Below are 56,471 nucleotides of genomic sequence, written 5' to 3' on the forward strand. Positions count from 1 at the left end.
GATGGGCGGGATGCGCCTGCTGGGACCGGACGCAGGCACGGGCGCGGCACCGGACGGCGGCACGGCCGCGCCCACGGACCTCACACCGGACGCGGCACCGGACGGCGGGCGGGACTGAGCGCCGGACACCGGGTGGGCACGGCGGGCGGCGGCACGGTGGATGTCAGGCGTCGAGCGGGCGGCCCATGAGGACGTCGTCGACGTACGCGCCGTCCAGCAGGAACTCGCCGGGCAGCACGCCCTCGACGACGAAGCCCTCCGAGGCGTACAGCGCGCGGGCGGGCGCGTTGTGGCCCAGGACGCGCAGGGTGATCCGGGTGGCGCCCTGCCGGCGGGCCTCCCTCAGGGCGGAGCGCAGCAGGGCGCGGGCCACGCCGCGGCCCCGGGCGCTCTCGGCGACGGCCAGTCCCTGGATCTGGCGGACGTGCGCGTTGCAGGCGAGCGGGGTGGCCGGCACCAGGCGCAGGTAGCCGACGACCTCCTCGCCCCGCTGGGCGACCAGGTAGTGCTCGGGCAGGTGCCGCTCGTCGAAGAACGGGGGGTACGGCGCCCGCGGCGGCGGCTGCACGGCGTGCAGCGTGGACCAGGTGGCGCGGTCCAGCTCCCCGAGGGCGTTCTCGTCCCCGGGACGGGCGAGGCGTATCTGCGTCTCCGGCGCGATCATGACGGCCACTGTGCCACGAGGCGCTCGGGAAGGGCAGGATGTCCCCATGCAGCGCTCTCGTTCCCGTACGCGGGTGGCCGTCACCGGCGCCTCCGGACTCATCGGCACGGCCCTGGTGCGCTCCCTGCGCGCCGACGGCCACGACGTCCTCCGTCTCGTCCGGCGCCCGGCGCGGGCCGCCGACGAGGTCGAGTGGGACCCCGCACGGCTCCACGTGGACACCGCCGGCCTCGTCGGCGTCGACGCCGTCGTGCACCTGGCGGGCGCCGGTGTCGGCGAGCGCCGCTGGACCGAGGCGTACAAGAAGGAGATCCGGGACAGCCGGGTGCTCGGCACGACGGCGATCGCCCAGGCCCTCGCCTCGCTCGCGGAGCCGCCGAAGGTCCTGGTGTGCGGCACGGCGCTCGGTTACTACGGCGACACCGGCTCGCGCGCGGTGGACGAGAGCGCCCCCGCGGGCGAGGGCTTCCTGCCCTCGGTGTGCGTGGAGTGGGAGGCGGCGGCGGCTCCGGCCGAGGAGGCCGGCATCCGGGTCGCGTACGCCCGCACGGGCCTGGTGGTGGCCCGCGAGGGCGGTGCCTGGGGACGGCTCTTCCCTGTCTTCCGCGCCGGGGTCGGCGGCCGGATGGGCGACGGCAGCCAGTACTGGAGCTTCATCTCCCTGCACGACGAGGTGGCCGCCCTCCGGCACCTGATCGACACCGACTCCGTCTCGGGGCCGGTGAACCTGACCGCGCCCGAGCCGGTCACCAATCGCGAGGTGACGGCCGCGATGGGGCGGGTGCTGCGCCGGCCGACCCTGTTCACCGTGCCCGCGTCCGCCCTGAGGGTGGCTCTCGGGGACTTCGCGCAGGACGTGCTGGGCAGTCAGCGGGTGCTGCCGGCGCGCCTGCTGGAGTCGGGGTTCGACTTCGCCTTCCCGACGATCGACGACGCGATCCGCGCGGCGGCCTGAGGCCGCCACTCCGGCAGCACGCGGACGGCACGGGAGCGCGGACGCGCGCGTCCGGGGAGCGCGCGCGTGGCCGGAAAGACCCCCGGCCGGAAGCCATGGGGGCGGACACGTGTGCGACGCCGTGCTGCGTGCACCCCGGCACGCGCGGCTGGCGACCGTGGGAGCGCTGCCTAGGCTTGTCCGTCCCTGAATGCGAACTCGGGCATTCCGAGGGTCTGTTGGGGGCATAGGCCTCCCACCAGCCGCGCCGACCTGGGGAGGGGCACGTGCTCAGTACCGCACGCCACGCACACCACACGGACGTCGTCGTCGTCGGAGCCGGGATCGCGGGGCTCATGGCCGCCCACCGGCTGACCAGCGCCGGAGTCGGCGTCACCGTCCTGGAGGCCGGGCCACGGGTGGGCGGCCGGATGGCCACCGACGACGTCGACGGCTTCCGGCTCGACCGGGTCGGGCCACTGCTGACCACCTCGTACGCCGAGCTGCGCCGCAACCCGGGCCTCGACGGGCTCGTCCTGCGGCCGTTCGCGCCCGGGGCCCTGGTGCACAGTGACGGACGCTACGTCAGGACCGGGGAGCCCGGGAGCGTGAGGGGAGCGTTCACGATGGCGCGCGCCCTGGCGAGCGCCCCCCGAAATCCGGCCGCCTCGCTCGATCAGGCCCGCCTGGGCGCCGCCCTGACGCGCCTGGCCGCCACGCCCGCGCAGCGACTGCTGTCGCGCGAGGAGCGGACCGCCCGCGAGGCGCTGACGGCCCGTCTGCCCGCCCGTACCGTCGAGGGGTTCCTGCGCCCGCTGCTCGCCGCGCTGCTCGGCGATCCGGACCTCACCACCTCGCGGCGTGTGGCCGACCTCGCCCTGCGGGCGTTCGCACGGGGACGGCTGTGCGTGCCGGAGGGCGGTTCGGACGCCGTGCCCGCCCTGCTCGCGGCGACGCTTCCGCCGGGCACGGTCCGTACGGGCGTCCGGGTCACCGAGGTCTCCGCGAACGGCGTCATGACGGACGGCCACGGCGGGTTCGGCTGCCGTTCGGTCGTCGTGGCGACCGGCGCCCGTACCGCGGCGGAGCTGCTGCCGGGGCTGCGGGTGCCCGGCTTCCACGCGGTGACGGTCCTGCACCACACCGCGCCGGCGGCCCCCACCGCCGAACCGGTCCTGGTCCTGGAGTCCGACCCGGGCGGCCCGGTCGCGCATTCGGCGGTGATGAGCGCCGTCGACCCGGCCCGCGCCCCGCGGGGCCGGACCCTGGTCACCTCGACGGTCCTGGGCACCCCGCCGGACGACGCGGACCGCCGGGTGCGCAAGCACCTCGCGACGCTGTACGGCACGTCGACGGACGAGTGGGAGCTCCTCGGCATGCACCACACCCGGGACGCGATCCCGGCGATGCCCCCGCCGTACGACCCGCGGCGCCCGGTCAGGCTGCTCGCGGGGCTCTACGTCTGCGGCGACCACCGCGACGCGGGCACCCCGCAGTCTGCCCTGCTCTCGGGCCGCCGCGCGGCCCACGCCCTCCTGACGGACCTGGGCGTGCCCTCGCAGCGGGAGACCCCGCCCCTGGACGCGGTGGCCTGAGCGTCGGCCCGCGGCGGGAGGGGAGGGCCGGAGCGGATCCCGCGCCGCCCTCCCCGACCCCGGAGCCCCGCCGCACCGGGGCTCCGGGGTGGTCCATGGCGGGCGGCCGGGCCGGCGGGCCGCCCACGGCCCGGGAGGTGCCGGCCGACGACTGCCGGCCGGCGGGTCCGCCGACGAGGGCCGGCGGGCGCCGTCAGCCGATCGCGGCGACGCGGTCGCGGTAGGTGCGGACCGCCGCCGCGTCGCGGTACGGCTCCAGCCGGCGTTCGAAGTCGCGGACGTACTCCACCGCCCTCGCCGAGCGCATCTCGGATGCCTGCTGGGCCGCCTCCGCGCCCAGGGCGCACGCCTGGTCCAGTTCGCCGAGGCCCAGCCGCGCCGTGGCCAGCACCACCCGGCAGAAGAGCCGGCTGCGGGCGAAGCCGGGCGCGCGGAGCTGGAGGGAACGCTCCGCGTGCTGCGCGGCCGGCCGGTACTGCTGGAGGTCCCGGTGACAGTGGCCGAACTCGTCGGCCAGCTGTCCCTCGTCGAACGACCGCGCCCAGTAGGGCACCTCGTCACCCGGACGGGCCGCCTCCAGAGCCCGCTCGGCCCGGGCGAGCGAGGCGCTGCACGCCCGCGCCTCCCCCAGCACCGCGTGGGCCCGCGCCTCCACCGCGTGCAGCAGCCCCTGGACGACCGGGGGCGCCGCGGACCCGACGCCCTGCTGGGCGACCCGGGCGAGCTGCACCGCCTCGCGCCCGTGGCCGAGGTACACCGCCTGCCGGCTCATCGTGATCAGGACGTACGAGCCGTAGGCCCGGTCTCCGGCGGCCTGCGCGAGGCGCAGCGACTGGACGAAGTACCGCTGGGCGAGGCCGTGGGCCGCGATGTCGTACGAGGTCCAGCCGGCCAGCCGGGTGAGGTCGGCGGCGGCGCCGAACAGGCGGCGCCCGACGGACTCCCCGTACGTGCCCCGCAGCATCGGCTCCGCCTCGTGCTCCAGGTAGCGGACGAGGGCCTGGCGGGCGTGGCCCCCTCCGTAGGCGTGGTCGAGGGTGCGGAAGAGTTCGCCGACCGAGCGCAGCGCCGCGATGTCGCCGCTGGAGACGCGCTGCCCGGGTGCCCGCTCGCCGCCCCGCTGCCGCGGCACCGACGCGCGCCCCTGCACCGGGACGCGCGGGTCCTGCGGCGCCCGTCGCCCGTCGCCGACGAACCGGCCCGCCTCCGGGCCCGCGCCGAGTCCCGGACGGTTCTCCAGGCCGACCGCGGCGCCGGGCCGCCGGTCGGTCGCGCCGAACCCCGACGCACGCGCCTCGGCACCGGCCCGGCCGTCCGCGCCGACCCGCCCGTGCGGGACGGCCGCCTCCCCGCGGGCCACCCGTTCGTCGGCCCGGCCGATCAGCCAGTCCCGGCTCGGGACGACGAGTCCCGCCGGGGTGAAGGCGATCTTGCGGAGCTCGACCTGGCTGCCGGAGTCCTTCCGCCACAGACCGCTGACGATGTCGACGGCCTCCTCGGGCGTCGCCGCGAACTCCAGCCCGGCGTAGACCGGCGCGCAGGCGTCGAGCCCGAGGTCCTGGGCGGAGAGCCGGCGGCCCAGGCGCCGGGTGAAGACCTCGGCGATCAGGGCGGGCGTCGTGCCCCTCGGCTGCTGGCCGCGCAGCCAGCGGGTCACGGACGTCTTGTCGTACCGCAGGTCGAGCCCGTGCTCCAGACCGAGCTGGTCGACCCTTCTGGCCAGGCCCGCGTTGGAGAAACCGGCTTCGGCGATGAGCGCGGCGAGCTGGCGGTTCGGGGTGCGCTGCGGAGGTCGTTCCGTCATCAGCTGTGCGGTCTCCTGCCTTCCGGGCCCGGGTGGCAACCCGTGTGGGCCCTCATGGAACGGCGTGAATTTAGCGGGCTCCACCGCCTGTACCGGCACCTTCGCCCCACATTCATCCGATCGTGTGAGGATTGGGGGCGTCGCTGACGTAGCTGACGTATTCACCCGCCTCGTGCTCCCACACCTGCCGAACGGGTGTCCGCGCCGTCGCCGTACAGTGGCATGGGCGCGAATGACGCATGGTGCCGTGCCGGCCGGGACGATCCCCGCGAGCCGGCGTCCGGCACTCAGGAGGAGGCATTGCCGTGAGTGAGCTGCGATTCGTCCGCTTGGGCTTCGGCGACGAGGCCGTCGAGTACCGGGCGGCCTGGGACAAGCAGCGCGAGGTGCACGCGGCCAGGTTCGCCGACGAGATCGACGACACCTGTCTGCTCCTGGAGCATCCGCCCGTCTACACCGCCGGCCGCCGGACCGCCGAGAGCGAGCGCCCGCTGGACGGGACGCCGGTCGTCGACGTGGACCGCGGCGGCAAGATCACCTGGCACGGCCCCGGCCAGCTGGTCGGCTACCCGATCATGAAGCTGCCCCGCCCGGTCGACGTCGTCGCGCACGTCCGCCGCCTGGAGGAGGCGCTGATCCTCACCGCAGCCGAGTTCGGCGTGACGACCACCCGGGTCGAGGGCCGCAGCGGCGTGTGGGTGCTGGGCGACCCGGTCGAGCAGCGCCCGGCGCTCGGCGGCCTCTCGCTCGACTTCGATCCGCGGCTGACCGACGAGGAGTTCGATCCCCGTCTGAACGGCCCGGAGTACGCTCCGTCCAACGCCGGCCAGCGCCGCGAGGACCGGAAGCTGGCGGCGATCGGCATCCGGGTCGCCAAGGGCGTCACGATGCACGGCTTCGCACTGAACGTGAACCCCGACAACACCTGGTTCGACCGGATCATCCCGTGCGGGATCCGGGACGCCGGTGTGGCCTCGCTCGCCGGCGAGCTGGGCCGGGAGGTCACGATCGAGGAGGTGCTGCCGGTGGTGGAGAAGCACCTGAAGGCGGTCCTGGAGAACGCGGAGCTGAAGCCGCGCGAGATCGAGCGCGAAACGGCGCCGGTCTCCGCCTAGGAGGGGCCGGGAGGCCGGGCGGAAGCCCTGCCGCGACCGGACATCGGACCGGACCGGGAGGGTCCGCCGGACCGCCCGGTGGGAATGCCGGGCCATGGCCACAGGTTGGCCAGACGTAAAACCGTACGAACAACGGGCGTACCCTGGTGTGCGCCGAAGAATCGAAGCTACAGGGAGCCGGTCGTGTCCGCAGTCGCACCCGACGGACGCAAGATGCTGCGCCTGGAGGTCCGTAACGCCCAGACCCCCATCGAGCGCAAGCCCGAGTGGATCAAGACCCGGGCGAAGATGGGCCCCGAGTACACGAAGATGCAGGGTCTCGTGAAGAGCGAGGGCCTGCACACGGTCTGCCAGGAGGCGGGCTGTCCCAACATCTTCGAGTGCTGGGAGGACCGCGAGGCCACGTTCCTCATCGGTGGCGACCAGTGCACGCGGCGCTGCGACTTCTGCCAGATCGACACGGGCAAGCCCGAGGCGCTCGACCGTGACGAGCCGCGCCGGGTGGGCGAGTCGGTCGTCACGATGGACCTGAACTACGCCACGATCACCGGCGTCGCCCGCGACGACCTGGAGGACGGCGGCGCCTGGCTGTACGCGGAGACGGTGCGCCAGATCCACGAGCAGACCGCGGGCCGCGCCGACGGCCGTACGAAGGTCGAGCTGCTCGCCCCTGACTTCAACGCGGTGCCGGAGCTCCTCAAGGAGGTCTTCGACTCCCGTCCCGAGGTTTTCGCGCACAACGTCGAGACGGTGCCGCGGATCTTCAAGCGGATCCGTCCGGGCTTCCGTTACGAGCGTTCGCTGGATGTCATCACGAAGGCGCGTGACTACGGTCTGGTCACGAAGTCGAACCTGATCCTCGGCATGGGCGAGACCCGTGAGGAGGTCAGCGAGGCGCTGCAGCAGCTGCACGACGCCGGCTGCGAGCTGATCACGATCACGCAGTACCTGCGTCCGTCGGTCCGGCACCACCCCGTGGAGCGCTGGGTGAAGCCGCAGGAGTTCGTGGAGCTGAAGGAGGAGGCCGACGAGATCGGCTTCTCCGGCGTGATGTCGGGCCCGCTGGTCCGTTCCTCGTACCGGGCCGGCCGCCTCTACCAGCAGGCCATGGAGCAGCGGAGCCGAGCCGGAGCGTAGGGTGCGGGTCCGCCCGAGGAACGAGGGCGGGCACGCGCCCGCAGCGGTGGCGAGCCGCGGCGCGACCCTCGGCACCGGGCGGCGGAGCCGAGCCGGAGCGTAGGGCGCCGCGACTGTGTGAATCGGCGCACAAGTTGTTACCGGCCGGTAGTGGCCGGATCTCGCGCGGCCCGTGCACCCCTGCAGCTCAGGCGGGGTGCACGGGCCGCGTCGTCGTCCACGGGTTCCCGCAAATGGCCGCATCAACGTTTCATCAGTGTTTGACCACCGAGTCACGCACTGGTAACACCAGTCTGTGAGCCTGGCTTCACTCACCGCCACATCCCCGCTCGCCCCCACCTCTCATCTGATCCGTACTTGAGGGAGGACCCCGTCATGCAGGCCGCGACACACGTCCGCGCCACCGCGATCCCGTCCGTCACCGACGCCCTGAAGGCCGTCGAGGCGCTGCTGCTCGGCGGCGGACAGCGGACCGCCCGCCGAAACGCCTGGAACTCCGTCCTGGAGGACCGCCGCCGGGCCAAGGACCGGGTCGAGGCACAGCACGTACTGGAGGCCGTGGCTGGTCACGCTTCGCGGGCCACGTAAACTTCAGGGCATGGCGAGGAAGGCAAACACGAGCAGCGGAGACGCTGCGAACCAAGGGCGACTGAAGCAGATCGCCCTCACGTACAAGATGACCCGAAAGGCCGACCCGAAGGTCGGGCTTGTCGTCGCGGGCGTGGGCATCGTCGTACTCGGTGTCCTCCTCGCGATCGGCTTCCTGATCGGACACCCGGTCTACCTGGGCATTCTGGGCTTCGTCCTGGCGCTGCTCGCGATGGCGATCATCTTCGGACGACGTGCCGAGCGGGCCGCGTTCGGGCAGATGGAGGGCCAGCCGGGCGCTGCCGCGGCGGTCCTGCAGAACGTCGGGCGCGGCTGGACGACGACCCCGGCGGTCGCGATGAACCGCAACCAGGACGTCGTGCACCGCGCGGTCGGCCGGGCCGGCATCGTGCTGGTGGCCGAGGGCAACCCGAACCGGCTCAAGACGCTGCTGGCCGCCGAGAAGAAGAAGATGGCCCGCATCGTCGTCGACGTCCCGGTGACCGACATCATCGTCGGCGAGGGCGAGGGCCAGGTGCCGCTGAAGAAGGTCCGTACGACCATGCTGAAGCTGCCGCGGGTGCTCAGTGGCCCGCAGGTGACGGTCGCCAACGACCGGCTCCGGGCGATGGGCGACCTGATGAGCAACATGCCGCTGCCGAAGGGTCCGATGCCGAAGGGCATGCGGATGCCGCGCGGCGGAAAGATGCGCTGAGGACGCCAGACCCCCGACACACGAAGGGCGCCCCGGAACCGAGAGGTTCCGGGGCGCCCTTCCTCCGTCCATGGGCACCCCGGGTGCCGGCCCGGACGCACGACGGGCCCGCACCGACCCCTGAGGGGCGGGTACGGGCCCGGTGGGCCGTGCGGCGGGGTCTCGGACGGAGTCGGAGTCCGGGGCGCCCGAACTGGCCTAGATACGTACCTGGACGGCGCCCGCGAGGCGGTCGTGGAGGCCGCGGCCGTCGCGGTCCCAGATGAGGGCCGGAATGGCGAGGCAGACGAGCACGCTGCGGATCACCACGCGGATCGCGCCCAGGCGTCCGCCGTTCACCGAGGCGACGCGGAGGCCGAAGATCCGCTTGCCCGGCGTGGAGCCGATCGTCCCGACCGTGAGCACGCTCAGGACGAGCAGGATGACCAGGGCCCAGTTGCCCGTCGCCTGGTTGTAGCCATGGGTGACGAGACCGTATGCGATCAGCATGCACAGCGCCCAGTCGACGACGAGGGCGCCGATCCGCCGGCCGGGCCGGGCGATGGAGCCCGGCCCCTCTTCGGGGAGTCCGAGCTGCTCCCCCCGGTAACCGAAGTCGACGCCTGCGTCCTCGGCCGCCGCGCGGGGTCCCGAGAGCCACGATCCCATTGCTTGCCTGTTGTCCACGCGTCCACGGTACTGTGCCCGTTTTTGATCACTTCGGCCCGGGTCCGCCGCGGCGCTTCGCGATGCCGGCCAGGCCCAGCCCGGTTAACTTGGGCGAAACAAATGGGTCATGCTTGAGAAATCCCGTCTGCCTATGGTCGGGTCCAGCGTGTGCCACCGCACTGGCCGCACGACCAAGCTGCAACCCCGCCCCACCCCCGGGCCGGGAGTAGGAGGAGTTGGATGTTCCAGAACGCCGACGAGGCCAAGAAGTTCATCAAGGACAACGACGTCAAGATGGTCGACGTCCGTTTCTGTGACCTTCCGGGAGTGATGCAGCACTTCACGATCCCGGCGACGGCGTTCGACCCGTCCGACGAGCTCGCCTTCGACGGTTCGTCGATCCGCGGCTTCCAGGCGATCCACGAGTCGGACATGGCCCTGCGCGCGGACCTGTCGACCGCCCGTCTCGACCCGTTCCGCCGGGACAAGACGCTCAACATCAACTTCTTCATCCACGACCCGATCACGGGCGAGCAGTACAGCCGTGACCCGCGCAACATCGCCAAGAAGGCCGAGGCGTACCTCGCCTCCACCGGCATCGCCGACACCGCCTACTTCGGCCCCGAGGCGGAGTTCTACGTCTTCGACTCGGTGCGCTTCGAGACCTCGGCGAACCAGGGCTTCTACCACATCGACTCCGAGGCCGGCGCCTGGAACACCGGTGCGGAGGAGAACAACCGCGGCTACAAGGTCCGCTACAAGGGCGGCTACTTCCCGGCCCCGCCGGTCGACCACTTCGCCGACCTGCGCTCCGAGATCTCCCTGGAGCTGGAGAACGTCGGCCTTCAGGTCGAGCGCCAGCACCACGAGGTCGGCACCGCCGGCCAGGCCGAGATCAACTACAAGTTCAACACGCTGCTCGCCGCGGCCGACGACCTGATGCTCTTCAAGTACATCGTGAAGAACGTCGCCTGGCGCAACGGCAAGACCGCGACCTTCATGCCGAAGCCGATCTTCGGCGACAACGGCTCGGGCATGCACGTCCACCAGTCGCTGTGGTCGAACGGCGACCCGCTGTTCTACGACGAGCAGGGCTACGCCGGCCTCTCGGACACCGCCCGCTACTACATCGGCGGCATCCTGAAGCACGCCCCGTCGCTGCTGGCGTTCACCAACCCGACGGTGAACTCCTACCACCGCCTGGTCCCGGGCTTCGAGGCCCCGGTCAACCTGGTCTACTCGCAGCGCAACCGCTCCGCCGCCATGCGCATCCCGATCACGGGCTCGAACCCGAAGGCCAAGCGCGTCGAGTTCCGCGCGCCGGACCCGTCCTCGAACCCGTACCTCGCCTTCTCCGCCCTCCTCCTCGCGGGCCTCGACGGCATCAAGAACAAGATCGAGCCGGCCGAGCCGATCGACAAGGACCTGTACGAGCTGGCCCCGGAGGAGCACGCGGGCGTCGCCCAGGTCCCGACCTCGCTCCCGGCGGTCCTCGAGGCCCTGGAGGCGGACAACGAGTACCTCCAGGCCGGCGGTGTCTTCACCTCCGACCTCATCGAGACCTGGATCGACTACAAGCGGACCAACGAGATCGCCCCGATCCAGCTGCGTCCGCACCCGCACGAGTTCGAGCTCTACTACGACCTCTAGAGCACCCAGGTCCTGTCCGGGCGACCGGGCGGCTGACGACGACGGCGAGGGCCGCCGTCCCGGGATTCCCGGGGCGGCGGCCCTCGTCGTGCGTCGAGCGGATCGGGGTCAGCGGCCGTAACGGATCAGGGCGCGGACCATCTGGCAGGTGGTGTCGGAGGGCGGGTGGATGCCGAGCAGATCGGCCGCGGCGCGTATCTTCGCGTTCCCCGCCTTGGCCGGGTGGTGGACGCCCGCGTCGAGCAGGGCGATCGCCAGGCGCATGGCCTTCAGGCGGCGGTTGTGGGTGATGTACCACTCGCGGGGACGGCCCGCGGGGAGCGGCTGCTTCCGAAGGGGCTTCCAGGGTTCGACTGACGGTGTCCTGATCGTGGCGACGGCCATGGGCGACCTCCTGGCGAACGGTGGGTGCGGGCCCTCCCCGGGACCCTCACCTTCACTACTGATTTTACCCGCGCCCACTGACAATCATCCCTGGCCAGAGGGGGTTTGGAGGTTCTTCGCGCGGTACGTTGGTGCCATGGAGATCTGGATCAACCCCGCCTGTTCCAAGTGCCGCAGCGCCCTCACCCTGCTCGACGCGGAGGGTGCCGACTACACCGTGCGCCGCTACCTGGAGGACGTGCCCGACCCGGACGAGATCCGGGCCGTCCTCGAGCGGCTCGACCTCGAACCCTGGGACATCACCCGCACCCAGGAGGACGCCGCCAAGGAGCTGGGGCTGAGGGACTGGCCGAAGGACGCGGCGAACCGGGACCGCTGGGTGGAGGCGCTGGCGGCCCACCCGAAGCTGATCCAGCGGCCCATCATCACCGCCGAGGACGGCACGGCCGTGGTGGGGCGGACCGAGGAGGCCGTCCGGGACGCCCTCGGCCGCTGACCCTCTCGCGTACCGCACCCCGTCGCGCCTCGGGCCGGCCACGGGCCGTCACCGGCCACCGCCGCCGGGCGCCCGGGTCCGTCACCGGGTGAGGAAGGCGGCGATCCGTTCGTTCGCCGCCGGCGAGGCGCCGACCGGCAGGGTGTGGTGGGTGGCGTCGGGCAGCCTCGCCGTCTCCAGGCCGGGGACGGCCGCCCGCGCCCGGGCCTCGACACGGCCGACGTCGTGCGCCCTGCTCCGCCCGGCCGTCAGGAGCAGGGTCGGCGGGGACAGGGCGGCCAGCCGCCCGGCCGGGGGTCGCGGGCCGGTGACGGGGCGCACGGTGGGGAACTCCGCCGCGCGCGCGGCCAGTTCGCACCATGCCGGGTCGAGGGGCGTGCCCCCGGTCTCCCAGCGCAGGAACGAGCGGGTCCGGGCCGGTGTGGGGCGGAGCAGCATCGGCAGCGCGCGCAGCAGGTAGCGCGGGCCGAAACCGGCGAAGCAGTTCGTCGGGTCGAGCAGGACCAGCCGGTCGACGCGGTCCGGCGCCCTCAGCGCGTACCGGAGCGCGATCCACGCGCCGTAGGAGTGGCCCACGAGCGCGGCCGAGGCGAGGCCGAGGCCGGTCAGGACCGCGTCGAGCCAGCCGGCCAGGTCGTCGACGGTGCGGAGCGGGCGCGTGGCGTCCGGCACGCTGCGGCCCGGCTCGCCGACGAGGTCGACCGCGTGGACGCGGTGGGTTTCGCCGAGTGCCGCGGCCGTCGGGTACCAGCAGGTGGAGGTGGCGCCGCCGCCGGGCAGCAGCAGGACCGGCGGGGCGCCCTCCGGTCCGGTGCCGTGCACGTGGGTGCGTCCGTACGGTGTGGTGAGATCGGTGTGGACGGTGTCCCCGGGCCACTTGGCGAGGACGGCGTCGTAGGCGGCGAGGAAGGCCGGGGGCGTGGCGCGGGGCGTGCTCCGGGGCATGACGGTGCCTCCTGACGGAGTTCTTTTACTCGCTCAGCGATAATCTCGCCGAGCGAGATGATACGCGTCGAGGTCGAAGGGGATCACGTGTCCGAGGAACCCGAGCGGGAGATCTTCCATCTGCTGCGCGCCGTCACCGTCGAGTACGGCCTGCGTCAGGGCGAGTTCGCCGAGCGCCACGGCATGCACCCCACGGACGTGCGGGCGTTGATCTGTCTGCTCGACGCCGAGCGCGCGGGCGTCGACGCCACGGCGGGCGGTCTCGGCGCGCAGCTCGGGCTCAACTCCGCCGGGACGACGGCCGTGATCGACCGGCTGGAACGGCTCGGTCACGTCGCCCGGGTGCGGGACGCGCGCGACCGGCGCCGGGTCCTGCTGCGGGTCGAGGAGGGGGCCAAGGAGCTGGGGCAGGCGCACTTCGGGCCGCTGATCGAGGGATCCGTCGCGCTGCTGCGGGCCTTCGACGGCAAGGAGCGGGCAGCCGTGCGCGGCTTCCTCACCGGCGTCCGGGACCTCCTGGCCGCCCCGCAGGGCCCGGCTCCCGAAGGGCCGGCCACGCCGTGACGGGTACGTGGAGCGAGGCCGCCGAGGTCCTCGGGGCCGATCTGCATCTGGAGCTGACCGGCACCGGCAGCCGGCGGGCGGTCCTGATCCGCGCCCTGCGGGAGGCCGTGCGCAGCGGGCGGCTGGCTCCCGGGGTCCGGATCCCGCCCTACCGGTCGCTCGCCGCCGATCTGGGGCTGGCGCGGAACACGGTGGCCGACGCGTACGCGGAGCTGGTCGCCGAGGGGTGGCTGACCTCGCGTCAGGGCTCCGGCACCCGGGTGGCCGCCCGGGCGTCGTCCGCGGAACGGGAACCGGGGAGCTCGCCGGGCGGCCCCGCAGCGGACGGGCCGGCCCCGCTTCCGTACGACCTGGTCCAGGGCAGGCCGGATCCCGCCCGGTTCCCCCGTGCGGCGTGGCTGGCCTCGGCGCGGCGGGCGCTGACGGCGGCACCTCACGAGGTCTTCGGCATCGGCGACCCGCAGGGGCGGGTCGAGCTGCGGAGCGCGCTCGCCGGGTATCTGGCGCGGGTCCGGGGCGTCCGGACGACGGCGGAGCGGATCGTGGTCTGCGCGGGCGCGGCGCACGCGCTGCGGCTGCTCGCCCGGGTCGTGGGCGGGACGCCCTGGGCGGTGGAGGCGTACGGGCTCCCCTTCCACCGGGCGCTGCTCGCCGAGGCGGGGGTCCGGACCGCGCCCGTCGCCGTGGACGAGGACGGCGCCCTGGTGTCCCGGCTCCCCCGCGGTGCCGGTGCGGTGCTCCTGACGCCCGCCCATCAGTTCCCGACCGGCGGGCCGTTGCACGCCGAGCGGCGCTCGGCCGTCGTCGAGTGGGCCAGGAAGACCGGCGGGCTGGTGCTGGAGGACGACTACGACGGGGAGTTCCGCTACGACCGCCGTCCCGTCGGCGCGCTGCAGGACCTCGACCCGGACCGCACGGTCCTCATCGGCTCGGTCAGCAAGAGCCTCTCCCCCGCGCTGCGGATCGGCTGGATGGTGCTCCCGCCGGCGCTGGTGCCCGGCGTCCTGGCGGCCAAGGGTGAACGGGAGCCGTACTCCTCCGCCACGGACCAGCTCACCCTCGCCGACCTCGTCGAGTCGGGGGCGTACGACCGGCATGTGCGGCGCATGCGCCAGCACCACCGCGGGCGCCGCGACCGGCTGGTGGCGGTGCTCGCCGCGCGGGTGCCCCGGGTGCGGGTCACCGGGATCGCGGCAGGGCTGCACGCGGTGGTGGAGCTGCCGCCGGGGACGGAGCGGGCGGCGGTCGCGGCGGCGGCACGGCACGGGGTCGCGGTGGAGGGTCTGGACGGGTACCGGCATCCGCGGGCGGGGGCGCGACGGCAGGACGGCCTGGTCGTCGGCTACGCGACGCCGCCGGACCGGCTGTACGAGGCGGCTCTGGACGCCTTGTGCGCCGCGCTCACCGAGGCGCTCAACGAGGTTTCTCCCGAAGGGAATTGAGCGGAACCGGATCGCTCCGCGTATCTGACGTCACAGGGACCGCAGGAAACGAACGGAGCCTCACGTGTCACGCAGGAAAACGCTCAGCCGGAAGAAGAAGCTCGCGCTGCTGGCAGGCGCGGCCGTGCTCGTCGGGGGCACGGCCGTGGTGATGACCGGGACGAGCCAGGCGTCGGTGGCCTGTGACGGTCTGGCCACGGCGTTCGCCAACAACGAGGCGTTCATCGCGGACCAGCGCGCCAAACCGGACGCGCTGTCGGAGGCGCGGATCGCCAACCGGGAAGCGGTGCTCGCGGAGATCCGGCGGAAGCAGGTGGCCTCGGGGTGCGCGGAGGGCGCCGGTGCGGGGGGAATGACGGTCGGCGCGGCACCCTCGGCCCCGCCGGCCGCCCCGCCGGCCGCACCGCCCGCGGCGGCGAACCCTGCGCCGCCCGCCGGCGGACAGGGCGGCGCGGGCCAGGGGGCGGGCGGACAGGGCGGCGGTGGCCAGGGCGGGGACGTCGTCTGTGCCGGGTCCACGGTGACGCTGTCCGGCGAGGGCGGGGCGCCGGCCGCGTCCAGCAACCAGTTCCCGCTCGGCACCAAGCTCAAGGTCACCAACCTGGACAACTCCAAGTCGACGACGGTCGAGGTCACCTCCGTCTCCGGAAGCTGTGTCCTGCTCAACAACGAGGCTTTCGAGCAGGTCCGTGAACCGGGCAAGTTCCTGATCCGGAAGGCCCGGATCGAGCGGGTGGGCTGAGAAGGGAGGAGGGGGGAGGCTCCGGTGCGCCCTGTGGGACGGGCCCCGGCGCCTCCGCCCCGTACCCGGCATTCGCTCCCCGCCTCCGCCGCCGTCCGTGGCCCGGCTCAGGCCCGGGCCGCCACCCGGGCCTCCGCCTCGGCGAGGATCTCCGTCAGCCGGAGCCCGAAGCGGGCGTCGCACGCGTGCGGAACACCCGTCCGCGCGGCTTCGAGGAGCGCGTCCACCGCTCCTTCGAACGCCCCGAGCGCGCCCTCCCACGCGGGCATCGTCGTCCTGCCCCGCGTGCCGTGCAGCGTGAGGGCGGCCTCGGCCGCCTCCGGCGGGGCGCTCAGGGTCAGCGTGGCCGTGCTGCTCGCGCCCGAGGCGTGCCGCAGGACCAGATGACGGGTGTCCGCCGGGCCCGGCACCGCGGTGACCTCCGTGACGTCGCCGAGGACGGGCAGGTAGACCGAGAGGACGTGCGGGCCGACGTCCCACAGTCCGCCCTTCTCGCGCCGCCAGGGCGAGGCGGCGTAGGGGCTCGCCGAGCCCGGTGCGAAGAGGGCGCCCAGCCAGTGGGCCTCCCCCAGGAACCAGCCGCCGGCCGCCGCCTGTTCGTCGATCCACCGGGCCGTCGGCTCGGCGAACCGCAGCGTGCAGAAGACCACGGACGCGACCCCGGCCTTCCCCACCGCCTCGGCCACGTCACGGGACCCGCCGACGGTCGTCGCCACCGGCTTGTCCATGAGCACGTGGCAGCCGGCGGCCGCGGCCCGGACGGCGAGCGGGGCCTGGATGTCCGGGGGCAGCGCGAGGGCCACGGCGTCGCTGGCCGCGAAGAGCGCGTCGACGTCGTCGTACGCCCGTGTCCCGCAGGTCGCGGCGAGCGCGGCCGCGGCCTCGGGCCGTCTGCCCCAGACACCGCTGAACTCGACGCCCGGGTGCGCGGCCAGGACCGGCGCGTGGGTGCGCTCGGCCCAGGGGCCGGTGCCGAGGAGTCCGATGCGGGGCGTGGTCCCGGAATGCTTCGTCATGCCTCCAGTCTGCCGTCCCCCACGACACCCCGTCCCGCACGGTCGCGGGGAGACCCGTCCCCAAGCGGACGGTCCGACGTCCCGTCCGGCGGCGCGCCACGACCGCCGTTCCGTGCGCCGCCGGCCGGCGGCCGCCGTCAATCCGGTGGCACCGCACGGGACTTCCGGGCTACGTTTCCCCCGCCGGCCGCGGGACTCCGGTGCGACTTCCGGGACCTGCCTCTGAAGCAACGTATTCGCTGTTCGCGCCCCCATTCCCCGGCCGGCACCCTTTCGCCTGCGCCCCGGGGGAACCCATGACGGAGACGCTCTCCGACCTCATCGCCGCCGAGGACGTGCTCCTCTTCGTCAACGCGGCCGTCACCGCCACGGGACAGCGCGAGTTCCGCTCCTCGGCCGACGAGCAGCGGCTGTCCCTGGACTTCCTGCACGCCTACGTGCGCGTCAACCACCGCCCCGTGTACGCCGCCGCGCTCGCGCTCGACATCAACGACCACAACGCCGCGATCATCGTCGAACAGCTGCTGCGGACCGCCGACGAGGCCGGTGGCCCCGACGAGCGGCGTGCGGAGGGCCGCCTCATCGCCGCCCGCCTCGCACTGCTGCCGCCGCAGCGGGTGTACGGGATCTTCCGGGCCCTGCGCGCCGCCAAGGTCAACAACCGCCGCACCCGCGCGATCGTCCGCGACTGGCTGGCCGCCCGCACCGTGCGCGGCGGGCCCGACGGACTCGGGCTCGACGCCGTGAAGTACCGAGCCGGACTCAAGGCCGCCGCCCGGCACGTCCACCGACGGCTCCCCGACCCCGAGGTGGGCGACTTCCTCTTCGCGCCCCGCCGCCGGGTCCGCTACGAGCACCCCCTCCTCGACGCGCACCGCCGCGCGCACCACGAGCAGGGGGCGCTGTACGCACTGCCCTTCACCGTCGCCGAGGGGTTCGCCGCCCGGCACGGCATCCCCCGCGCGGTCTTCCTGGAGCGGATCGCGCCCCGCATGACCCGCCTCGAACGGCTCCGCACCCAGCGCACCGGGCCCGCCGCCGACCTCACCGCCATGCCGCTCACCCGGCTGGCGTCGTACGTGCTGTCCCTGACCGCCGAGGAGCGGGTGACGCGGCGCGGCGAACTGACCGGAGCGCTGCGCGCGGCGGCCCGCCGGGCGGCGGGGCCGCTCGCCGGCACCTGGGGGCGGGTCGCGGCGGTCCTCGACGACAGCCACTCCGCGTCCGGGTCCGGCGTGAAGCGACGGCGCCCGCTGGCCGTCGCACTGGCCTGCCACCACCTGCTCGGGGCGCTGGCCGCACCCGGGGCGTACACGGCGCACTGGACCTCGGGCGCCACCGACGCCCTCCTCGTCCGCCCCTGGGGGCCGACTCCGCTCGGCATGCGGATCCTCGACGCCCTGGAGGACGCGCCCGAGCGCCTGGTCGTCGTCTCCGACGGCTGGGACAACGCCCCTCCCGGGCTGGCGGGCGAGGTGCTGCGGGTGTGGCGGACCCGGATCGATCCCCTGCGGCGGACCAGTGTCGTGCACGTGAACCCCGTATACGACGCGGACGGGTTCGACGTGCGCCGGCTCGCGCCGAGCGTCCCGACGGCCGGGATCAGGGACGCGGAGGACCTCGTGGCCCTGGTGGAGATCGCCGGGTTCGCCGAGGGCCGCACAGGCATGGCCGAGCTGCGGGCCCATCTGGACCGGCGGGTCGCACTCTTCCTGGGGGACGGACGATGAGCAGGATCGATCTGACGGGTCTGGAGGTCCGCCCCGCGCAGGTGTGGGGCGGCGTCCGGCTGGTGCCCCTCGTCCGCGACGAGCCGGTGGCGGGACTGCGGCTGCACCGCGAGGTCTACGGGGGGCACGGAAGCGTGGACGTGGGCGACGGCACGGCGTACACCTCGTACATCCCGCACGGGTTCGTCGCGGACTGGTCCGGGGACGGCCGTGAGGCCGCGGCGTACGGCACCCGGCTCGGCGACGGTCCCGAGGCCGTCCCGGTCCGCCGGCACCACCGGATGGCGAAGCGGCGCCGCGCCGAGGACGGCCGGGCCGAACCCCGGCTGCGCTTCCTCCCGCTGCACCTCGCCCTGGAGGGCTATCTCGCGCTGCACTTCGGCGGCCCGTCCACGGTCTGGGACGAGTGGTCCCGGCAGGCGGTGCGCGAGGGGCTGTCGCCGCGCGCCGAGGCGGCCTACGCCGGCCGGTGGGTGCCCGGACTCGCCGAGGCGCTGCGGGTCTTCGAGATCCACCCCGGCCAGTGCGGTCTGATGCTGTACGCGGCGGACTCCCTGGCCGCGGCGTTCGTCGTCCCGCACCCCGCGGACTACCGCCGCCTGCACTCCACCCTGATCGAGGACCTGTACGGCGAGCTGATCCATCACTACGCCTTCTACGGCGCCCCGGTGCCCGAGTTCGCGGCGCGCCTCGCGGACTCCGGCGGGCTCCGGACGCTCGCGGACCTGCGGGCGGCAGCCCGGGAGCAGGAGCGGGCCTGGGCACGGGCGCACACGTCACTGATGGCACGCGACCTGCTGGAGACGCCCTACGCCTTCGAGCGCGTCCACCGGATGGGTTCGTACGATCTGTACCGCTTCCTCCCCCCGTTCCTGCGTGGGGGCCAGGAGCAGCACATCGGCGAGCTCATCAGCGACCACAAGGGGCGGACGGTCTATCTGAAGACCTTCCGGCTCTCCGAGAACCAGATCCGCAAGGGTCATCTGCTGCGCCGCCTCGCGCACGACGACTGGCACCTCGGCCGCACGGCGGAGGCGCTCGGCACGACGTACGCGGAGCTCGTCCGCCGCATCGGGGCGGCCGGTCTCGGTCCCCTGCTGAACGCGCATGTGATCGCACAGCGCCTGCGGGAAAAGCAGGAAAGCTGAGTAACACGGGGTTCACAAACGGGCAACGGCCGGGAAATCCCGTGTTGCGAAGCTGCGCGCAGACACACCGCAGCTCTCGCAGCGTAGCGAGCCGCCGCGGGCACCCGCAGCAGCACGCCCAAAGGATGAGGCCCGTGACCTTCAAGGCTGAGTACATCTGGATCGACGGCACCGAGCCGACCGCGAAGCTCCGTTCCAAGACGAAGATCCTGGCGGGCTCGGGCGCGACGCTCGCCGAGCTGCCGATCTGGGGCTTCGACGGATCCAGCACGAACCAGGCCAAGGGCCACGCCTCGGACCGGGTCCTCAAGCCGGTCTTCGTCTGCCCGGACCCGATCCGCGGCGGCGACGACATCCTGGTGATGTGCGAGGTCCTGAACACGGACATGACGCCGCACGAGTCGAACACCCGCGCCGCGCTGGCCGAGGTCTACGCCAAGTACGCCGCGCAGGAGCCGATCTTCGGCATCGAGCAGGAGTACACCTTCTTCGACGGCGAGCGCCCGCTCGGCTTCCCGGTCGGCGGCTTCCCGGCCCCGCAGGGCGGCTACTACTGCGGTGTCGGCGCGGACGAGATCTTCGGCCGTGACATCGTCGAGGCGCACCTGGAGAACTGCCTGACGGCGGGCCTGGGCATCTCGGGCATCAACGCCGAGGTCATGCCGGGCCAGTGGGAGTTCCAGGTCGGCCCGCTGGCGCCGCTCGAGGTCGCGGACCAGCTGTGGATCGCGCGCTGGCTGCTCTACCGCACGGCCGAGGACTTCAAGGTCTCGGCGACGCTGGACCCGAAGCCGGTGAAGGGCGACTGGAACGGCGCGGGCGCGCACACCAACTTCTCGACGAAGGCGATGCGCGAGGGCTACGACGCGATCATCACCGCGGCCGAGTCGCTGGGCGAGGGCTCGAAGCCCCTCGACCACGTCAAGAACTACGGCGCCGGCATCGACGACCGCCTGACGGGTCTGCACGAGACCGCCCCGTGGGACCAGTACTCCTACGGTGTCTCCGACCGCGGTGCCTCGGTCCGGATCCCGTGGCAGGTCGAGCAGGACCAGAAGGGCTACATCGAGGACCGTCGCCCGAACGCGAACGTCGACCCGTACGTGGTGACCCGCCTCCTGGTGGACACCTGCTGCGAGGCCCTGGAGAAGGCCGGCCAGGTCTGATCCGCGACACTCCGCCCGCAGGGGGCGCCCACCACATGGTGGGCGCCCCCTGCGGCGTGGGGGCGGGTGCGGCGGACGGGAACGAGGGGGCCGCGTAGGCGGGTCGGCGACGGCCGGACACGCCGGCCGAGAGACGATCGTCACCCCCGGAACCGCCACGATCCGAGCCGCAAACCGGGGTCCGTCCGCATTCCCGAGTAGTAGAGTAGGGATATGGCCATCATGCAGAACGACACCGCGACGGGTCGTCACGACCTCGAGCCGTTCTGGCCTTCCCGTCAGCACCACGACTTCGACCGGGTGTGTTGCCGCGCGATGAACGCGTCGGCCCTCTAAAGCCCCGATCGGTCCGGTCCGATCCCTCCGGCCTTCGGCCGACGCGCACGACGTACGACGCCTCTCCGTCCGTTCCCCCGCGCGAAAGAGCTGACCTGCCATGGCCCACACCCAGACCGCTTCCCTCACGGCCGTACGACCCGGCCGTCACCGACTGCGCGCCGTCGATCCGAACGAGGTCGTGGACCTCGCGCAGGTCGCGGACTTCCTGCCGCCCGGCGCCACCCTGCTGCCCGCGCCGCAGCACGCGCTGCCCACGCTGCCCGGCCGCCCGCCGATGGTCGGCTACCTCGTCCTCGTGCCGGCGGACCAGCAGCCCCGGCTGCCCGTGGCCCCCGTTCCGGCGCCGCCCGTGGCGGCGGAGGAGCAGGGGCCGGTGGCCATCGACGGCGTGCAGCGGATCGCCGTCGTGGACGGGCGGACGCTGGACCTGACGTATCTGGAGTTCGAGCTGCTCGCCCATCTCGTGGCACACCCCCACCGGGTGCACACCCGTGACCAGTTGGTGACCACGGTGTGGGGGTACGGCCACGTCGGCGACGGCCGCACCGTCGACGTCCACGTGGCCCGGCTGCGCCGCAAGCTGGGAGCCGAGCACCGCCACACGATCCAGACCGTGCGGCGGGTCGGCTACAAGTACACCCCCTGACCGGGGGTCAGGCGCTCTCGGCGGGGTCCCGGCGTCGGGACCCCGCCCTGGCGACCAGGCCGGTCACGATGTCGACGGCCAGGAAGGCCAGCAGGCTGAGACCGAGCATCGGCACGAACCAGCCCACGACGGCCGTGACCGCGGCCAGCGGCAGCAGCATCGTCGGCGGGACCTTCCGCCACGCCCCGCGAGCCACCGGCCGCCCCGGGCGGCGCAGCCACCACATGCGGTAGCCCCAGAGGATCAGCAGGATCAGGGCGAGCGCGAGGGCGGCGAGGAGCAGCTGGTTGAACAGGCCGAGGAACGTGCCCATGTGGGCGTCGATGCCGAAGCGGGTCAGCTTCGCGAGGACCGGGTAGTCGGCGAAGCGCAGTTCGTCCATGACCGCCCCGTCGGCCGGGTCGACCGCCACCGAGTCCAGGTGGACGGGGAACTGGGCGTCGGTCTCCTTGACGACGTAGCCCTTGCCCTCGGAGGGCAGGACCACCGAGGTCCTCCCCTCGATGCCGGCCGCGCGGGCCGCCTCGACGACGCGGTCGATGCCGACGTCCGGGCCCTGCGCGGTGGCGGGGGTCTGATGGCCGTCTCCGTGGCCCTCGTGTCCGCCGTCTCCGGCGCCGCCGCCGAGGGTCGCGGAGACGGCGGGGGTGGCGCCGCCGAGCTGGTCCTGGACCGCGCCGATGTTCTCACCCGCGTAACGCGACCAGGTCAGGCCGGTGGCGGAGAGGACGACGAGGCCGGCGACGGCCCACAGACCGACCGAGCCGTGCCAGGACAGGGTGCGGCGGCGGGACTTGGGGCCCCGCTCCGGGACGAGGAGGGCGCGCCGGCTGCTCCTGCGGCGGCCGATCCACAGCAGCAGACCGCCGAGTGCGACCACCCACAGCCAGCTGGCGGCCAGCTCGCTGTAGTTGCGGCCGAGGTCGCCGAGGTGGAGGTCCCGGTGGAGTTCGTCGAGCCAGGCGCGCAGCGGGAGGGCGCCCGAGCTGCCGTAGCTGGGGAGCTGCCCCCGTATGTCCCCGGTGTAGGGGTCGACGAAGACGGCGAGCGACTTGCCTTCCTCGACGTCGGGGTCGGCCATCAGGACGCGCGTGGTCGCGCCCTCCTCGGCCGAGGGCCAGACGGCGGTGACGGTGCCGTTCGGGTTGACCTTGGTGGCGGCGTGCACCTGCTGGGAGAGCGGCAGGACCTCGTCGCCGACGGGGACCTCCAGCTCGTGGGCGTAGAGGACCTTCTCCGCCTGGAAGGAGAGCGCGTAGAGGAGTCCGCTGGCCGCGGCGACCAGCAGGAAGGGGGCGATGAGGACGCCCGCGTAGAAGTGCATCCGCAGGACGAGGGGGCGCAGGGCGCTCCAGCCCCGGGGGGATCTCGCGGACGGGGTGGGCTCGGTGGGCGCGTCGGCGGCCTCGGCCGTTTCCGGGCGCGTGGAACCGTCAATGGTCATGACTGTCCTAGGAGTCGGTGTCGACAGGGGGAATCGGCCCCCGGGTCAGACGTGTGCTCCGAGGGCGGTGGCGCGGGGTGCGGACAGCCGGGGCGGGCCGCGCCGGGAGAGGGCCTGGGCGAGGACGACGCCGCGCAGCCGGCGGGTGTGCGGGCGGCACGGGGGGACGGGCTGCGGGAGTTCGGGGACCCGGACGCGGACGACGGCGAGGAGGAGCCGCAGCGGGGTGAAGGCGAGGGTGCCGACGGTGCGGGCGAGTGCGAAGAGCGCGGCCTCGCCGCGGGCCAGCCAGAGACCGCAGACGAGGGCGGCGAGGAGGTGGGCGGCCAGCATGCCGAGCGGGGTGTGTCCCGCGGTCGCGGTCAGCGGCTGCCCCATGTCCATGGCCATGGGGTGGGCCATCACCGAGCCGGCCAGGTGCGCGGCGGACGAGGCCGCGTCCGCGGCCGCCCCGTCCGTCAGGGCGTGGTCGCCCGCGGTCGTCCCGTCGGCCAGGCCGGAGTGGTGGGTCCCGTCGTGGGAGCGGACCGAGGAGAAGATCAGGTGCAGTGCGGCCTGGACGGCCAGCAGTCCGCCGCCGATCGCCACGGTGCCGCGCCGGCGCCCGCCCGCGAGCCAGGCCAGTCCGCACGTGACGGCGAAGGCCAGGGAGAGCGCGGACGGCGCGAGCTCGTGCGCAGACATGAACAAATGCCCCACAGCGGCCAGAGACACGCATACGGCCGCGAACAGGGCGGCGCGCAGGACGCGGATCGGCGACTGGGCATCGGTCATCGTCCGGACATGGTGACATCCCCGCCCGCGGCGCGGGAGACCCCCTCGGATTCCCCTGCCAGCGGAACGACTTCCGTGCCTGGTCGCGGGCGGTGCAGAGTCGATGCCATGAGGCTTCTGATGCTGGGTGGAACGGAATTCGTGGGCCGCGCGACGGTCGAGGCGGCGCTCGCGCGCGGCTGGGAGGTGACGGTCTTCCACCGGGGCCGGCACCGGGCGCCGGACGGGGTGCGATCGCTGCTCGGCGACCGGACGGCGCCGGACGGCCTCGCGGCCCTGGCCGAGGGGACGTGGGACGTCGTCGTCGACACCTGGTCGGGTGCGCCCTCGGCGGTGCGGGACGCGGCCCGGCTGCTCGCGGACCGGGTCGGCCGGTTCGTCTACGTGTCGAGCCGCTCCGTGTACACGTGGCCGCCGGCGGCCGGCCTCGGCGAGGACGGTCCGCTGGTCGACGGCTCGCCGGACGCCGGCGAGGTGCCGTACGCGCCGGCCAAGAGGGGCGGGGAACTGGCCGTCCGCGAGGCCTTCGGCCCCGACCGCTCCCTGATGGTCCGCGCGGGTCTGATCGTCGGCCCGTACGAGAACATCGGCCGGCTGCCCTGGTGGCTGGACCGGATCGCCAGGGGCGGCCCGGTCCTCGCGCCGGGGCCGCGCACCCTGCCGTTGCAGTACATCGACGTCCGCGACCTCGCCGAGTGGATGCTGGACGCCGCCGAGGCCGGGCTCGCCGGCCCGTACAACCTCGTCTCCCCGGCCGGTCACACCACGATGGGGGAACTGCTGGACGCCTGCGTGCGCGTCACGGGCGGGAAGGCCGAGCTGCGGTGGACCGATCCGGAGGAGATCCTCGCCGCGGGTGTCGAGCCGTGGTCGGACCTGCCGGTCTGGATCCCGCCGGGCGAGATGTACGACGCGATGCACACGGCCGACGTCGCCAAGGCGGTGGCGGCGGGGCTGCGGTGCCGGCCGGCGGCGGAGACGGTCGCGGACACCTGGACCTGGCTGGAGTCGATCGGCGGGGTGGCGCCGCAGCGCCCTGACCGGCCGGTGGTCGGACTGTCCGCGGAGAAGGAGGCCGCACTGCTCGGCACCTGATGATGCGTCACCGACGCTGCGACGTACGGGGCGTGGAGAAATCCCTGATTCCGGAGTGAACACGATGCGGGTCGCGTCCGTATAGAGCCGCATGGGACGCACACGTAAACGTTCGACTCGCGTGAAAAGAGCGGTCGCCGCCTCCGTCGCCCTGCTTCTGGGCGGGGGCGGCATCGTGGCCGCCAATGTCTATGCCTCGGCCGGCGAGGGCTGGGGCGGTAAGCAGCAGCCGGCCCGCGGGACGACATCGCTCTCCACGATCGCCTGCCCCGAGGTGGCCAACAGCCTGCCCGCGGTGCCCGACTCCGTGCGGGGCGTGATGGACCAGCAACTGGCCATCCTGGACAGCCAGATCACCATCGCGTACCAGCGGTTCGCCGACAGCAAGCAGCGCATGGAGAGCGATCCGGCCTTGGCGGAGCAGCAGATCCTGACGCCGCTGAAGAACGAGCGGCTGAACATCATCCAGCGGATGATCCAGCTGCTCGACCAGGAGGGCGAGGCGCCCAAGAACCTGGAGGCCCTCGCGCCGTGCAAGCTGCGCGAGGACGACGAGCAGAAGGGCGACGGGCAGAGCGGAGGCAGCGCGGGCGGCGCCGGGGACGGCGCGAACGCCGGGAACGAAGGCGACGCCGGGAACGAGGGTGACGCCGGGAACGAAGGCGACGGCGGGAACGAGGGTGACGGCGGCGACGAGAAGGAAGAGCAGGGCCAGGCCGGCAACGGCCCCGAGGCCTCCGACTTCGTCGACATCCGTTCGGTGCAGCCCAACGTGAAGACCCCGCGGCAGCGCTCCGGCGCCTCCCGCGGCACGTTCAGCACCAACTGCGGCACGAACGCCAACGGGAAGTTCAACCCGGACAACGTCATCGTCGCGCCGGGTGTGAGCAACGGCGCCCACCACATGCACGACTACGTGGGCAACCAGGCCAACGACGCCTTCGCCAGCGACGACGACCTCGCGGCGGGCCGGACCACCTGCCGCAACCAGGGTGACCGCTCGACCTACTACTGGCCCGTCCTCCGGCTCCAGAACGGCCAGGCGGAGAACGACGTCCAGGCCGACGGCGGTGGCAAGGACAAGAACGTCGGCGAGATCCAGACACCGTCGCAGGTGACCCTGAACTTCGTCGGCAACCCGGTCTCCAAGGTCACGGCGATGCCGCGCTTCCTGCGGATCATCACCGGTGACGCGAAGGCGTTCGTCAACGGCAACGCCAATGCCAACGCCTCCTGGTCGTGCACCGGGTTCGAGAACCGCCAGCTGAAGGACAAGTACCCGATCTGCCCCCAGGGCAGCAAGGTCGTGCGGACGTTCCGCTTCCAGAGCTGCTGGGACGGGAAGAACATCGACAGCGCCAACCACCGCACCCACGTGGCCTTCGCCGATCCGAACAGCGGCCGCTGCAAGAACGGCTTCCGGGCGATTCCGCAGCTCGTGCAGCGGATCGTCTACAACGTTCCGCCGGGTCCGGGATTCGCCGTCGACTCCTTCCCCGAGCAGCTGCACAAGCCGGTGACCGACCACGGCGACTTCATCAACGTCTTCGACCAGCGACTGATGAAGCGGCTGGTGGGCTGCATCAACGAGGGGCGACGCTGCACCTGACGCCGTTCTCCCGGACCGGCCCGGAACCGCCGGGTCCGGGAGACGGTCCGCCTCCGGGCCCGGTCCCTGACACAGGGGACCGGGCCCGTTCCGCGTGCGGCCGGGCTCCGGCACGGACCTCGGGCCTCGGCACGGGCCTCTCGCCCTCGTACCGGCTCACCCCGAAGCGCCGGGGCGGGCGAAGGCCCTCCCCGGCGCCGGTGAGCGGGTCAGTGGTGTCCGGTGTGCGAGGAGTGCGACGACTGGCCCGCGTGGGGCTCGTGCGGCGCGGCGGTCTCGACGGTCCCGCCGAGCCGGCCGCGCAGGGCCGTCACCGCCCCGGCGTCCCCGGCCGCGACCCACTTGCGGCCGACGAGGTACGAACCTCCGTAGTCCTTGGCCTGGTTGATCCACTCGCGCTGGCCGCGGTCGGTGGCGAAGGTGAGCAGGATCCATTTCCCGTCGTCCGTCGCGCACTGCGCCTGGCGGAGTTCGGCCGCGTCCGTCTGGATGTCCGGAGCGCAGTCCGCCTTGGCGGCGATCTGCTCCAGCGTGCCGGTCGCCTCCTGGGGAGCCTCGTCCCGGCCGCACCCGCTCACCAGCACCGTCGCGGCCAGTACCGCCGCCGTCGTGATTCGCCGTGTACGCATCAGCATCCGCCCATCCTGCCCCTTCGATCAGGCGTTCCGGGGCCGAACGTGCAGGACTGATGGAATCCGATCGATTACGGTTTGGTACGAAAAGGACCGATCCGGAGGAGTCGACGCCATGCCCGCCATTCCCGCCGCCACGGTCGCCAACCTCCGCGACCTCGGCACCCTCCCGCTCGGACGGGGCCGCAGCGTCCGATCCGGCCGGATCTTCCGTTCGGGCCACCTCGACCGTCTGGATCCGGCCGACACGGTGGTGGGCGCGCTGGGCATCCGCACCGTGGTCGACTTCCGGACCGCGGCCGAGCGCGCCGACCGGCCCGACCGCATCCCGGCCGGCGGGCGGCTGCTCGTGGCGGACGTGCTCGCCGACCATCTGGCGGCCAGCGGGCTGCCGCCGGCCGCCCGGCTGAAGACCCTGCTGTCGGACCCGGCGCTGGCCGAGGAGGTCCTCGGCGGGGGCAGGGCGCAGGCGGCCTTCGCGAAGACGTACCGGGCCTTCGTGACCACCGACTCGGCCCGCGCCTCGTACCGGGCGTTCCTCACCGAGCTGGGCGATCCCTACGGCGGACCGCTGCTCTTCCACTGCACGGCGGGCAAGGACCGCACCGGCTGGGCGGCGACGATCGTGCTGTCCCTGCTCGGAGCGGACGCGGAGACCGTGATGACGGAGTACCTGTCGGTCAATCCGGCCGTCCGTCTGGCGTTCGCGCCGCTGATCGAGGGCTTCACGGCACAGGGCGGCGACCCGGAGCTGGCCCTGGCGCTGATCGGGGTCGTGCCGGACTACCTCGAGGCGGCGCTCGACGAGGTGGCGCGCAGGCACGGCTCGATGGAGGCGTACGTCCGGGAGGGCCTGGGGGTCCCGGACGAGGTGACGAAGGTGATCCGCGAGCGCCTGACGGTCCACGAAGCCTGACGCTCCGCGAGGCCCGGACCGGCCGGGAGCCGGCGCGGGCGACGGTCCGGTCCGCCGTCCCGCCGGCCACGCCTCCGGGCGCGCCGACCACCCGGACCGGCCGGGGTGACCATCGGATGATTCGCTCGTTCTGCTGAACGTGAGCACTCAGGAATCCGGCCCCTCCCCCCACGGTCCCGTCGACGTCGAGCAGGCCGAGGCCGCGCTCGTCGAGCACTATCCGCGGCTGGTGCGGATCGCCTATCTCGTGCTGCCGCCCTCCCTGGGGCGCAACCGGCGGGTCCTGACCGCCCACGCGCTGGTCCAGCGGTCGCTGCCACGGCGCCGTACCTCGCTGCGCGAGCCCGCCGCCCCCCGCACGCCCGAGGACGCGGTCGACCCCGGATACGCCTACGTGCGGGGCGAGGTGCTCCGGCAGGCGCTGGTCGCCGGACTGCCGCTGCGGCGCCGGGCCCTGCCCCGGCGGGCCCAGTTCCCGCCGCTGCTGCCCCAGGTCTGGGGACTGCGACTGTTCCCGCGCGCCGGCGGCGCCGACGAACTCGCCCTGGACCAGCGGCTCTCCGCCCTGTCGGGTCCCGCGCGGGCCGCGTACGTGCTGCGGGGTCTGGAGCGGCAGGGCGACCCCGAGGTGCTGCGGGTGCTCGGGGTGGCCGGGGTCGACGAGGAGACGGCCCGGGCGGCGCTCGCGGCCGCGGACGAGGCCGCCCTCACGGGTGGCGGCGGCGCGGCGGCGCTGCTGGACTCGGCCGAGTTCGACCCGTGTTCGCTGCAGGCCAGGCCCACGGATCTGATGCGGCGCCGTCAGCACGGCAAGGCCGCGCTCGCCGCCACGGCGGCCGTCGTGGTGTGCGGGACCCTGCTCGGGCTGCCCGGGGACGGCTGGGGCAGAAACGGTGCTGCGGCTCCTTCGTACGCCCGTAATCCGGCGGCGGAGGCGGCGCTCGATCCCGGGCGGGTGCGCCGGATCGCCCCGGCCGTGTGGCAGAGCTCGACGCGGACGGACTTCTCGGTGTGGCCGGAGCGGGGCGGTCTGACCGGCGACCGGGCGCTGCTGCGCCGCGCGCTCGCCGTCTGGGCCCGGCCGGGCGGTTCGGTGCAGTCCTCGGCGACGCCCGGGACACCGGTGGGACCGCCGATGGGCTCGCCGCAGCTGCTGTACGCGGGCGAGGTCGACGGGGCGCGCGTGGTGCTCTTCCACGACGGGCTGCGGGCGGTGCGGTACGCCGAGCCGGTCGGGAGCACGAGCGGCGCCGCGCTGGACTTCGCCCGGACCGACGGGGCGGACGCGGTCGGGTCGGCGGCCCTGGTCGTCTCGCGCAGCTCGGGCAACGTCCGCTATCTGACGGCTCCGTGGGTGCGGGAGACGGCGGTCCGGGACCTGCTGGCGCCGGCGAAGGAGCCGTGGGCGCTGCGCCGGAGCGCGGACGGGGTGACCGATCCGGTGCTGAGTCCCGCACAGGCCCGGACGTGCACCTCGTGGAACACGCTCCAGGTACGGGACGAGACGGGGCTGCGGCTGCTGACCGATCTGGGCGAGCTGACCCCGGCCCGCCTGCTGTCGGGGCCTCCGGCGGCGCCGGCGGACGCGACGGGCCGGGAGGCGCGTGCCGCCTGGGCGCGGACCGCGTGCCAGCTGTCGGCGGTGCGCTCGCGCGGGGTGCGCTCGGTCAACTCCTGGCGGTTCGCCGCGCAGCCGCTGCCGGAGCACGGCGGGCGGGCCGCCTGGGTGTGCACGCGCGCGGAGACCTGGCGGGGCAACGGCAGCAGGACCCTCGCCCAGTTCCAGGCGCCCGATCCCGCCCCGGCCGGCGCGGGCGGCTCGGGGGCGGCGGCCCGTCCGCCGGTCCCGGCGGCGCTCGCGGCGCAGGCCGAGGACTCCCCGGCCTGCGGCGTGCGCGACCCCCGGGTGCTGGCCGGTGTGCTGTGGCAGGCCCGGAGCGGGCAGTGGTACGTCCTGGCCGCCGGGACGAGCGACTTCGCGTCCCTGGAGACCTCGGGCGGGGTCACGGGCCGGACGGAGGGCCATCTGCTGGCGCTGAAGGCGAAGGCGGGGGCGCGGGCGGACCTGAACGGCACGCTGCGGGGCGGGGCGCGGGTGGGGGCCCTGCGCTAGGACGCCGGGCTTTCTGCCGTGGCCGGCCGCCCGCCCGGCCACGGCAGAAAGCCCGTGCACAACCCTGTTGCCAACTGCCTACCCATCAGTACATTGACGCCATGTCTAATACGCAGCCTGCACCGGTGGCGTCCGAGCACATCGAACTCAAGGCCCGCAAGGTCTCCTTCGACTGGGAGAAGACCCCGCTGCACTGGGTTCCCGGCGACCCGTTCACCACCCACACCATCAACGTGCTGCACCTGCTGCTCCCGGCCGGCGAACGCTGGTTCGTGCACGTCTACAAGCAGGTGCTCCCGTACATCACCGACGACCGGCTGCGTGCGGACGTCATCGGATTCGTCGGCCAGGAAGCCGTGCACTCCCAGGCCCACGACGACGTCCTCCCCCATCTCAAGCGGCTCGGCCTCGACCCCACCCCCTACACGGCGCAGGTGGACTGGTTCTTCGAGAAGCTGCTCGGCGACCGGACCCTGCCGCCCGGCGCGCCGCGGCGCTGGTGGCTGATGGAGCGGGTCGCCCTGATCGCCGCGATCGAGCACTACACCGCCTTCCTCGGCAACTGGATCCTCAACGCCGACGAGCTCGACCGGCGCGGCGCCGACCCGACGATGCTGGACCTGCTGCGCTGGCACGGCGCGGAGGAGGTCGAGCACCGCTCGGTCGCCTTCGAGCTGTTCATGCACCTGGACGGCGGCTACCGCCGTCGCGCCCGCACCTGGGCCGCCGCCTTCGGAGCCCTGGTCTTCCTCTGGCAGCGCGGTGTCCGCTTCTTCATGGAGAACGACCCCACCCTGCTCGACGGCAGGGCCTCGGTCGGCCAGTTCGTGCGCAGGGGCCGCCAGGGCGTGCTGCCGGCCACCCCCGACCTGCTGCGCGCCGTCCCGCGCTACCTCCGTCGCGCGTACCACCCCTCCCAGGAGGGCGACACGGCGCAGGCGGTCGCCTACCTGACCCGCTCCCCCGGCGCCAACGGAGGTCGCTGAGCATGCCCCGTCTGCGTACCGTCGCCCTCGTCGCGGGGGCGGCGCTGCTCGCCAGGCGCGCCATGCGGCGCCGGATCGGCGCCGCCCCGCTGTGGCCGATGCCCTCGCTCGACGAGCCGGTGTCGGGCCGCGGCCGGCTCGCCACCGTCACCCGCCGGGTCCTCGTCACCGAGCGCACCGTGCCCGCCGAGGGCGTCGTGCAGCTCCGCCTCGAAGGCACCGGGCTCCCCTCGTGGCAGCCGGGAGCGCACCTCGACCTGGTGCTGCCGTCCGGCCTGGTGCGGCAGTACTCGCTCTGCGGCGACCCGGCCGACACCGGCACGTACACCGTCGCCACCCGGCTGATCGAGCCGGGCGGCCGGGGCGGCTCGCGCGAGGTCCACGACCAGCTGCACGAGGGCACGGAGATCGAGATCCGCGGCCCCCGCAACCGTTTCCCGCTCGTCGACGCCCCCGCCTACGTGTTCGTCGCCGGAGGCATCGGGATCACGCCGATCCTGCCGATGCTGCGGGCCGCGGAGGCCGCCGGAGCCGACTGGCGCCTGCTGTACTGCGGGCGCAGCCGGGCCACCATGCCGTACCTCGACCAGGTCGAGAAGACGGGCGCGCCCGGCCGGCGCGTGACCGTGGTCGCCGAGGACGAGTCGGGCCTGCCCGAACTCGGCTTCCTGGCCGGGGTCCCGGCCGAGACGGCCGTCTACTGCTGTGGTCCCGACGGGCTGATGGACGCCGTGGCCGCCGCCCTGCCCGAGGGCCGCTCTCCCCGTCTGGAGCGCTTCTCCCCCGCGGCGACGACGGGCGGCGACGCCTTCGAGGTCGAACTCCGCCGCTCCGGAGGCACGGTGACGGTGGCGCCGGAGCAGTCGGTGCTCGCCGCCGTCCGGTCCGCGCTGCCGGGGGTCCCGTACTCCTGCGAACAGGGATTCTGCGGCACCTGCCAACAGCGGTTCGTGGAAGGCGAGATCGATCACCGCGACGAGCTGCTCACCGACGCCGAGCGGGCCGACTCGATGCTGATCTGCGTGTCGCGCTGCGCGGGCGGACGGCTCGTCCTCGACCTCTGACCCCGGTCACCGGGCCCGGGCGGCGGCGGAGCCGGTGGTCAGGGCAGGATCAGCCAGTCGAAGGCGAGCGCGGCGGCGAGGCCGCCCACCAGGAGCCAGGTACCCAGCCGGGTCCGCCCGTTGCGGGACAGCTCGATGACCACGCCGCAGAGGATCATGGCCAGTCCGTACACCCCGACGACCAGGACGGACGTGCGGCTGGCCAGCCGGACGACCAGCACCGCGGCCATCGCGACCAGCAGCACGGAGGCGGCGGCGACCCGCAGGCGACGGGCCTGCTTCGGCGTCATGCCCTCGGCCGGCTCGTCGTCCTCGTCCGAGGCCCCGTCCTCGTCGGCCTCGGTCTCGGTCTCGCCGGCGTCCCCGGCGAGGTGCTCGTCGGCGTCCTCGTCGGCCTCGGTCCCGCCGGCTCCGGCGTCCTCGACCGGCTCCGCCGCGGCGAGTTCACCCTTCCCCGGCTTTCCGTCGGGCGTCCCGTCGGGCTTCCCCCCGGGCTCCTCCGTGGCGGACCCGGCCTCGGCCGGGACCCCGTCCCGGACGGCCTCGCGCGGCTCCGCGGCCCGGCGCTTCTCCCCCGCCGCGGGCGTGGCCGCGGCGGGAGTCGGGTCCGTGTCCGGCTTCTCGTCCGCGGTGGCCGTCCGGGCTGTTGTGTCCTGGTCAGAAGCGCTCATGTGGTGGGAGCGTAACGGACGCCCGTTAGGCTGTTCGCATGACGACCGGAGTACGCCGAAGGATGGGCGTCGAGGAGCGCAGGCAGCAGCTCATCGGGGTGGCGCTGGAGTTGTTCAGCCACCGCTCTCCCGACGACGTCTCCATCGACGAGATCGCCGCGGCCGCCGGGATCTCCCGGCCTCTGGTCTACCACTACTTCCCGGGCAAGCAGAGCCTGTACGAGGCGGCGCTGCGGCGGGCGGCCGACGAGCTGGCCGCCCGGTTCGTGGAGCCGCCGCAGGGCCCCCTGGGGGCGCGGCTGCTGCGGGTGATGGGCCGGTTCTTCGACTTCGTCGACGAGCACGGTCCGGGCTTCTCCGCCCTGATGCGCGGCGGTCCCGCCGTCGGCTCCTCCACCACGAACGCGATGATCGACGAGGTGCGGCAGGCCGCGTACGAGCAGATCCTGGCGCACCTGGAGGTCGGGAAGCCCTCGGCCCGGCTCGAACTGGTCGTCCGGTCCTGGGTGTCGCTCGCCGAGTCGACGGCGCTGCTCTGGCTGGACGGGCGCCGGATCCCGCGCGCGGAGCTGGAGGTGCAGCTGGTGCACGACTTCGCCGCACTGGCCGCGGTGAGCGCCGCGTACGACGAGGAGATGGCCGACGTGCTGGTCCGGATCCTCGCGGGCGAGCCGGCCGACGGCCCGTTCGGCGATCTGGTCGGCCGGCTCCTCGAACTGGGGCCCCGCGTGCCGTCTCAGCGGCTGCGGTAGGAGGGGTCGAGGTCACGTACCTCGGCCGAGATCCGCACGCCGTCCTTCTGCTTGAGGTGCAGCGGCAGCAGGGCGAGCACGGCCTCGGCGAGACGCGCCTTGGTCTCCTCCGAGCGGCCGGCGAGCAGCGCGATGTCGACGTGGACCACGACGTCGTCGGTCGAACCGTCGCCGCAGACCGTCTCCTCGATCTCGCGGAAGCGGGTCTTGCAGGCGTCGATCACGGTGTCGACCGTGTCGACGACGAGCGGGTGCAGGGCGAGCGCGAAGCCGCGCCGGTCGAGCGGTGCGGAGTAGTCCACGGTGATCTGGGGCATCGGTCGTCTCACTCCCGGTCGAAGGAACCTCTGGCCACACCTTTACGGTGATCGCCATGACGGTACAAGTGACATTCCGACAGGCGGACGACGGCGATCTCGACCTTCTGGTGAAGATGTTCGACGCGACGGCGCGGTGGATGATCCGCCAGGGCATAGACCAGTGGAAGCCCGGCGACAAGGACCGCGACCACTTCCGCACGCGGATGGCCGTCGGCGAGGTGTGGCTCGCCTCGCACGGGGGGTCGGCGCTCGGGGCGTACGAGCTGTGGTGGAAGGACGAGCAGGTCTGGGGCGAGCAACCGCCGGTGGCCGGCTACGTCCACCGGCTCATGACCGACCGTGCCGCCGCGCCGGCCGGCACCGGGCGGACGCTCCTCGCCCACGCGGAGGAGCGGATCGCGACCCGTGGGCGGCGGATGGCGCGGCTGGACTGCGAGGCGCACAATCCGCGGTTGCGCGGCTACTACGAGGCCGCCGGCTACACGACGGTCGGCGACGACCTGGAGAAGACGGCGCCGGACGGGCGGCGCTACCGGGTCACGCTGCTGGAGAAGGCCGTGGCCTGACCGGCCGGGGGGAGCCGGCCGGCCAGGCGTCCGCGCACCGGCCCGTGGGCAGGGCCGGTGCGCGGACGGGTGTGATCAGCGGCCCGTGAAGACCGCCACGGTCCGGGCCGGGACCGTGAAGGTGCCCGACTCCTTCGCGTAGCCGGCGGACCTGACGGTGGCGTCCGCGCCGGCGGCCTGGACCGGGTGGAGCGCGTAGCCCTTGCCGGCCAGGGCGGCGACCCGCTGGGCCTGCCGCTCCGGGGTGGCGTTGAACACCACGACCAGGTCGCCGAGGCGCATGGTGATCACGCCCGGGGTCTCACCGGTGCCGGAGAGCGGGAAGGACAGGGCGTCCTGGACCTGCTCCGCGGTGGCCAGGGAGAAGGCCGGCTCCGCCGTGCGGATCTTCTGCAGATCCCGGAACGCGGCGGAGGAGCCGTCGATCTGGGCGCAGCCGACCGTCAGGGACGGCGTGGTGAGCAGCGGCTTGCCGTAGCCCCACTTGGCCTTGTTGTCGGCGGCCGGGGGCAGCCCGCGGCCGAATCCGTTGCCGTCGCGGCAGTCCCAGTGGATCGCGTTGAACCAGTCGCCGCTGTCGAACGAGTTGCGGTCGAGGGACTTGGAGCGCAGCAGGTCCGAGCCCGCCTGGGAGAGCGCGGGACCCTGCGAGAGCGTCGCCGTGGCCATCGCGAGGACCTGCATCCTGGCCCGGTCGGCGGCCGAGGTGGCCGCCGGGAGCTTGAAGGCGAGGGCGTCGTACAGGGACTCGTTGTCGTGCGCGTCGGCGTAGGCGAGGGCATCGCCGGGGACGGCGGCGTAGCCGGCCGGGGAGCCGTTGTAGTCGACCTGGGAGCCCTTGACGGTGCGCCCGGCGGTGTCGGTGAAGCTGTAGGACGCCAGGTTGCCGGAGAGGCCGACCTTGATCAGGTCCTGGTAGTGCAGGAGGCGGGCCTTCTGCTCCGCCGGGGTGCCGTTGGCCGAGGAGGAGTTGGGGTCGGTGAACAGGCCGGAGGCGAAGCCCTGGACCCCGGGGTCCTCGTCGAAGGGACCGCCGCCGCGGACGGCGTCACGGGCCCGGTCGGAGAAGGTGGCGACGCCCGTGCCGGCCATGTTCTTCTGGGTGGCCTGGACGAAGCGGGCGTCGTCGGCGATCTCGCCGAAGTTCCAGCCCTCGCCGTAGAGGACGATCGCCTTTCCGTCGACTCCGTCCTCGGCGACGGTCAGGCCGTCGAGGGCCTTGCGGACGGCGAGGATGTTCTCCTTGGGGTGGTGGCCCATGAGGTCGAAGCGGAAGCCGTCGACCTTGTACTCCTTGGCCCAGGTGACGACCGAGTCGACGACGAGCTTGCCCATCATGGCGTTCTCGGGCGCCGTGTTGGCGCAGCAGGTGGAGGTGGCGACCGAGCCGTCGGCCAGCAGGCGCTGGTAGTAGCCGGGCACGATCCGGTCGAGGACGGACTTGTCGGCCTGTCCGGCGGCCACGGTGTGGTTGTAGACGACGTCCATGACGGTGCGCAGTCCGGCGCCGTTCAGGGACTGGACCATCTGCCGGAACTCCACCGTGCGGCGGGTGCCTTCGGGGTCGGTGGCGTACGAGCCCTCGGGGACCGTGTAGTGCAGCGGGTCGTAGCCCCAGTTGTAGGCGTCCTTGGCCGCGGCGGCGGCCACGCAGGCCTGCTGCTCCTCGGAGTCGGGGGCGAGGACCTTCAGGTCGCAGGCCGGCTCGGTCTGCTCCGACTTCTTCTCGGGGACGGTGCCGATGTCGAAGGCCGGCAGCAGGTGGACGTAGGAGGTGCCGGAGCCGGCGAGGGCCTTCAGGTGCCGGGAGCCCTTGCTGCCGGTGTCGGTGAAGGCGAGGTAGGTGCCCTTGTGGGCGGGGACGGCGGTGGCGTCCGCGACCGAGAAGTCGCGGATGTGGAGTTCCTGGATCTGGGCGTCGCGCAGCGGGACGGCGGCGGGCTTCTTCAGACCCTGCCAGCCCTTGGGGGCGAGGCGGGGGTCGGCGAGGTCGACGACGAGGCTGCGGGCCGAGTCGGTGGTCAGGGCGGTGGAGTAGGGGTCGGTGACCTTGTTGGTGACGATCTGGCGCACGCTGGGCGCCCAGACCTTCACGACGTAGCGATAGGGCTTGCCGTTCCAGGCGGGGGTGCCGGTGACCGACCACACGCCGGAGGCGTCGTCGCGGCGCATCGGCACCGTCTTTCCGTCGAGTTCGAGCGCGACGGACTGGGCGGTGGGGGCCCACAGGGAGAGGGTGGGACGTCCCGAGCGGAACACCGGGCCGAGGGCGGCGCGGGTGGCCTTCGCGGCGTAGAGGTCGTCGAGCACGCCGGCGAGCTGGACGCCGGTGGCCGTGAGGACGGCGCCGTTCGCCGCGTACTGGGCGGCGACGAGCTGGCCCTTGAGGGCCGCGCGGACGCGGTCGCGGTCGCGCGGGTCGACGGTGAAGGCCCCGGCGGACTTCAGGTGCGGGAAGGCGGCCTTCTGCGCGTCGGTGAGCGTGACCGGGTTCAGGCGCAGCACCGTGCGGTCACCGGTGAGGGCGCCGTCCTTCACGGCGATCGATCCGTCGCGGGAGGCGAGGAGCACGCTGGAGGCGGCGGCGTCGCTGCCGTTCCAGGCGAGCGTGGTCTCGTCGATCCAGACGGCCTGGGACTTGGTGAGGTCGAGGGCGGCGCCGCTGCCCTTGGGCTGCGGCAGGAGGTACTTCTCCTGGCCGCCGAGCATCCACACCTCGTGGCCGTTCGCCTTCAGGTCGAGCGACTGGTCGGACGGCAGGTCCTTCTCGTCGCCCTTGTGCAGGATGTAGCTGAGGGAGGTCGCCCCGGCGGCCAGCGGAACCTCGTAGACCGCTCCGTACGCGTCGGTGCGGACCGGCTCCAGCGGCTTGGTCCAGTCGGTGGGGTTCGCGGCGCCGGTCCAGGTGTGCAGGCCCCAGCCGGCGTAGTCGCCGTCGGCGCGCTTGTAGTGCAGCACCGCCTTCGTCGTGTCCTGGGGCGGGTAGGCGCCCTCGGGCGCCGCGTCGAGGACCTCCGGCCTGCCCTGCTCGATCCACACCTCGCCGGTCTTGGACAGGTCGACGCTGCGGTCGGCGTCGGTGTCCTTGACGCCGTCCTTGTTCACGGCGATGAAGCCGACGGAGGAGGCGCCGGGCTTGAGCTTGACGTAGGCGAAGGCGCCGTAGGCGTCGCGGCCGGTGAACGGCTTGCCGGCGGGCCAGCTGGTGCCCTCGCCCTCGGCGATGTCGCCCCAGGTGTAGAGGCCCCAGTCGGCGTAGTCGCCGTCGGCGCGCTTGTAGTGGACGATCGCGTAGTCGCGCTGGGTGGCGGTCGGCGGCTGCTCGACGGCCGGGGCCCCGCTGGTGGTGGCGGCGGTGGCGGCGGCCGTGCGGCCTGCGGCGTCGACGACGACCGCCTTGTAGCGCAGGGCCGTTCCGGCGGGGGCGGTCACCTTCTGGGTGACCTTGTACGGGGCGTGGTCGGCGGAGCCGAGGACCTGCCACCTGCCGTTGCCGGTCTGGGCGGCGAAGACGACGCGGGCGAGGTCTCCGCCCTGGACGTCGGCGGAGATCTCCACCGTGCCGGTGGCTCCGGCCTCGGGGGCCTTGAGGGTGAGGGACGGCCGCGCCGCGGTCGTGGCGAGGGGCTTGTCGGCCTTGAGGACGACGGAGCCGAGGGCGGGGACGGTGACGCTGATCCTGCGGTCGCCGCCGCTGGTGACGCGGGCGGTACCGCCGTGGACGGTGGTGAAGCCCATGCCCGCGGAGGCGGTCGGGATCTCGACGGTCCTGGGCTCGGTGGCGCTGTTCACGGCGACGACGTACTCGGTCCTCGCGCGCGCGTCGGTGCGGGAGAAGGCGTAGACGGAGCCCTGGGCCAGGCGCTCCTGCTGGACGCCGTCACGCAGCGCCGGGTGCCTCTTGGTCAGCGCGGACAGCGCGGCGATCTGCCGGTAGAGCGGGTGGGAGGTGTCGTACGCGTCGCTCGCGTGGGTCCGGTCGGTGCCGAGCTGGTCGTCGTCGAGGTAGTCGGCGGTCTTCGAGGCGAAGAGGGTCTGCCGGGCGTCCTTGTCGCCGCCGGGGCCGGTGAAGCCCTGCTCGTCGCCGTAGTAGACGACCGGGTTGCCGCGGCCGAGGAACATCAGCTCGTTGGCGAGCCGGTAGCGCTGGAGCAGCTCCGCGTCGTCGGCCTTCGGGTTGTCCTGCTTGAGGAAGGCGCCGAAGCGGCCCATGTCGTGGTTGCCGAGGAAGGGGACCGACTCGTACGCGTTGGCCTTGTCGGTGGTGTAGCGGTAGTCCTGGGCGAAGAGGTTCGCCAGCTTGTCCGCGGAGCCGCCCTGGGAGGCGAAGGTGCGGGCGGCGTCCTGGAAGGGGAAGTCGAGCGTGGCGTCCAGCCGGCCCTCGGTGACGTACGGGGCGGTGACGGCCGGGTCCGCGGAGTAGACCTCGCCGAACATGAAGAAGTCGTCGCGCCCGTGCTTCCGGGCGTAGGAGTCCAGCGCGGTCGCCCACTGGGTCCAGAACTCGGTGTTGACGTGCTTGACCGTGTCGATGCGGAAGCCGTCGATGTCGAAGTCGCGCACCCAGCGCTGGTAGATCTTCTCCATGCCCTCGACGACCTCGGGGCGCTCGGTCCACAGGTCGTCCAGGCCGACGAAGTCGCCGTGCGCGGAGGACTCGCCGGCGAAGGTGGAGTCGCCCCGGTTGTGGTACATCGTCGGGTCGTTGAGCCAGGCCGGGACCTTGAGGTTCTTCTTGTCCTCGGCGACGACGGGGGTGCGGGGGAAGGAGTCGCGGTCGACGGCGGGGAAGCGACGGGTGCCGTCCGTGAGGTCGGCGTAGTCGGCGTCGTCGAACGGCACGCCGTCCTTGGTCAGATAGGGGAAGGCGCCCTTGGCGAGGTAGCCGTAGGACTGTTCCCGGTAGTCCACGACGTCGGCCGTGTGATTGGTGATGACGTCGAAGAAGACCTTCATGCCCTTGGCGTGGGCCTGGTCGATCAGCTTCTCCAGGTCGGCGTTGGTGCCGAAGTGGGGGTCGACCTGGGTGAAGTCGGTGATCCAGTAACCGTGGTAGCCGGCGGAGGCGTCCTTGCCGGTGCCCTGCACGGGCTGGTTCTTGAAGATCGGCGCCATCCAGATGGCGGTGGTGCCCAGGCCCTTGATGTAGTCGAGCCGCTGGGTGAGGCCCTTGAGGTCACCGCCCTGGTAGAACCCCTTGTCGGTGGGGTCGAACCCGGTGTCGAGCCGGGTGCCGGTCAGCCCGCCGCGGTCGTTGCGGGTGTCCCCGTTGGCGAAGCGGTCGGGCAGCACGAAGTAGAACTGCTCGCGGGTGAGGTCGTGGCGGGCGGGCTGGGCCGCGAGGGCCCGGTCGGAGGGCGGGGCGGGCGGTGCCTGCGCACCGGCGGCCGGGAGGGCCGGCACCAGCGCGGCGCACAGGGCGGCGGCCACGACGGCAGCCGTTCTCTTGCGTATCACGGGGGTTCTCCCTGGAGGTACGGGAAGGTGGGCCGCCCCGGCGGGGCGGCCCTGGCGGAACGGTGGGGTCAGTTGCGGAAGGAGTCGTTCAGGACGATCTGGCCGGAGGCCGGGACCGTGGCCGTGCGGTTCGCGCCCGATTCCCAGGTCACGTTGCCCGCCGCGTCCTTGCGGACGTACTTGTACTCGAAGGACGTGCCCGCGGGCAGGGAGACGGTCAGCTTCCAGACGGGGTAGCTCGCCGCGTCCAGCTTGGGGGCGGCGGCCGGGGACCAGTTGCCGAGGGCGGGCTGGTTGCCGGTGACGTGGATGTCCTGGCCGACCACGGTGGTGGCGTTCACGTTGAACGAGGCTCCGGCGGCGGCCGGCGGCGGGGTGGTGCCGCCCGAGCAGGTCCGGGCGTTCGTGTGCAGGGCGACCGCGGTGTTCGCGGCCAGCGTCGCGGTGAACTGGCCGGAGGCGTTCACGGTGACCGTGCCACCGCTCTGCACGTCGCAGTAGGTGCCGGCGGCCAGCGAGGTCTGGAAGGTGCGGGACAGCGCCGAGGTCTCGTGGTTGATCGCCACGTACGCCTTGTCGCCGCGGCCGAACGCGATCGCGTTGCTGCCGTTGTCCCACCAGTTCGTGACGGAGGTGCCCCGGGCCGCGTTGCGGAAGCCGACCATCGAGGAGATCTCGCGCCAGGCGTGCTGGCACTTCCAGCCGTCGCTGTAGCAGGCGTTCACCTGGCCGCCGCCCGGTGCGCCGGCGTCCTTGTCCGTCCACTCGTAGCCGGAGTGGACGTCCGGGGAGCCGTAGGGCCAGGCCAGCATGAAGACCGAGGCGAGCGTGTAGGTGGCGCCCGCCTTGTAGTTGAGGGTGTCGCCGCCGCGCTCGGTGTCGTGGTTGTCGACGAACACGCCGGACTTGCCGGAGGCCATGTAGCCCCAGGACTCGCCGAAGTTGCTCAGGTAGGAGAGCTTCTCGGAGCCGAAGATCCGCTTGAGGTCCCGGGCGTAACGGAACTCCTGCACGTCGCCGTTGCCGAGGTACTCGCTGGGCGAGACGGCCTCGCCGGCTCCGTGGATCGCCTCCTGCTTCCAGTACACGCCGGGGTTGCTCAGCCGTGACTTGATGTTCGCGAGATCGGCTGCCGGCATGTGCTTGGCGGCGTCGATGCGGAAGCCGTCCACGCCGAGCGAGAGCAGGTCGTTCATGTAGCCGGCTATCCGGCCGCGCACCCAGTCCTCGCCGGTGTCGAGGTCCGGCAGGCCGACGAGCTCGCAGTTCTGGACGTTCGCCCGGTCCTGGTAGTTGGAGATGGTGGCCCGGCAGTCGTCCATGTCGGTGCCGGAGTACAGGCCGGGGTAGTCGTACTTGGAGAACGAGGTCCCGCCCGTTCCCGTGCCCGACGCGTTGGCCATGTGGTTGACGACGGTGTCGGCGACGACCTTCACGCCCGCCGCGTGACAGGTGTCGACCATGCTCTTGAAGGCGGTGCGGTCGCCGAGAGGGCCGGCGATCTTGTAGCTGACGGGCTGGTAGGCGGTCCACCACGTGCTGCCCTGGATGCGCTCCTGGGGCGGCGAGACCTGCACGTAGCCGTATCCGGCGGGGCCCAGCTGCTCGGTGCAGGCCTTCGCCACGGAGGCGAACTTCCACTCGAACATGACCGCGGTGACGTCCTTCTCACCGGGCGGGGCGGCCTGCGCGGGGGCGGGTGCCGTGACGGCCACAGCGGCTCCCGCCACGAAGGCGAGTGCAGCGGCCACGGTCTTTCTGGCCATGATTCCTCCTGCCGACTTCACTGTCGCAAGAAGTTGCCGAAAATAGCAGCAACTGTTTTCAGCCGTGACCGTACGAGTGCCCCGACACCCGGTCAACCCTTTGAACCCCCACAACGCAAGGAGTTACGCAAGCAGTTGCAGCGACGGGCGGGCCGGCGGCTGCGCCGTGGACCCCCGCACGACCAGCTCCGGCTGGAAGACGAACTCGGTGCGCTGCACCGGGTTTCCCTCGATCTCCTCCAGCAGCGCCCCGACCGCCGCCGTCGCCATCGCCTGCACAGGCTGGCGCACGGTGGTCAGCGGCGGATCGGTGAAGGCGATGAGCGGGGAGTCGTCGAAGCCGACCACCGACACGTCGGCGGGCACGTCGAGGCCCCGGGCGCGCACCGCACGGATCGCGCCCAGCGCCATCAGGTCGGAGCCGCAGACGATGCCGGTGCAGCCCTGGTCGAGCAGGATGTCGGCGGCCGCGTGGCCGCCCTCGACGCCGAACAGCGTGGGACGCACGTAGCGCTCGGCCTCCTCCTTCTCGATCCCGAGCAGGAGGTGCAGTTCGGCCGCGAAGCCCTCCGCCTTGCGGCGGGAGGGCACGTAGCGGGTGGGGCCGATGGCGAGACCGATGCGCTCGTGGCCGAGTTCGACCAGGTGCCGCACGGCCATCCGCGCCGCCGCCCGGTCGTCGGGCGAGACGAAGTTGGCGTCGATGTGCTCGTTGAAGCCGTTGATGAGGACGAACGGGACGCCCCGCGCGGCCAGTCGGACGTAGCGGCCGGGATCGGCCGCGGCGTCCGCGTGCAGTCCGGAGAGGAACACGATGCCGCAGACCCCGCGCTCCACCAGCTGGTCGACCAGCTCGTCCTCGGTGGCGCCGCCGGGCATCTGGGTACAGAGCACGGGGGTGTAGCCGTGACCGGCCAGCACCTGTTCGACGACCTGCGCGAAGGCCGGGAAGATCGGGTTGGTCAGCTCGGGCACGACCAGGCCGACCAGGCCGGCGCTGCGCCGTTTCAGCCGTACCGGACGCTCGTAGCCGAGCACGTCGAGCGCGGCGAGGACCCGGTGCCTGGTCGCACCGGCCACCCCGGCCTTGCCGTTGAGCACCCGGCTGACCGTCGCCTCGCTGACGCCGGACTGGGCCGCGATGTCCGCGAGCCGCGGGGCGCCGTTCCCGGCGCCCCGCGGCAGGGGGATCGTCACACCGCCCACCAGACGGTGGTGTCCGCGGGCAGCTCGACCACGCCCTCCGCGGCGGAGAGACCCACCGGCTCGTTGGCAAGCAGGAACCGGCCGGGCAGCGGGACGGAGATGGCCCGGCCGGTGGTGTTGGCGGTGCAGACGAAGCCGTCGCGGCGGAAGGAGAGCACACCCTCGGGTGCCTCCTGCCACTCGACGCCCTCGCCCGCACCGAGTCCGGGCTGTTCGCGGCGCACGGCCAGCGCGCTGCGGTACAGCTCCAGGGTGGAGCCGGGGTCACCGGCCTGCGCCTCGACGCTCAGCCCGCCCCAGGTGGCGGGCTGCGGCAGCCAGCTGCCGCCTTCGCCGAAGCCGTAGGAGGAACCCTCGACCGTCCACGGCAGCGGCACCCGGCAGCCGTCGCGGAAGCCGTCCTGCCCGGTGGCCCGGAAGAACGACGGGTCCTGGCGGACCTCGTCGGGCAGGTCGGTGACGTCCGGCAGGCCGAGCTCCTCGCCCTGGTAGACGTAGGCGGAGCCGGGCAGCGCCAGCATCAGCAGCGTCGCGGCGCGCGCCCGGCGCAGGCCGAGCTCGCGGTCGCCGGCCTCGCGCAGCTGGGTGCCCAGGCCCGCCGGGTTGGCGAACCGGGTGGCGTGCCGGGTCACGTCGTGGTTCGACAGGACCCAGGTGGTCGGCGCGCCGACCGGGTGCATCGCGGCGAGCGAGTCGTCGATGACCCGGCGCAGCTCGGCCGCGTCCCAGTGGGTGCCCAGGTACTGGAAGTTGAAGGCCTGGTGCATCTCGTCGGGGCGCACGTAGTGGGCGGTGCGCTCGACGGTGGGGGTCCACGCCTCGGCGACCAGGACCCGCTCGCCGTCGTACTCGGAGAGGACCTGGCGCCACGAGCGGTAGATCTCGTGGACGCCGTCCTGGTCGAAGAAGGGCATGACGTCGTTGCCGAGCAGCTTCAGCTGGTCGTGCGCGCCGATGTCGGGCAGGCCCTCGGCCTTCACCAGTCCGTGCGCGACGTCGACGCGGAAGCCGTCGACGCCCATGTCCAGCCAGAAGCGCAGGATCGAGCGGAACTCGTCGCGGACCGCCGGGTGCTCCCAGTTGAAGTCGGGCTGCTCGGGCGCGAAGAGGTGCAGGTACCACTCGCCCGGGGTGCCGTCCGGCTCCTGGGTCCGCGTCCAGGCGGGACCACCGAAGATGGACTCCCAGTCGTTGGGCGGCAGTTCGCCGTCGACGCCCTTGCCCGGCCGGAAGTGGTAGCGCTCGCGCAGCGGCGAACCGGCGCCGTCGCGCAGCGCGCGCTGGAACCACTCGTGCTGGTCGGACGAGTGGTTGGGCACGAGGTCGACGATGATCCGCAGGCCGAGCCCGTGGGCCTCGCGGATGACGGCGTCGGCGTCGAGGAGGCTGCCGAACATCGGGTCGATGGCCCGGTAGTCGGCGACGTCGTAGCCGGCGTCCGCCTGTGGGGAGGCGTAGAACGGGCTGAGCCAGACGGCGTCGACGCCGAGGTCCTTCAGGTAGGGCAGCCGGCTGCGGATTCCTTCCAGGTCGCCCATGCCGTCGCCGTTTCCGTCGGCGAAGCTGCGCGGGTAGACCTGGTAGATCACCGCGTCGCGCCACCAGCCCGTGTGCGTGCCGGTGGTGGGGGCGGCGGCGGGGGCGGTGAGGTGCTGGGTCATGTCTTCCCTGAGAGATAAGGAGGGTGCGTACACGGGCGGGCGGGCGCGGGCGGGGCGCTCAGCCCTTGACGGCGCCGGCGGACATGCCGGTCACCAGGTGCCGCTGGGCGACGAGGAACACGAGCGCCGCGGGGATGGCGATGAGCACGGAGGCCGCGGACATCGGGCCCCACTGGGCGCCGTACTGGTTGACGAACTTCTGCAGACCGCCGGCGAGGGTGAGGTTCTCGTCCCCGACCATGAACGCGGAGGCGTAGGCGACCTCGCCCCAGGCGGTGATGAAGGAGTAGAACGCGGTCACCGCGATGCCCGGCTTGGCGAGCGGCAGGATCAGCCGCCAGAAGGTGCCGAAGGGGGTGAGTCCGTCGACCTGTCCCGACTCGTCGATCTCGCGGGGGATGGTGTCGAAGAAGCCCTTCATCATCCAGGCGCAGAACGGCACGGCGATGGTCAGGTAGGTGATGACCAGGCCGGCGGGCTGGTTGAGCAGGCCCATCGACGCCATGATGTTGTAGATCGGCACGATCAGGACGGCGACCGGGAACATCTGGGTGATCAGCAGCGTCCACATCAGCCCGCGCTTGCCGGGGAAGCGGAAGCGGCTGATGGCGTAGCCGGTGGTCGAGGAGATGAAGACGCCCAGGAGCGTGGTCAGGGCGGCGACCAGCAGAGAGTTGCCGAACCAGGTGAGGAACGGGGTGTCGTTCAGCAGGTTCGTGTAGTTCTCGAAGGTCGACTCCTTGAAGAAGTCGGTCGTGGTCGCGTACTTCGCGGGCTTGATGGAGGTCAGGAAGACCCACAGCACCGGGAAGACGGCGATCACGGAGGCCACGACGAGCGTGGTGTGCAGCCCGATCGAGGCGAGCGGCGAGCGGCGGCCGCGGCGCGGGCCGTTCGTGGCGGTGGTGTCTGCGGTGGTCACCAGACTTCTCCCTGCTTGCGGAGGACTCGCCGGTAGACCGCGGCGAAGACCATCAGGAGGACCAGGATCAGGACGCCCCAGGTGGAGGACTGGGCGAAGTCCCGCGGGCTGATCTCGAAGGAGAACTTGTACGCCTGGGTGACGAGGATCTGGGTGGCCTCGCCGGGCCCGCCCCGGGTGAGCAGGAAGATCACCGGGAACATGTTGAAGGTCCAGATGGTGCTGAGCAGGATCACGGTGGTGGACACCGAGCGCAGCCCGGGCATCGTGATGTGCCGGAAGCGCTGCCAGGCGCTCGCGCCGTCCATCTCGGCGGCCTCGTAGAGCTCACCGGGGATGGACTGCAGACCGCCGAGGAGGGCGACCATCATGAACGGGACGCCGAGCCAGACGTTGACGGCGATGACCGAGAACTTGGCCCAGGTGGGGTCGTTGAGCCACGGCACGGCGTCGATGCCGCCGCCGGCGAGCACCTGGTTGAGGATGCCGCGGCGCTCGTCGTAGAGGAAGCGCCACGCGAAGACGGAGACGAAGCCGGGGACGGCCCAGGGCAGGATCAGCAGCATCCGGTAGAGGGAGCGGCCGGCGATCCGCCGGTTGAGGATGTTGGCGAGGGCCAGGCCGAGGGCGAAGGTCACCGAGACGCAGGACACCGTCCACAGCATCGTCCAGCCGAGCGTGCCGAGGAACTGGTTGCCGGAGAGCGCGTCGGCGTAGTTGTCCAGGCCCACGAACTCGTAGGTGGCCGGGATGTGGTTGACGCCGATGCTCCGCGCGACGTTGCGCTCGTTGGCGTCGGTGAGCGACAGGTAGACGCCGCGGATCAGGGGATATCCGATGATCACGGCGATCACCACGGTCACCGGGGCGATCATCGCCCAGGCGTACCAGTGGGTGGAGAGAGAGCCCCGGGCCTTACGCCGCGAGGTGCCAGTACCGCGGCTCCGGCCGCGGGCGACGTTGTCGCCCGCGGCCTTCGCCACCGACTGGCTGCTGGTGTCCACAGCCATCAGCCGGCCTGCCTTCCTTGTTACTTCCAGTCCTTCAGGAGCTTGCGGTAGGCGTCACCGGCCGCCTTGGCTCCCGACTCCGGGCTGGTCTGGCCGGTGAGGACCTTGGTGTACTCGGTCACCAGCGGGGCGAAGAGGCTGCCGGTCTCCGGGATCCAGGGGCGCTCGACGGCCTTGTCGACGACCGGCTTGAAGAAGCCGATCATGTCGTTGCCCGCGACCTTGGAGTTGCCGTAGACGGACTCACGCGTCGGGAGCAGGCTCAGCTCGGTCGCGATCTTGGCCTGGGTCTCGGCGGACGTCATGTACTCGGTGAAGGCGTACGAGGCGTCCAGGTTCTTGGAGCCCGCGTAGACGGCGAGGTTGTGACCGCCCTGCGGGGCGCCCTGGCCGGCCGAGCCGGCGGGCACCGGCGCGATGCCGAGGTTGGCCTTGTCGGCGAACTCCTTGCCGGCGAAGGTGTCGGAGACGGCCCACGGGCCGTTGATCATCATCGCGACCTTGCCGTCCTTGAAGGCGGCCTGCATGTTGTCCCAGCCGTTGGTCGCGTCGGTGATCGCGGCCTTGGAGTCCACGAGGTCCTTGACGGTCTTCATGGCCTTCACACCGGCGGGGCTGTCGACGGTGATCTTCTTCTGCTTGGCGTCGACCAGGTCGCCGCCCTCGCCGTAGAGGAAGGAGAGGAACCAGTAGGCGTCGTCGCCGCGCAGGTAGAGACCGGTCTTGCCGGTCTTCTCCTTGATCTTGGCGGAGACGGTCTTGAGCTCGTCGATCGTCTTGGGGACCTCGACGCCGGCGTCCTTGAAGATCTTCTTGTTGTAGAAGATGCCCATGGAGTCGATGACCTGCGGCACGGCGTAGGTCTTGCCGTTGTACTTGGTCGACGCGGCCGCCTGCTTCAGGAAGTCCGAGTCGTCCTTCAGCGCCGGGGTGCCGTCGAGCGGGGCGAGGTAGCCCAGGTTCGCGAAGTCGGGGGTCCAGGCGACCTCGGAACGGATGACGTCGGGGGCGCCGGAGCCGGACTGGGCGGCGTTCTTGAACTTGTTCTGCGCCTCACCGAACGGCACGTTCACATACTTGACGGTGACCTTCGGGTACTTCTTCGTGAAGTCCTCGGCGACCTTCTTGAAGACCTTGTCCTCGCTGCCGACCGTGGAGGTGTCCCACCACGTGACGGTGCCGGAGAGCTCGCCCGAGCCCTTCGAGCCGCCGTCGTTGTTGCCGCCGTCGCCACTCCCGCACGCCGCCAGGGTGACGCCCAGGGCCGCGACCAGCGCGGTGGCCGCTATGCCACGCCGCATGTGAACTCCTTCAACAAGATCCCGGTTGGACGAGGGGCGAAGACCTTCCTCATGCGACCGCTCCCTCGCGGCGCCCCGGGTTGCCAGGAACGTAACAGGGATGAAAACGAGCCGAAAGAGCTTGCGTGAAATTTCTGCAAGGGCCGGGGATCGTTACATCCGCGTGTCCCGAAGGTGTCCATCGAGTCGCTTGACAGAGCGATTCGAGGGGGTCTTGCGGGACGCGGAGCGGCCTGCAAGCCTTTTCACAAGCACTTGCATGACCGTTTCATGACGACTTGGAAGTCGTTGTCACCACGACACCTGTACGACGCCCACGCGAGAGGGACCCCGCGCATGGCTCACGAGCTCACCTCCCCGTCGTTGCCGCAGTCTGCAAGTCCTTGCGGCACCCGCCCGCAATGGTGGCGGGACGCGGTCATCTACCAGGTGTACGTCCGCTCGTTCTCGGACAGCGACGGAGACGGGATCGGCGACCTGCGCGGGGCGCGGGAGCGGCTGCCGCACCTGGCACGGCTGGGCGCGGACGCGGTGTGGCTCACGCCGTTCTACGCCTCCCCGCAGGCCGACGGCGGGTACGACGTGGCCGACTACCGCGCGGTCGACCCGGTCTTCGGCGACCTGGCGGACGCGGACGACCTGGTGCGCGCGGCGCACGGGCTCGGCCTGAAGGTCATCGTGGACATCGTCCCCAACCACACCTCGGAGCGGCATCCCTGGTTCGAGGCGGCGCGGGCCGGGGTGGGCCGGGACCGCTACGTCTTCCGCCCGGGACGCGGGCCGGACGGCGCCGAGCCGCCCAACGACTGGGAGTCCGTCTTCGGCGGGCCGGCGTGGACGCGGGTCGAGGACGGCTCCTGGTACCTGCACCTGTTCGCGCCCGAGCAGCCGGACCTGAACTGGGAGAACGCGGAGGTGCGGGCCGAGTTCGACTCCGTGCTGCGATTCTGGCTGGATCTGGGGGTGGACGGATTCCGGATCGACGTCGCCCACGGCATGGTCAAGGCGCCCGGACTGCCCGACATCGGCCACGGGCAGCAGGCGAGCCTGATCGGGATCCAGCGGCTGCCGTTCTTCGACCAGGACGGGGTGCACGAGATCCACCGCGGCTGGCGGCGGCTGCTGGAGTCGTACGGCCCCGACCGCATCGGGGTGGCGGAGGCCTGGGCGCCGACGCCGGAGCGGCTGGCCCGCTACGTCCGCCCGGACGAGCTGCACCAGGCGTTCAACTTCCAGTTCCTGAACTGCGCCTGGGACGCGGCGGCGCTGCGCGCGGTCACAGAGGAGTCACTGCGCGCCACGGCCGCGGTGGGGGCGCCGACGACGTGGGTGCTCTCCAACCACGACGTCGTACGGCATCCGACGCGCTACGGGGCGGGCGACCCGGTCGCGGGCCTGCGGCGGGCCCGGGCGGCCGCGCTGCTCATGCTGGCGCTGCCCGGCTCCGTGTACCTGTACCAGGGCGAGGAGCTGGGGCTGCCCGAGGTCGCCGACCTCCCCGACGGGCTCCGGCAGGACCCGGCCTTCCTGCGCGGCGACGGGCAGGACGGGCTGCGGGACGGCTGCCGGGTGCCCCTGCCGTGGACGGCCGAGGGCTCCTCGTACGGCTTCGGCCCGGCCGGCGCCTGGCTCCCCCAGCCCGCCGGGTGGGCCGGTCTGAGCGTGGCGGCGCAGACCGGGGACCCCGCCTCCACCCTGGAGCTCTACCGCGAGGCCCTCCGGCTGCGCCGCGAGCACCCGGCGCTCGGCGCGGGGGACGCGGTGGAGTGGCTGGACGCCCCCGAGGGGGTGCTGGTCTTCCGCCGCGGCGGTGAGGGCGGCGGCGTCCTGGTCGCCCTGAACACCACGGCCCACCCGGTGGACCTGCCGCTGCGGGGATCACTCCTGCTCGGCAGCGATGCCGGGCCGGCTTCGGGGTCCGCGACCGAAGCGGTCGTGCCCGGGACGTCCGCGGCCGTGCCCGTGCTCCCCTCGCCGGCGCGGGAGCCGGTGTCCGGCGCCGTCCCGGGACCGGGCGCGGAGAAGGTCCGGGTTCCGGCCGAGTCCTGCGTTTGGTGGGCAATCTGACGTGCGACCGGTACAGTCCAACCCCATGACCGCGCGGCTTGCCGACATCGCAACCCAGGCGGGGGTCAGTGAAGCCACAGTCAGCCGCGTGCTCAACGGCAAGCCCGGTGTGGCCGCGGCCACCCGTGAGTCTGTGCTTGCCGCACTCGACGTACTCGGATACGAGCGCCCGGTCCGGCTGCGCCAGCGCAGCGCAGGGCTCGTCGGGCTGATAACCCCCGAGCTGGACAACCCGATCTTCCCGGCCCTCGCGCAGGTCATCGGACAGGCTCTGACACGACAGGGGTACACCCCGGTCCTCGCCACGCAGACCCCCGGCGGGTCCACCGAGGACGAGCTCACCGACATGCTCGTCGAGCGCGGGGTCTCCGGCATCATCTTCGTCTCCGGCCTGCACGCCGACACGACGGCCGACATGACCCGCTACGACCAGCTGCGCGGCAAGGGCGTTCCCTACGTCCTGCTCAACGGCTTCTCGCCCAAGGTCCAGGCCCCCTTCGTCTCGCCCGACGACCGGGCGGCGATGCAGCTGGCGGTCACCCACCTCGCGGCGCTGGGGCACACCCGGATCGGCCTCGCGGTGGGGCCCAAGCGCTTCGTGCCCGTGCTGCGCAAGATCGAGGGCTTCCAGCTCGGCATGCGGGAACGGCTCGGGCTCGACCCGGAGCAGTCCGCGGAGCTGATCCAGCACTCGCTGTACACCCTCGAAGGCGGGCAGGCGGCGGCCGGCGCGCTGATCTCCCGGGGCTGCACGGCCGTGGTCTGCGCGAGCGACATGATGGCGCTCGGCGCCATCCGCGCCGCCCGCCAGCAGGGACTCGACGTGCCGAGGGACGTCTCCGTGGTGGGTTTCGACGACTCCCCGCTCATAGCCTTCACCGACCCCCCGCTGACCACGATCCGCCAGCCCGTCCAGGCCATGGGTCAGGCCGCGGTCCGGGCCCTGCTGGAGGAGGTCGGGGGCACCCCGGCTCCGCACAGCGAGTTCGTGTTCATGCCCGAGCTGGTGGTTCGCGGTTCGACCGCTTCCGCCCCGACCCCGAGAAATCCCTGATCCCAGGCGGACTCCGCCTCGTCCGCGAGGCGGAGCGCGTGCATCCTGTACCCGACCGAGGGATGATCGGTCGGGGGGAACGGATCTGGCAGACTCTCTCCCTATGGGTGAATCGACCGTGAAGCGTTTGGAAGGCCAGGAGGCCGCCACCCCGTCACCCATCGCGGACGACGGCAGGTTCGCGCGACTGCGCGCCCGCACGCCTCGACGACCGCGTATATGGTTCGAGGTCCTGCTGATCGCGGTCAGTTACTGGACGTACTCGCTCATCCGCAACGCGGTACCGGAGCAGAAGGCCGAGGCGCTCGAGAACGCCGACTGGATCTGGCGCGTCGAGCAGTCCCTCGGCCTCGCCGTGGAGCAGACGGTCAACCACACCGTGAACTCGGTGACATGGCTGATCGTGTCGATGAACTACTACTACGCCACCCTGCACTTCGTCATCACCATCGGTGTGCTGGTCTGGCTGTACCGATGGCAGCCGGGCCGTTACGCGGCGTCCCGGACGGTCCTGTTCGCCACCACGGGTGTGGCCCTGGTCGGTTACTACCTGTATCCGCTCGCGCCGCCCCGGCTGATGAACGGCCAGGACTTCATCGACACGGTGCTGGTGCACCACACCTGGGGCTCGATGGCCTCGGGCAACCTCAAGCACATGTCGAACCAGTACGCGGCGATGCCGTCGATGCACATCGGCTGGTCGCTCTGGTGCGGTCTCATCATCTTCGCGCTGGCCTCCGCGCCGTGGGCGCGCATCCTCGGCCTGCTCTACCCGGCGGCGACCCTGGTCGTGATCGTGGCGACCGCCAACCACTTCTGGCTCGACGCGGTGGGCGGCATGATCTGCCTCGCCTTCGGCTTCGCCGTCTCGTACTTCTGGTACGGCTCGCTGCCGCAGGGGCTGCCCAAGCTGGTGGAATCGGCGAAGCCGGTCGCCCGGGGCGGGCCGGCGGGTGCCGGCCGTGCCGCCGAGGCGCCGGATGCCGCGGCGGCCTCGGACTCCGCGGCCGCCGGAGCCACCCGCCCGGCCGGACCGACCGGCCCCACGGGGCCCACCGGTCCCGCCGACTCCACGGGCCGGAAGGTCAGCTCCGGCAGGTGACGCGGCCGCCGGCCAGCGTGAGCCGGACGGGCAGCTGCGCCGTCTCGTCGGCCGGAGTCTCGACCGGATCGCCGGCGAACGCCGTCAGATCCGCCCCAGGCCCGGCGCGGCCTCGGGACGAGGCCCGCGGATCGGAGCCCCCGCTTCGTGGAGGCTGGCGAGGGTCCTGCGGTAGGAAGTGATCAGACCGGTCTCCTGGTAGCTCACTCCCAGCTCCTGGCAGTGGCTGCGGACGATCGGCTGCGCCAGGCGCAGGCACGGGCTGGGCATGCTCGGGAAGAGGTGGTGCTCGATCTGGTAGTTCAGGCCGCCGAGGACGATGTCCGTGAACCGCCCGCCCCGCACGTCGCGGGAGGTCAGAACCTGTCGGCGCAGGAAGTCAGGGCGGTCGGCGCCGTACAGGATCGGCATGCCCTTGTGGTTGGGGGCGAAGATGGAGCCGAGGTAGACACCGAAGAGGCATTGGTGGACGAGGAGGAAGACGACGGCCTTGCCCGGCGGCAGCACCAGGAACAGTGCCGCGAGGTAGGCCGCGCAGTGTGTGAGGAGCAGGACGCCCTCCACCACGCGGTTCTTGAGGGAGCTGTCGGCCAGCGACCGTATCCCGGACACGTGCAGGTTGAAGCCTTCGAGCGTGAGCAGGGGAAAGAACAGCCACGCCTGGCGGCGGCCCAGGAGGCGTGGCAGTCCCGTCGCCGCACGGGCCTGGTCCTGCGTCCAGACGAGGATGTCAGGGTGGAGGTCGGGGTCGAGCTCCTCGTGGTTGGGGTTGGCGTGGTGACGCGTGTGCTTGTCCTGCCACCAGCCGTATCCCATGCCGATGCCGAGATTGCCCGCGATACGCCCGAACCGCTCGCTGGACCTGCGCAGCCGGAAGACCTGGCGATGCGCGACGTCGTGGGCGAGCAGGGCGACCTGCCCGAACACGAGGGCGAGAAGCACGGCGACCGCGACGGTCCACCAACTGTCGGCGATCAGCACGAAGGCGGTACATGCGAGCGCGTACGAGGCAGTCACCGCGGCGATGCGGGACGTGTAGTAACCCGGGCGCCGGCCCATGAGTCCGGCGGCCTGGATCTTCCTGGAGAGTCGGGCGAAGTCGCTCCCCGGTTCAGCCGGTGCGGGCGGGGGGCACACCGTGGGCAATGCGTTCATGGTCGGATTCACTCTTCGTAGACCGCGGGGCGACGTCGGAGGTCGACGGCCCGATCCGGGGGCGCTCCTCCGGCGAGTACCCGGCATCACCCTGTTGAAGTGCGGCCCCACGTCCCGTTTTCAACGAACCGCGGAGCCTGTTCCACCGACCCGGTCCGAACCGCAAGATCGTCATCAGGGGATGCGCAGGGCGAGCAGCACGATGTCATCCTCGGGGGCCCCGTCCGCCAGCCGGCTGCTGATCCGGTGGAGCAGGTCGGGAAGCGGTTCGCCGCCGTGGCGGGCGAGCAGGGCGGAGACCTGCGCGATGGCGGCGTCGAGATCGTGGCCACGGCGCTCGATGAGCCCGTCGGTGTAGAGCAGCAGGGTCGAGCCCGAGGGGAATTCGCGGCGGTGCTCGGTCCGGTGGGCCGGGCCGAGTGCCTGGTGGAGGAGGACGTCGTGCTGCTCCAGAAGCGTGACCCGGCCGTCGGGAGCCCGCAGCAGGGGCGGGGGGTGACCGGCGTTCGACCAGGTGAGGGTCCAGTCGGGGCTGCCGTCGACGGGGTCGAGACGGGCGTGGACGAGTGTCCCGCCGGCAACGATGGGCAGGACGGAGCATGCCGCCTCGAGGGCGCTGAGAGCGGTGGCGGGGCGGTACGGGGGATGGTCGAGGGTGGCCTGGCGCAGCATGCTGCGGAGCTGGCCCATCACGGTCGCGGCGTGCATGTCGTGCCCGATGGCGTCGCCCACCGTGACGACGAGCGCCGCGGGGCCGTCGGAGGCCGCGGGCGGCAGGTGGTACGCGTCGTACCAGTCGCCGCCGACCATGTTGTCGTCGGCGGCCGCCTGGTACAGGGCGCTGATCTCCATGCCGTCGGCGAGCGGGAGGTCGGTGAGCATGGCGGCCTGGAGCTGGCGGGCGACGGAGATCCGTTCGTCCAGGTACAGGGCTCGTTCCACCGCCTGTGCGACGTACCCGGACGCGGCGGTGAGGGCGGCCCGCTCGGGGATGCTCACCTTGTGCCGCTTGGTCCAGCAGATCGCGAGGACGCCCAGGAGGGTGCGTCGCCCCCAGAGCGGCAGGCAGAGGATCGTGGTGAGGCCCATGCCGTCGAAGAAGTCGACCGTCTCCGGGCCGTAGCCGGCGACGAGGGCGTCACGGTCGGGCACGAACACGGTCCGACGTTCCCGCAGCGCCCGCGCGCTGGGGGACGTGGCATCGGCGGGGAGGGTGAGGATCTCGGGTTCCACCGCACCCGCCTCGCCCGGACCGGGGACGCGGTGCAGTTCCTCCCTGTCCGCCACGAGCAGCCCGACGTACGAGGGCTTCCCGACGCCGCCGAACAGGTCACGCAGCCGTTGCCGCACGTCTTCCAGCCCGGAGGTCTGGGCCAGCTCCTCCGAGGCCTTCAGCAGCAGTTCGGCATGGTCCAGTCCGGCCTGGGCCTCTTGCTCAAGGCGCTCCGCGTCGCTCCGGGCGTGCTCGGCGGCGGCCCGGGCCGTCTCCAGCACCTTCCGTGCGGAGCTGTGCTGGGCCGACAGGATCCTCAGCCTCAGCTCGGCTGAGCAGGCCGCGGCCAGGTCCTTCAGGTCGGCCAGCTCTCCCGGGTCCCAGGCCCGGGGGTGGTGGTCCATGCCGCAGAGGGAGCCCAGGACGAGCCCGTCGGCGTCGGTCAGCGGCAGTCCTGCGTAGGCGATCACGCCGAGGTCCCGGATCGCGGGGCTGTCACGCAGCCGGTCGTCGACCCGGGCGTCGGGCACGATCAGGGGCCGCCGGGACTCCACCACGTACCGGCAGAGCGAGTGGGACAGCGGCAGCGCCCGCTCCCCCGCCCAGGGCTCCGGCAGCCCGATCATGCCGGGCAGGATCTGGCGGTTCTCCTCGACCAGGGAGACCAGGGCCACCGGCACCCTCAGCAGACGGGACACCAGCCGGGCGAATCGGTCCATCCCCGGGTCGGCGACCGCGGCCAGCCCGGCGGGCCGCAGGGTCCGCCGGGAAGCGGCGCCCGGGTCCGCTCCGGTCTCCCGGCCCTGCTCCGGCATCCGACCTCCGGTTGAGTTGCCCGAGACCTTCCTGAGGAGAGCGTAGAACAGGCGGGGGCCTCCGTAAGGTCGTCCGCCTGCCCGGCCGTTCCTCCGGTGGCGCCGGGGAACGGCCCCGGGGCGGCTAGGCGGCCCCGTAGAACAGCTCCTCCATCACCGCCCGGGCCCGCCGGGTGATCCGGCGGTAGTCGTCGACCATCTCGCCGACGTGCCCGGGTCCGTAGCCCAGGTACCGTCCGACCGCGGCCAGTTCACGCCCGTCCGAGGGGAAGGTGTCGCCCGGCCGGCCGCGCACCAGCATGACCGCGTTGCGGACGCGGGTCGCCAGGACCCATGCCTCGTCCAGGGTCTGGGCCTCGTCCGTCGGGATCAGCCCGGCGGCGTGGGCGGCGGCCAGCGCCTCGCGGGTCCGGGTGGTGCGCAGGCCCGGCTCGACCCAGCCGTGGCGCATCTGGAGGAGCTGGACGGTCCACTCCACGTCGCTCAGTCCGCCGCGGCCGAGCTTCGCGTGCAGCGTGGGATCGGCGCCGCGCGGCATGCGTTCGGTCTCCATCCGGGCCTTGAGGCGGCGGATCTCGCGGACCGCGTCCTCCCCCAGGCCCTCGGCCGGATAGCGCAGCGGGTCGACCATCTCGATGAACCGCCGCCCCAGCTCCATGTCGCCGGCGAGCGGGTCGGCGCGCAGCAGGGCCTGGCTCTCCCAGACCAGCGCCCAGCGGTGGTAGTAGGCCTCGTACGACTTCAGCGTACGGACCAGGGGCCCGCTCTTGCCTTCCGGACGCAGGTCGGCGTCGATCAGCAACGGCGGGTCGGTGGTGGGGAGCTGGAGGAGGCGGCGCATCTCGGTGACGATCCGGTTGGCGGCCCGGCCGGCCTCCTGCTCGTCGACGCCCTCGCGGGGCTCGTGCACGAACAGGACGTCGGCGTCGGAGCCGTAGCCCAGTTCGTGGCCGCCGAAGCGGCCCATGCCGATCACCGCGAACCGGGTCGGCAGCGTGTCGCCCCACTCGGCCCGCACGGCCGCGCGCAACGCGCCCGCGATCGCCGCCGCGTTGAGGTCGGTGACAGCCTGGCCGACCTGGTCGACCAGGGTGCCGGGGTCCGTCTCGCGGGCACTCTCCTCGGTGCCGTACGAGGCGATGAGATCGGCCGCGGCGGTACGGAACAGCTCCCGGCGCCGTACGCCGCGGGCCGCCGCGACCCCTTGCTCGGCCCCGTCGGCCCGGCCGACCGCCGCCAGGACCTCCTGCTCCAGGTGCTCGCGCCCGCGCGGCCGGAGCCCTTCCGGGTCGCCCAGGATCGCGACCGCCTCGGGGGCGCGCAGCAGCAGGT

At 72.7% G+C, this 56,471-nt stretch carries 49 protein-coding genes (2 of these 49 only partly in view); 28 read left to right on the top strand and 21 right to left on the bottom strand.

Features of this window, described 5'->3' with window-relative positions:
• Positions 1-118, top strand: partial view of a TetR/AcrR family transcriptional regulator gene (locus ACGFZF_RS02100; protein WP_393550607.1) — the 3' end only. The gene continues 599 nt to the left of window position 1, outside the view; only the last 118 of its 717 coding nucleotides appear in the window; its start codon lies beyond the left edge, outside the window; the stop codon is at positions 116-118.
• Between the two features lie 45 nt (positions 119-163).
• Here ACGFZF_RS02100 and ACGFZF_RS02105 read toward each other — a convergent pair whose 3' ends face one another.
• Positions 164-664 (bottom strand): GNAT family N-acetyltransferase, encoded by a 501-nt coding sequence (locus ACGFZF_RS02105; protein ID WP_393550608.1) that lies wholly within the window; start codon positions 662-664, stop codon positions 164-166.
• 46 nt (positions 665-710) lie between these two features.
• Between ACGFZF_RS02105 and ACGFZF_RS02110 the strand changes: the two genes are divergently transcribed.
• Complete coding sequence (locus ACGFZF_RS02110; protein WP_393550609.1) at positions 711-1,619, top strand: TIGR01777 family oxidoreductase; 909 nt, start codon at positions 711-713, stop codon at positions 1,617-1,619.
• A 266-nt stretch (positions 1,620-1,885) separates the two neighbouring features.
• Positions 1,886-3,193 (top strand): NAD(P)/FAD-dependent oxidoreductase, encoded by a 1,308-nt coding sequence (locus ACGFZF_RS02115; RefSeq protein ID WP_393550610.1) that lies wholly within the window; start codon positions 1,886-1,888, stop codon positions 3,191-3,193.
• Between the two features lie 193 nt (positions 3,194-3,386).
• On the opposite strand, the gene ACGFZF_RS02120 is transcribed toward ACGFZF_RS02115, so the two are convergent.
• Positions 3,387-4,997 (bottom strand): regulator, encoded by a 1,611-nt coding sequence (locus ACGFZF_RS02120; RefSeq protein WP_393550611.1) that lies wholly within the window; start codon positions 4,995-4,997, stop codon positions 3,387-3,389.
• A gap of 305 nt (positions 4,998-5,302) precedes the next feature.
• On the opposite strand from ACGFZF_RS02120, the gene lipB reads away from it, so the two are divergent.
• The 4 genes from lipB (at position 5,303) to ACGFZF_RS02140 (ending at position 8,552) form a co-directional block, all read left to right on the top strand.
• On the top strand, positions 5,303-6,112 hold the full coding sequence (lipB, locus tag ACGFZF_RS02125) for a lipoyl(octanoyl) transferase LipB (protein WP_393550612.1): 810 nt from the start codon (positions 5,303-5,305) through the stop codon (positions 6,110-6,112).
• A gap of 183 nt (positions 6,113-6,295) precedes the next feature.
• Positions 6,296-7,249 (top strand): lipoyl synthase, encoded by a 954-nt coding sequence (gene lipA / locus ACGFZF_RS02130; RefSeq protein WP_356603098.1) that lies wholly within the window; start codon positions 6,296-6,298, stop codon positions 7,247-7,249.
• Between the two features lie 375 nt (positions 7,250-7,624).
• Positions 7,625-7,837 (top strand): hypothetical protein, encoded by a 213-nt coding sequence (locus ACGFZF_RS02135; RefSeq protein ID WP_393550613.1) that lies wholly within the window; start codon positions 7,625-7,627, stop codon positions 7,835-7,837.
• A 10-nt stretch (positions 7,838-7,847) separates the two neighbouring features.
• Positions 7,848-8,552, top strand: coding sequence for a DUF4191 domain-containing protein (locus ACGFZF_RS02140; RefSeq protein WP_147977701.1), 705 nt, complete (start codon positions 7,848-7,850; stop codon positions 8,550-8,552).
• Positions 8,553-8,750: 198 nt separating this feature from the next.
• Here ACGFZF_RS02140 and ACGFZF_RS02145 read toward each other — a convergent pair whose 3' ends face one another.
• Positions 8,751-9,218, bottom strand: coding sequence for an RDD family protein (locus tag ACGFZF_RS02145; protein ID WP_356603094.1), 468 nt, complete (start codon positions 9,216-9,218; stop codon positions 8,751-8,753).
• A gap of 222 nt (positions 9,219-9,440) precedes the next feature.
• Here ACGFZF_RS02145 and glnA point away from each other — a divergent pair, with 222 nt between their 5' ends.
• Complete coding sequence (gene glnA / locus ACGFZF_RS02150) at positions 9,441-10,850, top strand: type I glutamate--ammonia ligase (protein ID WP_393550614.1); 1,410 nt, start codon at positions 9,441-9,443, stop codon at positions 10,848-10,850.
• Between the two features lie 108 nt (positions 10,851-10,958).
• Here the strand turns inward: glnA and ACGFZF_RS02155 are convergent, their stop codons facing one another.
• Complete coding sequence (locus ACGFZF_RS02155) at positions 10,959-11,234, bottom strand: hypothetical protein (RefSeq protein WP_356603090.1); 276 nt, start codon at positions 11,232-11,234, stop codon at positions 10,959-10,961.
• Between the two features lie 136 nt (positions 11,235-11,370).
• Here ACGFZF_RS02155 and ACGFZF_RS02160 point away from each other — a divergent pair, with 136 nt between their 5' ends.
• Positions 11,371-11,730, top strand: a complete 360-nt coding sequence (locus ACGFZF_RS02160; protein ID WP_393550615.1) for an arsenate reductase family protein — start codon at positions 11,371-11,373, stop codon at positions 11,728-11,730.
• 81 nt (positions 11,731-11,811) lie between these two features.
• Here ACGFZF_RS02160 and ACGFZF_RS02165 read toward each other — a convergent pair whose 3' ends face one another.
• Positions 11,812-12,675 (bottom strand): alpha/beta fold hydrolase, encoded by an 864-nt coding sequence (locus tag ACGFZF_RS02165; protein ID WP_393550616.1) that lies wholly within the window; start codon positions 12,673-12,675, stop codon positions 11,812-11,814.
• 57 nt (positions 12,676-12,732) lie between these two features.
• On the opposite strand from ACGFZF_RS02165, the gene ACGFZF_RS02170 reads away from it, so the two are divergent.
• The 3 genes from ACGFZF_RS02170 to ACGFZF_RS02180 all read left to right on the top strand — a co-directional run bounded on the left by ACGFZF_RS02170 (position 12,733) and on the right by ACGFZF_RS02180 (position 15,423).
• Entirely contained in the window at positions 12,733-13,239 is a 507-nt protein-coding gene (locus tag ACGFZF_RS02170) for a MarR family transcriptional regulator (protein ID WP_393550617.1), read from the top strand.
• Complete coding sequence (locus ACGFZF_RS02175) at positions 13,236-14,681, top strand: PLP-dependent aminotransferase family protein (RefSeq protein ID WP_393550618.1); 1,446 nt, start codon at positions 13,236-13,238, stop codon at positions 14,679-14,681. Before ACGFZF_RS02170 ends, ACGFZF_RS02175 begins: the two co-directional genes overlap by 4 nt.
• A 64-nt stretch (positions 14,682-14,745) precedes the next feature.
• Positions 14,746-15,423: a hypothetical protein gene (locus tag ACGFZF_RS02180; protein ID WP_393550619.1), complete on the top strand. Its 678-nt coding sequence runs from the start codon at positions 14,746-14,748 to the stop codon at positions 15,421-15,423.
• Between the two features lie 107 nt (positions 15,424-15,530).
• On the opposite strand, the gene ACGFZF_RS02185 is transcribed toward ACGFZF_RS02180, so the two are convergent.
• Positions 15,531-16,439 (bottom strand): Gfo/Idh/MocA family protein, encoded by a 909-nt coding sequence (locus ACGFZF_RS02185; protein WP_393550620.1) that lies wholly within the window; start codon positions 16,437-16,439, stop codon positions 15,531-15,533.
• A 296-nt stretch (positions 16,440-16,735) separates the two neighbouring features.
• Here ACGFZF_RS02185 and ACGFZF_RS02190 point away from each other — a divergent pair, with 296 nt between their 5' ends.
• The 5 genes from ACGFZF_RS02190 to ACGFZF_RS02210 all read left to right on the top strand — a co-directional run bounded on the left by ACGFZF_RS02190 (position 16,736) and on the right by ACGFZF_RS02210 (position 21,468).
• Positions 16,736-18,169: a hypothetical protein gene (locus ACGFZF_RS02190; protein WP_393550621.1), complete on the top strand. Its 1,434-nt coding sequence runs from the start codon at positions 16,736-16,738 to the stop codon at positions 18,167-18,169.
• Positions 18,166-19,317 (top strand): hypothetical protein, encoded by a 1,152-nt coding sequence (locus ACGFZF_RS02195; protein WP_393550622.1) that lies wholly within the window; start codon positions 18,166-18,168, stop codon positions 19,315-19,317. The genes ACGFZF_RS02190 and ACGFZF_RS02195 overlap by 4 nt, the downstream gene beginning before the upstream one ends.
• A 134-nt stretch (positions 19,318-19,451) precedes the next feature.
• A complete protein-coding gene (gene glnII, locus ACGFZF_RS02200) occupies positions 19,452-20,483 on the top strand; it encodes a glutamine synthetase (protein ID WP_393550623.1) in 1,032 nt (343 codons plus the stop codon).
• A gap of 213 nt (positions 20,484-20,696) precedes the next feature.
• Positions 20,697-20,819 carry a hypothetical protein gene (locus ACGFZF_RS02205; RefSeq protein ID WP_261992104.1) on the top strand — a complete coding sequence of 41 codons (123 nt, stop codon included), beginning with the start codon at positions 20,697-20,699 and terminating at the stop codon, positions 20,817-20,819.
• Between the two features lie 100 nt (positions 20,820-20,919).
• Positions 20,920-21,468, top strand: coding sequence for a winged helix-turn-helix domain-containing protein (locus ACGFZF_RS02210; protein WP_356603070.1), 549 nt, complete (start codon positions 20,920-20,922; stop codon positions 21,466-21,468).
• Between the two features lie 7 nt (positions 21,469-21,475).
• Here ACGFZF_RS02210 and ACGFZF_RS02215 read toward each other — a convergent pair whose 3' ends face one another.
• Positions 21,476-22,912, bottom strand: coding sequence for a PepSY-associated TM helix domain-containing protein (locus ACGFZF_RS02215; protein WP_393550624.1), 1,437 nt, complete (start codon positions 22,910-22,912; stop codon positions 21,476-21,478).
• 45 nt (positions 22,913-22,957) lie between these two features.
• Positions 22,958-23,686 carry a hypothetical protein gene (locus tag ACGFZF_RS02220; protein WP_393550625.1) on the bottom strand — a complete coding sequence of 243 codons (729 nt, stop codon included), beginning with the start codon at positions 23,684-23,686 and terminating at the stop codon, positions 22,958-22,960.
• A gap of 108 nt (positions 23,687-23,794) precedes the next feature.
• Between ACGFZF_RS02220 and ACGFZF_RS02225 the strand changes: the two genes are divergently transcribed.
• Positions 23,795-24,781 carry an SDR family oxidoreductase gene (locus ACGFZF_RS02225; RefSeq protein ID WP_393550626.1) on the top strand — a complete coding sequence of 329 codons (987 nt, stop codon included), beginning with the start codon at positions 23,795-23,797 and terminating at the stop codon, positions 24,779-24,781.
• Positions 24,782-24,872: 91 nt separating this feature from the next.
• On the top strand, positions 24,873-26,390 hold the full coding sequence (locus tag ACGFZF_RS02230; protein WP_393550627.1) for a DUF1996 domain-containing protein: 1,518 nt from the start codon (positions 24,873-24,875) through the stop codon (positions 26,388-26,390).
• A gap of 209 nt (positions 26,391-26,599) precedes the next feature.
• Here the strand turns inward: ACGFZF_RS02230 and ACGFZF_RS02235 are convergent, their stop codons facing one another.
• Positions 26,600-27,019 carry a hypothetical protein gene (locus ACGFZF_RS02235; RefSeq protein WP_356776486.1) on the bottom strand — a complete coding sequence of 140 codons (420 nt, stop codon included), beginning with the start codon at positions 27,017-27,019 and terminating at the stop codon, positions 26,600-26,602.
• Positions 27,020-27,137: 118 nt separating this feature from the next.
• On the opposite strand from ACGFZF_RS02235, the gene ACGFZF_RS02240 reads away from it, so the two are divergent.
• The 4 genes from ACGFZF_RS02240 to ACGFZF_RS02255 all read left to right on the top strand — a co-directional run bounded on the left by ACGFZF_RS02240 (position 27,138) and on the right by ACGFZF_RS02255 (position 32,101).
• Complete coding sequence (locus ACGFZF_RS02240) at positions 27,138-27,938, top strand: tyrosine-protein phosphatase (protein ID WP_393550628.1); 801 nt, start codon at positions 27,138-27,140, stop codon at positions 27,936-27,938.
• A gap of 139 nt (positions 27,939-28,077) precedes the next feature.
• Positions 28,078-30,051 carry a hypothetical protein gene (locus ACGFZF_RS02245; RefSeq protein ID WP_393550629.1) on the top strand — a complete coding sequence of 658 codons (1,974 nt, stop codon included), beginning with the start codon at positions 28,078-28,080 and terminating at the stop codon, positions 30,049-30,051.
• A gap of 101 nt (positions 30,052-30,152) precedes the next feature.
• Complete coding sequence (locus tag ACGFZF_RS02250; protein WP_393550630.1) at positions 30,153-31,037, top strand: metal-dependent hydrolase; 885 nt, start codon at positions 30,153-30,155, stop codon at positions 31,035-31,037.
• Positions 31,034-32,101: a PDR/VanB family oxidoreductase gene (locus ACGFZF_RS02255; RefSeq protein ID WP_393551004.1), complete on the top strand. Its 1,068-nt coding sequence runs from the start codon at positions 31,034-31,036 to the stop codon at positions 32,099-32,101. Before ACGFZF_RS02250 ends, ACGFZF_RS02255 begins: the two co-directional genes overlap by 4 nt.
• 38 nt (positions 32,102-32,139) lie before the next feature.
• Here ACGFZF_RS02255 and ACGFZF_RS02260 read toward each other — a convergent pair whose 3' ends face one another.
• Positions 32,140-32,772, bottom strand: a complete 633-nt coding sequence (locus ACGFZF_RS02260; RefSeq protein WP_393550631.1) for a hypothetical protein — start codon at positions 32,770-32,772, stop codon at positions 32,140-32,142.
• 38 nt (positions 32,773-32,810) lie between these two features.
• On the opposite strand from ACGFZF_RS02260, the gene ACGFZF_RS02265 reads away from it, so the two are divergent.
• Complete coding sequence (locus ACGFZF_RS02265) at positions 32,811-33,524, top strand: TetR/AcrR family transcriptional regulator (protein ID WP_147977723.1); 714 nt, start codon at positions 32,811-32,813, stop codon at positions 33,522-33,524.
• Here the strand turns inward: ACGFZF_RS02265 and ACGFZF_RS02270 are convergent.
• Positions 33,509-33,841, bottom strand: a complete 333-nt coding sequence (locus ACGFZF_RS02270; protein WP_393550632.1) for a 5-carboxymethyl-2-hydroxymuconate Delta-isomerase — start codon at positions 33,839-33,841, stop codon at positions 33,509-33,511. The two genes, ACGFZF_RS02265 and ACGFZF_RS02270, sit on opposite strands and share 16 nt — an antisense overlap.
• Before the next feature lie 56 nt (positions 33,842-33,897).
• Here ACGFZF_RS02270 and ACGFZF_RS02275 point away from each other — a divergent pair, with 56 nt between their 5' ends.
• Positions 33,898-34,410 (top strand): GNAT family N-acetyltransferase, encoded by a 513-nt coding sequence (locus ACGFZF_RS02275; protein WP_393550633.1) that lies wholly within the window; start codon positions 33,898-33,900, stop codon positions 34,408-34,410.
• 75 nt (positions 34,411-34,485) lie between these two features.
• Here the strand turns inward: ACGFZF_RS02275 and pulA are convergent, their stop codons facing one another.
• The 7 genes from pulA to ACGFZF_RS02310 all read right to left on the bottom strand — a co-directional run bounded on the left by pulA (position 34,486) and on the right by ACGFZF_RS02310 (position 47,733).
• Positions 34,486-39,867, bottom strand: a complete 5,382-nt coding sequence (gene pulA / locus ACGFZF_RS02280; protein ID WP_393550634.1) for a pullulanase-type alpha-1,6-glucosidase — start codon at positions 39,865-39,867, stop codon at positions 34,486-34,488.
• A gap of 68 nt (positions 39,868-39,935) precedes the next feature.
• A complete protein-coding gene (locus ACGFZF_RS02285; RefSeq protein WP_393550635.1) occupies positions 39,936-41,633 on the bottom strand; it encodes a carbohydrate-binding module family 20 domain-containing protein in 1,698 nt (565 codons plus the stop codon).
• A gap of 123 nt (positions 41,634-41,756) precedes the next feature.
• On the bottom strand, positions 41,757-42,839 hold the full coding sequence (locus tag ACGFZF_RS02290) for a LacI family DNA-binding transcriptional regulator (RefSeq protein ID WP_356609199.1): 1,083 nt from the start codon (positions 42,837-42,839) through the stop codon (positions 41,757-41,759).
• Complete coding sequence (locus ACGFZF_RS02295) at positions 42,827-44,500, bottom strand: glycoside hydrolase family 13 protein (RefSeq protein WP_393550636.1); 1,674 nt, start codon at positions 44,498-44,500, stop codon at positions 42,827-42,829. The genes ACGFZF_RS02290 and ACGFZF_RS02295 overlap by 13 nt, the downstream gene beginning before the upstream one ends.
• Before the next feature lie 58 nt (positions 44,501-44,558).
• A complete protein-coding gene (locus ACGFZF_RS02300; RefSeq protein WP_356609256.1) occupies positions 44,559-45,425 on the bottom strand; it encodes a carbohydrate ABC transporter permease in 867 nt (288 codons plus the stop codon).
• A complete protein-coding gene (locus ACGFZF_RS02305; protein ID WP_147977729.1) occupies positions 45,419-46,432 on the bottom strand; it encodes a carbohydrate ABC transporter permease in 1,014 nt (337 codons plus the stop codon). The genes ACGFZF_RS02300 and ACGFZF_RS02305 overlap by 7 nt, the downstream gene beginning before the upstream one ends.
• Before the next feature lie 20 nt (positions 46,433-46,452).
• On the bottom strand, positions 46,453-47,733 hold the full coding sequence (locus ACGFZF_RS02310) for an extracellular solute-binding protein (protein WP_147977730.1): 1,281 nt from the start codon (positions 47,731-47,733) through the stop codon (positions 46,453-46,455).
• A gap of 336 nt (positions 47,734-48,069) precedes the next feature.
• Between ACGFZF_RS02310 and ACGFZF_RS02315 the strand changes: the two genes are divergently transcribed.
• The 3 genes from ACGFZF_RS02315 to ACGFZF_RS02325 all read left to right on the top strand — a co-directional run bounded on the left by ACGFZF_RS02315 (position 48,070) and on the right by ACGFZF_RS02325 (position 51,956).
• Positions 48,070-49,800: a glycoside hydrolase family 13 protein gene (locus tag ACGFZF_RS02315; RefSeq protein ID WP_393550637.1), complete on the top strand. Its 1,731-nt coding sequence runs from the start codon at positions 48,070-48,072 to the stop codon at positions 49,798-49,800.
• 25 nt (positions 49,801-49,825) lie between these two features.
• Complete coding sequence (locus ACGFZF_RS02320) at positions 49,826-50,854, top strand: LacI family DNA-binding transcriptional regulator (RefSeq protein ID WP_356609207.1); 1,029 nt, start codon at positions 49,826-49,828, stop codon at positions 50,852-50,854.
• A 103-nt stretch (positions 50,855-50,957) separates the two neighbouring features.
• Positions 50,958-51,956, top strand: a complete 999-nt coding sequence (locus ACGFZF_RS02325) for a phosphatase PAP2 family protein (protein WP_393550638.1) — start codon at positions 50,958-50,960, stop codon at positions 51,954-51,956.
• An 84-nt stretch (positions 51,957-52,040) separates the two neighbouring features.
• Here the strand turns inward: ACGFZF_RS02325 and ACGFZF_RS02330 are convergent, their stop codons facing one another.
• The 3 genes from ACGFZF_RS02330 to ACGFZF_RS02340 form a co-directional block, all read right to left on the bottom strand.
• Positions 52,041-53,111: a fatty acid desaturase family protein gene (locus ACGFZF_RS02330; protein ID WP_393550639.1), complete on the bottom strand. Its 1,071-nt coding sequence runs from the start codon at positions 53,109-53,111 to the stop codon at positions 52,041-52,043.
• A gap of 174 nt (positions 53,112-53,285) precedes the next feature.
• Complete coding sequence (locus ACGFZF_RS02335) at positions 53,286-55,139, bottom strand: GAF domain-containing SpoIIE family protein phosphatase (RefSeq protein ID WP_393550640.1); 1,854 nt, start codon at positions 55,137-55,139, stop codon at positions 53,286-53,288.
• Positions 55,140-55,263: 124 nt separating this feature from the next.
• Positions 55,264-56,471, bottom strand: partial view of a bifunctional [glutamine synthetase] adenylyltransferase/[glutamine synthetase]-adenylyl-L-tyrosine phosphorylase gene (locus ACGFZF_RS02340; RefSeq protein WP_393550641.1) — the final stretch only. Its footprint extends 1,783 nt past the window's final position; 1,208 of the gene's 2,991 nt are visible here — the last part of the coding sequence; its start codon lies off the right edge, out of view; it ends in the stop codon at positions 55,264-55,266.

The organism is Streptomyces sp. NPDC048338 (genome assembly GCF_043201055.1).
In the GTDB taxonomy this organism is placed as follows: Bacteria; Actinomycetota; Actinomycetes; order Streptomycetales; family Streptomycetaceae; genus Streptomyces.

Bases quoted from the DNA above. Each gene is read 5' to 3' on its own strand.
- ACGFZF_RS02105 (WP_393550608.1), bottom strand. From the start codon at position 664: ATGATCGCGCCGGAGACGCAGATACGCCTCGCCCGTCCCGGGGACGAG.
- ACGFZF_RS02110 (WP_393550609.1), top strand. From the start codon at position 711: ATGCAGCGCTCTCGTTCCCGTACGCGGGTGGCCGTCACCGGCGCCTCC.
- ACGFZF_RS02120 (WP_393550611.1), bottom strand. From the start codon at position 4,997: ATGACGGAACGACCTCCGCAGCGCACCCCGAACCGCCAGCTCGCCGCG.
- ACGFZF_RS02135 (WP_393550613.1), top strand. From the start codon at position 7,625: ATGCAGGCCGCGACACACGTCCGCGCCACCGCGATCCCGTCCGTCACC.
- ACGFZF_RS02140 (WP_147977701.1), top strand. From the start codon at position 7,848: ATGGCGAGGAAGGCAAACACGAGCAGCGGAGACGCTGCGAACCAAGGG.
- glnA (WP_393550614.1), top strand. From the start codon at position 9,441: ATGTTCCAGAACGCCGACGAGGCCAAGAAGTTCATCAAGGACAACGAC.
- ACGFZF_RS02155 (WP_356603090.1), bottom strand. From the start codon at position 11,234: ATGGCCGTCGCCACGATCAGGACACCGTCAGTCGAACCCTGGAAGCCC.
- ACGFZF_RS02160 (WP_393550615.1), top strand. From the start codon at position 11,371: ATGGAGATCTGGATCAACCCCGCCTGTTCCAAGTGCCGCAGCGCCCTC.
- ACGFZF_RS02165 (WP_393550616.1), bottom strand. From the start codon at position 12,675: ATGCCCCGGAGCACGCCCCGCGCCACGCCCCCGGCCTTCCTCGCCGCC.
- ACGFZF_RS02170 (WP_393550617.1), top strand. From the start codon at position 12,733: ATGATACGCGTCGAGGTCGAAGGGGATCACGTGTCCGAGGAACCCGAG.
- ACGFZF_RS02185 (WP_393550620.1), bottom strand. From the start codon at position 16,439: ATGACGAAGCATTCCGGGACCACGCCCCGCATCGGACTCCTCGGCACC.
- ACGFZF_RS02190 (WP_393550621.1), top strand. From the start codon at position 16,736: ATGACGGAGACGCTCTCCGACCTCATCGCCGCCGAGGACGTGCTCCTC.
- ACGFZF_RS02195 (WP_393550622.1), top strand. From the start codon at position 18,166: ATGAGCAGGATCGATCTGACGGGTCTGGAGGTCCGCCCCGCGCAGGTG.
- ACGFZF_RS02205 (WP_261992104.1), top strand. From the start codon at position 20,697: ATGGCCATCATGCAGAACGACACCGCGACGGGTCGTCACGACCTCGAG.
- ACGFZF_RS02210 (WP_356603070.1), top strand. From the start codon at position 20,920: ATGGCCCACACCCAGACCGCTTCCCTCACGGCCGTACGACCCGGCCGT.
- ACGFZF_RS02215 (WP_393550624.1), bottom strand. From the start codon at position 22,912: ATGACCATTGACGGTTCCACGCGCCCGGAAACGGCCGAGGCCGCCGAC.
- ACGFZF_RS02220 (WP_393550625.1), bottom strand. From the start codon at position 23,686: ATGACCGATGCCCAGTCGCCGATCCGCGTCCTGCGCGCCGCCCTGTTC.
- ACGFZF_RS02225 (WP_393550626.1), top strand. From the start codon at position 23,795: ATGAGGCTTCTGATGCTGGGTGGAACGGAATTCGTGGGCCGCGCGACG.
- ACGFZF_RS02230 (WP_393550627.1), top strand. From the start codon at position 24,873: ATGGGACGCACACGTAAACGTTCGACTCGCGTGAAAAGAGCGGTCGCC.
- ACGFZF_RS02235 (WP_356776486.1), bottom strand. From the start codon at position 27,019: ATGCGTACACGGCGAATCACGACGGCGGCGGTACTGGCCGCGACGGTG.
- ACGFZF_RS02240 (WP_393550628.1), top strand. From the start codon at position 27,138: ATGCCCGCCATTCCCGCCGCCACGGTCGCCAACCTCCGCGACCTCGGC.
- ACGFZF_RS02250 (WP_393550630.1), top strand. From the start codon at position 30,153: ATGTCTAATACGCAGCCTGCACCGGTGGCGTCCGAGCACATCGAACTC.
- ACGFZF_RS02260 (WP_393550631.1), bottom strand. From the start codon at position 32,772: ATGAGCGCTTCTGACCAGGACACAACAGCCCGGACGGCCACCGCGGAC.
- ACGFZF_RS02265 (WP_147977723.1), top strand. From the start codon at position 32,811: ATGACGACCGGAGTACGCCGAAGGATGGGCGTCGAGGAGCGCAGGCAG.
- ACGFZF_RS02270 (WP_393550632.1), bottom strand. From the start codon at position 33,841: ATGCCCCAGATCACCGTGGACTACTCCGCACCGCTCGACCGGCGCGGC.
- ACGFZF_RS02275 (WP_393550633.1), top strand. From the start codon at position 33,898: ATGACGGTACAAGTGACATTCCGACAGGCGGACGACGGCGATCTCGAC.
- ACGFZF_RS02285 (WP_393550635.1), bottom strand. From the start codon at position 41,633: ATGGCCAGAAAGACCGTGGCCGCTGCACTCGCCTTCGTGGCGGGAGCC.
- ACGFZF_RS02295 (WP_393550636.1), bottom strand. From the start codon at position 44,500: ATGACCCAGCACCTCACCGCCCCCGCCGCCGCCCCCACCACCGGCACG.
- ACGFZF_RS02305 (WP_147977729.1), bottom strand. From the start codon at position 46,432: ATGGCTGTGGACACCAGCAGCCAGTCGGTGGCGAAGGCCGCGGGCGAC.
- ACGFZF_RS02310 (WP_147977730.1), bottom strand. From the start codon at position 47,733: ATGCGGCGTGGCATAGCGGCCACCGCGCTGGTCGCGGCCCTGGGCGTC.
- ACGFZF_RS02315 (WP_393550637.1), top strand. From the start codon at position 48,070: ATGGCTCACGAGCTCACCTCCCCGTCGTTGCCGCAGTCTGCAAGTCCT.
- ACGFZF_RS02320 (WP_356609207.1), top strand. From the start codon at position 49,826: ATGACCGCGCGGCTTGCCGACATCGCAACCCAGGCGGGGGTCAGTGAA.
- ACGFZF_RS02325 (WP_393550638.1), top strand. From the start codon at position 50,958: ATGGGTGAATCGACCGTGAAGCGTTTGGAAGGCCAGGAGGCCGCCACC.
- ACGFZF_RS02330 (WP_393550639.1), bottom strand. From the start codon at position 53,111: ATGAACGCATTGCCCACGGTGTGCCCCCCGCCCGCACCGGCTGAACCG.
- ACGFZF_RS02335 (WP_393550640.1), bottom strand. From the start codon at position 55,139: ATGCCGGAGCAGGGCCGGGAGACCGGAGCGGACCCGGGCGCCGCTTCC.